Origin of the sequence: Mycobacterium asiaticum, assembly GCF_001673365.1 — a bacterium.
GTDB classification, from domain to species: Bacteria; Actinomycetota; Actinomycetes; order Mycobacteriales; family Mycobacteriaceae; genus Mycobacterium; species Mycobacterium asiaticum_A.
Window position 1 is genome coordinate 1 of record NZ_LZLS01000155.1, and the last position, 48,156, is coordinate 48,156.

56 protein-coding genes and 1 pseudogene are annotated in these 48,156 nt (G+C 65.5%); 46 read left to right on the plus strand and 11 right to left on the minus strand.

The annotated features are described in order from the left end of the window. Positions 1-489 precede the first annotated feature (489 nt). The 11 genes from rpsJ to rpsQ are packed head-to-tail and all read left to right on the plus strand — an operon-like array spanning position 490 to position 6,059. On the plus strand, positions 490-795 hold the full coding sequence (gene rpsJ, locus A5634_RS16010; protein ID WP_003873519.1) for a 30S ribosomal protein S10: 306 nt from the start codon (positions 490-492) through the stop codon (positions 793-795). Positions 796-808: 13 nt separating this feature from the next. Beyond that, complete coding sequence (rplC, locus tag A5634_RS16015; RefSeq protein ID WP_065145020.1) at positions 809-1,462, plus strand: 50S ribosomal protein L3; 654 nt, start codon at positions 809-811, stop codon at positions 1,460-1,462. After that, positions 1,462-2,133, plus strand: a complete 672-nt coding sequence (rplD, locus tag A5634_RS16020) for a 50S ribosomal protein L4 (RefSeq protein ID WP_065145021.1) — start codon at positions 1,462-1,464, stop codon at positions 2,131-2,133. Before rplC ends, rplD begins: the two co-directional genes overlap by 1 nt. Continuing rightward, on the plus strand, positions 2,133-2,435 hold the full coding sequence (rplW, locus tag A5634_RS16025) for a 50S ribosomal protein L23 (protein WP_065145022.1): 303 nt from the start codon (positions 2,133-2,135) through the stop codon (positions 2,433-2,435). The genes rplD and rplW overlap by 1 nt, the downstream gene beginning before the upstream one ends. Before the next feature lie 31 nt (positions 2,436-2,466). After that, on the plus strand, positions 2,467-3,309 hold the full coding sequence (gene rplB, locus A5634_RS16030; RefSeq protein WP_065145023.1) for a 50S ribosomal protein L2: 843 nt from the start codon (positions 2,467-2,469) through the stop codon (positions 3,307-3,309). A 12-nt stretch (positions 3,310-3,321) separates the two neighbouring features. Continuing rightward, entirely contained in the window at positions 3,322-3,603 is a 282-nt protein-coding gene (gene rpsS, locus A5634_RS16035) for a 30S ribosomal protein S19 (protein WP_011739061.1), read from the plus strand. After that, on the plus strand, positions 3,600-4,181 hold the full coding sequence (gene rplV, locus A5634_RS16040) for a 50S ribosomal protein L22 (protein WP_065145024.1): 582 nt from the start codon (positions 3,600-3,602) through the stop codon (positions 4,179-4,181). Before rpsS ends, rplV begins: the two co-directional genes overlap by 4 nt. Continuing rightward, positions 4,181-5,014 carry a 30S ribosomal protein S3 gene (gene rpsC, locus A5634_RS16045; RefSeq protein WP_065145025.1) on the plus strand — a complete coding sequence of 278 codons (834 nt, stop codon included), beginning with the start codon at positions 4,181-4,183 and terminating at the stop codon, positions 5,012-5,014. Before rplV ends, rpsC begins: the two co-directional genes overlap by 1 nt. Positions 5,015-5,017: 3 nt before the next feature. Further along, complete coding sequence (gene rplP / locus A5634_RS16050; RefSeq protein ID WP_036352685.1) at positions 5,018-5,434, plus strand: 50S ribosomal protein L16; 417 nt, start codon at positions 5,018-5,020, stop codon at positions 5,432-5,434. Further along, positions 5,434-5,676 carry a 50S ribosomal protein L29 gene (gene rpmC / locus A5634_RS16055; RefSeq protein ID WP_065145026.1) on the plus strand — a complete coding sequence of 81 codons (243 nt, stop codon included), beginning with the start codon at positions 5,434-5,436 and terminating at the stop codon, positions 5,674-5,676. The genes rplP and rpmC overlap by 1 nt, the downstream gene beginning before the upstream one ends. Then, positions 5,673-6,059, plus strand: a complete 387-nt coding sequence (gene rpsQ, locus A5634_RS16060; protein ID WP_155769575.1) for a 30S ribosomal protein S17 — start codon at positions 5,673-5,675, stop codon at positions 6,057-6,059. Before rpmC ends, rpsQ begins: the two co-directional genes overlap by 4 nt. Before the next feature lie 54 nt (positions 6,060-6,113). Here the strand turns inward: rpsQ and A5634_RS16065 are convergent, their stop codons facing one another. Further along, the gene (locus tag A5634_RS16065; RefSeq protein WP_065145063.1) at positions 6,114-6,692 is read right to left on the minus strand and encodes a TetR/AcrR family transcriptional regulator; all 579 of its coding nucleotides are present in this window, start codon (positions 6,690-6,692) and stop codon (positions 6,114-6,116) included. 102 nt (positions 6,693-6,794) lie between these two features. On the opposite strand from A5634_RS16065, the gene A5634_RS16070 reads away from it, so the two are divergent. From A5634_RS16070 to A5634_RS16090, 5 genes are all read left to right on the plus strand, one after another. Continuing rightward, entirely contained in the window at positions 6,795-8,126 is a 1,332-nt protein-coding gene (locus A5634_RS16070) for an oxygenase MpaB family protein (RefSeq protein WP_065145064.1), read from the plus strand. A 101-nt stretch (positions 8,127-8,227) separates the two neighbouring features. After that, the gene (locus tag A5634_RS16075) at positions 8,228-10,585 is read left to right on the plus strand and encodes an arylsulfatase (RefSeq protein WP_065145028.1); all 2,358 of its coding nucleotides are present in this window, start codon (positions 8,228-8,230) and stop codon (positions 10,583-10,585) included. Then, a complete protein-coding gene (locus A5634_RS29510) occupies positions 10,566-11,249 on the plus strand; it encodes a hypothetical protein (protein ID WP_253861663.1) in 684 nt (227 codons plus the stop codon). Before A5634_RS16075 ends, A5634_RS29510 begins: the two co-directional genes overlap by 20 nt. Before the next feature lie 4 nt (positions 11,250-11,253). Beyond that, positions 11,254-12,144, plus strand: a complete 891-nt coding sequence (locus tag A5634_RS16085) for a formylglycine-generating enzyme family protein (RefSeq protein WP_065145029.1) — start codon at positions 11,254-11,256, stop codon at positions 12,142-12,144. A 119-nt stretch (positions 12,145-12,263) separates the two neighbouring features. Further along, complete coding sequence (locus A5634_RS16090) at positions 12,264-13,205, plus strand: DUF4436 domain-containing protein (protein WP_065145030.1); 942 nt, start codon at positions 12,264-12,266, stop codon at positions 13,203-13,205. Between the two features lie 11 nt (positions 13,206-13,216). Here A5634_RS16090 and pstS read toward each other — a convergent pair whose 3' ends face one another. Beyond that, positions 13,217-14,320: a phosphate ABC transporter substrate-binding protein PstS gene (gene pstS / locus A5634_RS16095; protein WP_065145031.1), complete on the minus strand. Its 1,104-nt coding sequence runs from the start codon at positions 14,318-14,320 to the stop codon at positions 13,217-13,219. Positions 14,321-14,432: 112 nt separating this feature from the next. Here pstS and A5634_RS16100 point away from each other — a divergent pair, with 112 nt between their 5' ends. The 12 genes from A5634_RS16100 (at position 14,433) to rplO (ending at position 20,818) form a co-directional block, all read left to right on the plus strand. Next, positions 14,433-15,371, plus strand: a complete 939-nt coding sequence (locus tag A5634_RS16100) for a DUF4436 domain-containing protein (protein WP_065145032.1) — start codon at positions 14,433-14,435, stop codon at positions 15,369-15,371. A gap of 48 nt (positions 15,372-15,419) precedes the next feature. After that, positions 15,420-16,370, plus strand: coding sequence for a DUF4436 domain-containing protein (locus A5634_RS16105; protein WP_065145033.1), 951 nt, complete (start codon positions 15,420-15,422; stop codon positions 16,368-16,370). 253 nt (positions 16,371-16,623) lie between these two features. Further along, positions 16,624-16,992, plus strand: a complete 369-nt coding sequence (rplN, locus tag A5634_RS16110) for a 50S ribosomal protein L14 (RefSeq protein WP_055580336.1) — start codon at positions 16,624-16,626, stop codon at positions 16,990-16,992. Beyond that, entirely contained in the window at positions 16,993-17,310 is a 318-nt protein-coding gene (rplX, locus tag A5634_RS16115; RefSeq protein WP_065145034.1) for a 50S ribosomal protein L24, read from the plus strand. Positions 17,311-17,312: 2 nt separating this feature from the next. Then, on the plus strand, positions 17,313-17,876 hold the full coding sequence (gene rplE / locus A5634_RS16120) for a 50S ribosomal protein L5 (protein ID WP_065145035.1): 564 nt from the start codon (positions 17,313-17,315) through the stop codon (positions 17,874-17,876). A 4-nt stretch (positions 17,877-17,880) separates the two neighbouring features. Further along, positions 17,881-18,066, plus strand: a complete 186-nt coding sequence (locus A5634_RS16125) for a type Z 30S ribosomal protein S14 (RefSeq protein ID WP_011739072.1) — start codon at positions 17,881-17,883, stop codon at positions 18,064-18,066. Between the two features lie 73 nt (positions 18,067-18,139). Then, positions 18,140-18,538 carry a 30S ribosomal protein S8 gene (gene rpsH / locus A5634_RS16130; RefSeq protein WP_065145036.1) on the plus strand — a complete coding sequence of 133 codons (399 nt, stop codon included), beginning with the start codon at positions 18,140-18,142 and terminating at the stop codon, positions 18,536-18,538. A gap of 11 nt (positions 18,539-18,549) precedes the next feature. Further along, positions 18,550-19,089 carry a 50S ribosomal protein L6 gene (gene rplF / locus A5634_RS16135; RefSeq protein ID WP_065145037.1) on the plus strand — a complete coding sequence of 180 codons (540 nt, stop codon included), beginning with the start codon at positions 18,550-18,552 and terminating at the stop codon, positions 19,087-19,089. 38 nt (positions 19,090-19,127) lie between these two features. After that, on the plus strand, positions 19,128-19,496 hold the full coding sequence (gene rplR, locus A5634_RS16140; RefSeq protein ID WP_155769573.1) for a 50S ribosomal protein L18: 369 nt from the start codon (positions 19,128-19,130) through the stop codon (positions 19,494-19,496). Between the two features lie 19 nt (positions 19,497-19,515). Continuing rightward, complete coding sequence (rpsE, locus tag A5634_RS16145; protein ID WP_065145039.1) at positions 19,516-20,199, plus strand: 30S ribosomal protein S5; 684 nt, start codon at positions 19,516-19,518, stop codon at positions 20,197-20,199. Further along, on the plus strand, positions 20,199-20,381 hold the full coding sequence (rpmD, locus tag A5634_RS16150; protein WP_065145040.1) for a 50S ribosomal protein L30: 183 nt from the start codon (positions 20,199-20,201) through the stop codon (positions 20,379-20,381). The genes rpsE and rpmD overlap by 1 nt, the downstream gene beginning before the upstream one ends. Further along, positions 20,378-20,818: a 50S ribosomal protein L15 gene (gene rplO, locus A5634_RS16155; protein WP_065145041.1), complete on the plus strand. Its 441-nt coding sequence runs from the start codon at positions 20,378-20,380 to the stop codon at positions 20,816-20,818. Before rpmD ends, rplO begins: the two co-directional genes overlap by 4 nt. A 68-nt stretch (positions 20,819-20,886) precedes the next feature. Here rplO and A5634_RS16160 read toward each other — a convergent pair whose 3' ends face one another. After that, positions 20,887-21,813 (minus strand): LLM class flavin-dependent oxidoreductase, encoded by a 927-nt coding sequence (locus A5634_RS16160; protein ID WP_065145042.1) that lies wholly within the window; start codon positions 21,811-21,813, stop codon positions 20,887-20,889. Between the two features lie 55 nt (positions 21,814-21,868). On the opposite strand from A5634_RS16160, the gene sppA reads away from it, so the two are divergent. Continuing rightward, a complete protein-coding gene (gene sppA / locus A5634_RS16165) occupies positions 21,869-23,656 on the plus strand; it encodes a signal peptide peptidase SppA (protein ID WP_065145043.1) in 1,788 nt (595 codons plus the stop codon). On the opposite strand, the gene A5634_RS16170 is transcribed toward sppA, so the two are convergent. Further along, positions 23,653-24,567 (minus strand): class I SAM-dependent methyltransferase, encoded by a 915-nt coding sequence (locus A5634_RS16170; protein WP_065145044.1) that lies wholly within the window; start codon positions 24,565-24,567, stop codon positions 23,653-23,655. The two genes, sppA and A5634_RS16170, sit on opposite strands and share 4 nt — an antisense overlap. A 136-nt stretch (positions 24,568-24,703) precedes the next feature. Between A5634_RS16170 and A5634_RS16175 the strand changes: the two genes are divergently transcribed. Genes A5634_RS16175 through A5634_RS16190 form a run of 4 tightly spaced genes read left to right on the plus strand, consistent with a single transcriptional unit; the run spans position 24,704 to position 27,339 of the window. Continuing rightward, positions 24,704-25,456, plus strand: a complete 753-nt coding sequence (locus A5634_RS16175) for an SDR family NAD(P)-dependent oxidoreductase (protein ID WP_065145045.1) — start codon at positions 24,704-24,706, stop codon at positions 25,454-25,456. Further along, positions 25,453-26,685: a zinc-dependent alcohol dehydrogenase gene (locus A5634_RS16180; RefSeq protein WP_065145046.1), complete on the plus strand. Its 1,233-nt coding sequence runs from the start codon at positions 25,453-25,455 to the stop codon at positions 26,683-26,685. The genes A5634_RS16175 and A5634_RS16180 overlap by 4 nt, the downstream gene beginning before the upstream one ends. A gap of 34 nt (positions 26,686-26,719) precedes the next feature. Next, positions 26,720-26,959 (plus strand): hypothetical protein, encoded by a 240-nt coding sequence (locus tag A5634_RS16185; RefSeq protein WP_065145047.1) that lies wholly within the window; start codon positions 26,720-26,722, stop codon positions 26,957-26,959. Next, positions 26,944-27,339 (plus strand): type II toxin-antitoxin system VapC family toxin, encoded by a 396-nt coding sequence (locus tag A5634_RS16190; protein WP_065145048.1) that lies wholly within the window; start codon positions 26,944-26,946, stop codon positions 27,337-27,339. Before A5634_RS16185 ends, A5634_RS16190 begins: the two co-directional genes overlap by 16 nt. An 88-nt stretch (positions 27,340-27,427) precedes the next feature. Here A5634_RS16190 and A5634_RS16195 read toward each other — a convergent pair whose 3' ends face one another. After that, complete coding sequence (locus A5634_RS16195; RefSeq protein ID WP_437339981.1) at positions 27,428-28,087, minus strand: class I SAM-dependent methyltransferase; 660 nt, start codon at positions 28,085-28,087, stop codon at positions 27,428-27,430. 74 nt (positions 28,088-28,161) lie between these two features. On the opposite strand from A5634_RS16195, the gene A5634_RS16200 reads away from it, so the two are divergent. The 3 genes from A5634_RS16200 to A5634_RS16210 all read left to right on the plus strand — a co-directional run bounded on the left by A5634_RS16200 (position 28,162) and on the right by A5634_RS16210 (position 30,843). After that, a complete protein-coding gene (locus A5634_RS16200; protein WP_065145050.1) occupies positions 28,162-29,016 on the plus strand; it encodes a helix-turn-helix transcriptional regulator in 855 nt (284 codons plus the stop codon). Positions 29,017-29,087: 71 nt separating this feature from the next. Then, the gene (locus A5634_RS16205) at positions 29,088-29,624 is read left to right on the plus strand and encodes a TetR/AcrR family transcriptional regulator (RefSeq protein WP_065145051.1); all 537 of its coding nucleotides are present in this window, start codon (positions 29,088-29,090) and stop codon (positions 29,622-29,624) included. Beyond that, positions 29,617-30,843: a cytochrome P450 gene (locus tag A5634_RS16210; protein WP_065145052.1), complete on the plus strand. Its 1,227-nt coding sequence runs from the start codon at positions 29,617-29,619 to the stop codon at positions 30,841-30,843. The genes A5634_RS16205 and A5634_RS16210 overlap by 8 nt, the downstream gene beginning before the upstream one ends. Here A5634_RS16210 and A5634_RS16215 read toward each other — a convergent pair. The 3 genes from A5634_RS16215 to A5634_RS16225 are packed head-to-tail and all read right to left on the minus strand — an operon-like array spanning position 30,813 to position 33,449. After that, entirely contained in the window at positions 30,813-31,763 is a 951-nt protein-coding gene (locus tag A5634_RS16215; protein ID WP_065145066.1) for an MBL fold metallo-hydrolase, read from the minus strand. The genes A5634_RS16210 and A5634_RS16215 overlap by 31 nt on opposite strands. A gap of 58 nt (positions 31,764-31,821) precedes the next feature. Further along, a complete protein-coding gene (locus tag A5634_RS16220) occupies positions 31,822-32,472 on the minus strand; it encodes an L-fuculose-phosphate aldolase (RefSeq protein WP_065145053.1) in 651 nt (216 codons plus the stop codon). Then, positions 32,469-33,449 carry an NAD(P)-dependent oxidoreductase gene (locus tag A5634_RS16225; protein WP_065145054.1) on the minus strand — a complete coding sequence of 327 codons (981 nt, stop codon included), beginning with the start codon at positions 33,447-33,449 and terminating at the stop codon, positions 32,469-32,471. Before A5634_RS16225 ends, A5634_RS16220 begins: the two co-directional genes overlap by 4 nt. A 30-nt stretch (positions 33,450-33,479) precedes the next feature. On the opposite strand from A5634_RS16225, the gene A5634_RS16230 reads away from it, so the two are divergent. The 4 genes from A5634_RS16230 (at position 33,480) to A5634_RS16245 (ending at position 38,855) form a co-directional block, all read left to right on the plus strand. Then, positions 33,480-34,817: a xylulokinase gene (locus A5634_RS16230; protein ID WP_065145067.1), complete on the plus strand. Its 1,338-nt coding sequence runs from the start codon at positions 33,480-33,482 to the stop codon at positions 34,815-34,817. 26 nt (positions 34,818-34,843) lie between these two features. Further along, positions 34,844-35,509, plus strand: coding sequence for a GNAT family N-acetyltransferase (locus A5634_RS16235; RefSeq protein WP_065145055.1), 666 nt, complete (start codon positions 34,844-34,846; stop codon positions 35,507-35,509). 225 nt (positions 35,510-35,734) lie between these two features. Further along, on the plus strand, positions 35,735-37,543 hold the full coding sequence (locus tag A5634_RS16240) for a peroxidase family protein (protein WP_065145068.1): 1,809 nt from the start codon (positions 35,735-35,737) through the stop codon (positions 37,541-37,543). Positions 37,544-37,547: 4 nt separating this feature from the next. Next, a complete protein-coding gene (locus A5634_RS16245; RefSeq protein WP_065145056.1) occupies positions 37,548-38,855 on the plus strand; it encodes a cytochrome P450 in 1,308 nt (435 codons plus the stop codon). Here A5634_RS16245 and A5634_RS16250 read toward each other — a convergent pair. Further along, on the minus strand, positions 38,839-39,762 hold the full coding sequence (locus A5634_RS16250) for a class I SAM-dependent methyltransferase (protein WP_065145057.1): 924 nt from the start codon (positions 39,760-39,762) through the stop codon (positions 38,839-38,841). The genes A5634_RS16245 and A5634_RS16250 overlap by 17 nt on opposite strands. A 2-nt stretch (positions 39,763-39,764) precedes the next feature. Next, positions 39,765-40,709, minus strand: a complete 945-nt coding sequence (locus tag A5634_RS16255) for a class I SAM-dependent methyltransferase (RefSeq protein ID WP_155769574.1) — start codon at positions 40,707-40,709, stop codon at positions 39,765-39,767. A 298-nt stretch (positions 40,710-41,007) separates the two neighbouring features. Between A5634_RS16255 and secY the strand changes: the two genes are divergently transcribed. The 6 genes from secY to A5634_RS16285 all read left to right on the plus strand — a co-directional run bounded on the left by secY (position 41,008) and on the right by A5634_RS16285 (position 45,667). After that, positions 41,008-42,336 (plus strand): preprotein translocase subunit SecY, encoded by a 1,329-nt coding sequence (gene secY / locus A5634_RS16260; RefSeq protein WP_065145058.1) that lies wholly within the window; start codon positions 41,008-41,010, stop codon positions 42,334-42,336. Beyond that, the gene (locus tag A5634_RS16265) at positions 42,333-42,878 is read left to right on the plus strand and encodes an adenylate kinase (protein WP_065145059.1); all 546 of its coding nucleotides are present in this window, start codon (positions 42,333-42,335) and stop codon (positions 42,876-42,878) included. The genes secY and A5634_RS16265 overlap by 4 nt, the downstream gene beginning before the upstream one ends. Positions 42,879-42,880: 2 nt before the next feature. After that, on the plus strand, positions 42,881-43,678 hold the full coding sequence (gene map, locus A5634_RS16270) for a type I methionyl aminopeptidase (RefSeq protein WP_065145060.1): 798 nt from the start codon (positions 42,881-42,883) through the stop codon (positions 43,676-43,678). An 80-nt stretch (positions 43,679-43,758) separates the two neighbouring features. Next, positions 43,759-44,292, plus strand: a complete 534-nt coding sequence (locus tag A5634_RS16275) for a sigma-70 family RNA polymerase sigma factor (protein ID WP_081290471.1) — start codon at positions 43,759-43,761, stop codon at positions 44,290-44,292. 51 nt (positions 44,293-44,343) lie between these two features. Beyond that, positions 44,344-45,093, plus strand: coding sequence for an anti-sigma factor family protein (locus A5634_RS16280; protein WP_065145061.1), 750 nt, complete (start codon positions 44,344-44,346; stop codon positions 45,091-45,093). 73 nt (positions 45,094-45,166) lie between these two features. Then, positions 45,167-45,667, plus strand: a complete 501-nt coding sequence (locus tag A5634_RS16285) for a MarR family transcriptional regulator (RefSeq protein WP_065145062.1) — start codon at positions 45,167-45,169, stop codon at positions 45,665-45,667. A 7-nt stretch (positions 45,668-45,674) separates the two neighbouring features. On the opposite strand, the pseudogene A5634_RS29970 reads toward A5634_RS16285, so the two are convergent. Next, positions 45,675-48,156 (minus strand): annotated as a pseudogene (locus A5634_RS29970) (PE family protein); the annotation flags it as partial.

Sequence of the window (48,156 nt, forward strand, 5' to 3'; positions counted from 1 at the left end):
CGCCGCGTCGCCATGATCTTCTGGATTCACCGCGTCCTCACCTGGCGGACCATATAGCGTCCTGTGCGCGAGCAGACCTCAAAGCACCCCGGAGCGTGCGCTCCTCAGTGCTTCCGCGTCTGCTCGCGCGGGGGAGTGGGCGCTGCCGGTGGGATTTGGCCGAAACGCTGATCTGGGGCATACTGTTCAGGTTGCCTTGCGCCAGGTTTACCCCTGGACGGGCATACGACCAGCGCCCACCAGGGGCGCGTCCGGTCCCCACCTTGGAGCGCGACTAATTCGGTCGCCTACAAGGCTGCGTGCGGGTGACACGCCCGAGCGCGGGGAGCGGTTGAACCACGACAGGTAAACAGCGGCGCAGTATCCGGCGCAACGCTAGATCGGCCCCTCGATGGGGCGGTCGATCCGCGCGTCGGGGGCACTGGGACGAACTAAGGGCTCAAAGTCCGGTGACGGGCTTAGAAGTGTGGGAGAAGAGGTAGGAGAAGCGTGGCGGGACAGAAGATCCGCATCAGGCTTAAGGCCTACGACCATGAGGCTATTGACGCGTCGGCGCGCAAGATCGTCGAGACCGTCGTGCGTACAGGAGCCAGCGTCGTGGGACCGGTGCCGCTGCCGACCGAAAAGAATGTGTACTGCGTCATCCGCTCACCGCATAAGTACAAGGACTCGCGGGAGCACTTCGAGATGCGTACTCACAAGCGGCTGATCGACATCCTCGACCCGACGCCGAAGACCGTTGACGCTCTGATGCGCATCGATCTTCCGGCCAGTGTCGACGTCAACATCCAGTAGGAGCTCGGCGACAATGGCTAGAAAAGGCATTCTGGGTACCAAGCTGGGCATGACGCAGGTATTCGACGAGAACAACAAAGTCGTGCCGGTGACTGTGGTCAAGGCTGGGCCGAACGTGGTGACCCGCGTCCGGACCCCGGAGCGTGACGGGTACAGCGCCGTGCAGTTGGCCTACGGCGAAATCAGCCCGCGCAAGGTGAACAAGCCGGTAACGGGTCAGTACGCGGCCGCGGGTATCAATCCGCGCCGCCACCTGGCCGAGTTGCGGCTGGACGACGCCGACGCGGCGGCCGAATACGAGGTCGGCCAGGAGCTGACGGCGGAGATCTTCGCCGACGGCGCCTACGTCGACGTGACCGGCACCTCCAAGGGCAAGGGCTTCGCCGGGACCATGAAGCGGCACGGATTCCGCGGCCAGGGCGCCAGCCACGGCGCGCAGGCCGTGCACCGGCGTCCCGGCTCCATCGGCGGATGTGCCACACCGGCGCGGGTGTTCAAAGGCACCCGGATGTCCGGCCGCATGGGCAACGACCGGGTGACCGTCCAGAACCTGGTCGTGCACAAGGTCGACGCCGAGAACGGCGTGCTGCTGATCAAGGGCGCGGTCCCGGGCCGCACCGGCGGACTCGTCGTGGTTCGCACCGCGATCAAACGAGGTGAGAAGTAATGGCTGCCAAGACTCTCAAGCTTGAGGTCAAGACGCCGGCCGGCAAAGCCGACGGCTCCATCGAGCTGCCGGCCGAGCTGTTCGACGCACCGGTGAACATCGCGCTGATGCACCAGGTGGTGACCGCCCAGCGCGCGGCGGCTCGTCAGGGTACGCACGCAACGAAGACTCGCGGCGACGTCAGCGGTGGTGGCCGTAAGCCGTACCGGCAGAAGGGAACCGGTCGCGCCCGGCAGGGCTCGACGCGGGCGCCGCAGTTCACCGGTGGTGGCGTGGTGCACGGACCCCAGCCGCGCGACTACAGCCAGCGCACGCCCAAGAAGATGATCGCCGCCGCACTGCGGGGCGCGTTGTCCGACCGGGCCCGCAACGGACGCATTCACGCTGTCACCGAGGTTGTCACCGGCCAGACTCCTTCGACCAAGAGCGCCAAGGCGTTTCTGGCCACCCTCACCGAGCGCAAGCAGGTGCTGGTGGTCATCGGTCGCAGCGACGAGGCCGGCGCCAAGAGCGTGCGGAACCTGCCGGGTGTGCACGTGCTGCCGCCGGACCAGCTCAACACCTACGACGTGTTGCGGGCCGACGATGTGGTGTTCAGCGTCGAGGCCCTCAACTCCTACATCGCAGCCAACACAGCCAAAACGGCATCGTCCGAGGAGGTTTCGGCCTGATGGCGACCATCGTTGACCCGCGCGACATCATCCTCGCGCCGGTTATCTCCGAGAAGTCCTACGGGCTGCTCGACGACAACGTGTACACCTTTGTGGTGCACCCCGATTCGAACAAGACGCAGATCAAGATCGCTATCGAGAAGATCTTCTCTGTCAAGGTCGCATCGGTGAACACCGCGAATCGGCAGGGCAAGCGCAAGCGCACCAGGACGGGCTACGGCCAGCGCAAGAGCACCAAGCGCGCCATCGTCACGCTGGCCCCGGGCAGCAAGCCGATTGACTTGTTCGGAGCACCGGCCTAGCGCCGAGTGCGAGAGGAAGACCTGATTAGACATGGCAATTCGCAAATACAAGCCGACGACTCCGGGCCGTCGTGGGGCCAGCGTCTCGGACTTCTCCGAGATCACCCGGACCACTCCGGAGAAGTCACTGGTTCGTCCGCTGCACGGTCGTGGTGGGCGTAACGCGCACGGCCGCATCACCACTCGTCACAAGGGTGGTGGACACAAGCGTGCCTACCGGGTGATCGACTTCCGGCGCAACGACAAGGACGGCGTCAACGCCAAGGTTGCCCACATCGAGTACGACCCGAACCGCACGGCCCGCATCGCGCTGCTGCACTTTCTGGACGGCGAGAAGCGCTACATCATTGCGCCGAACGGTCTTTCGCAGGGCGACATCGTGGAGTCGGGGGCCAACGCCGACATCAAGCCCGGCAACAACCTGCCATTGCGCAACATCCCGGCCGGCACCCTGGTGCACGCGGTGGAGTTGCGGCCCGGCGGTGGCGCCAAGCTGGCGCGTTCGGCGGGCTCGAGCATTCAGTTGCTCGGCAAGGAGGCCACCTACGCTTCGCTGCGTATGCCCAGCGGTGAAATTCGCCGCGTCGACGTCCGCTGCCGCGCCACGGTCGGGGAGGTGGGCAACGCCGAGCAGGCGAACATCAACTGGGGCAAGGCCGGTCGTATGCGGTGGAAGGGCAAGCGCCCGTCCGTCCGTGGTGTGGTGATGAACCCGGTCGACCACCCGCACGGTGGTGGTGAGGGTAAGACCTCCGGTGGTCGGCACCCGGTGAGCCCGTGGGGCAAGCCCGAAGGCCGTACCCGTAACCCGAACAAAGCAAGCAACAAGCTCATTGTCCGACGCCGGCGCACCGGCAAGAAGCACGGCCGGTAGGAGTAACCAACCATGCCACGCAGCCTCAAGAAGGGCCCGTTCGTCGACGACCATCTGCTCAAGAAGGTCGACGTGCAGAACGAGAAGAACACCAAGCAGGTCATCAAGACCTGGTCGCGTCGTTCGACCATCATTCCGGACTTCATCGGTCACACCTTCGCGGTGCACGACGGGCGTAAGCACGTCCCGGTGTTCGTCACCGAATCGATGGTGGGCCACAAGCTCGGTGAGTTCGCGCCGACGCGCACCTTCAAGGGACACATCAAGGACGATCGAAAGAGCAAGCGGCGATGAGTATCAGCACGACCGAATACCCGTCCGCGACCGCCAAGGCGCGGTTCGTGCGGGTGTCGCCGAGGAAGGCGCGCCGGGTCATCGACCTGGTCCGTGGCCGGTCGGTGACTGACGCACTCGACATCCTGCGCTGGGCGCCACAGGCTGCCAGCGAGCCGGTGGCAAAGGTGATCGCCAGTGCGGCGGCCAATGCCCAGAACAACAACGGCCTGGACCCGGCCACTCTGGTGGTCGCCACGGTCTACGCCGACGAGGGCCCCACCGCCAAGCGCATCCGTCCGCGCGCCCAAGGCCGCGCATTCCGAATTCGCAGGCGCACCAGTCACATCACCGTGATCGTGGAGAGCCGGCCCAGCAAGGACGAGCGGTCCTCGAAGTCGTCGCGCGCCCGTCGCGCCGAGGGCAGCAAGGCCGCGGCGAAAGCTGGACCTGGTTCGGGCGCCAAGAAAGCGGCTACCGCTCCGGCCAAGAAAGCGCCGGCCAAGAAGGCGGCCGCCAAGGCACCGGCAAAGAAGGCTTCTCCCAAAGCAGAAGCCAAGACTTCTGAGGCTTCTGAAGCGAAGGGAGGCTCAGACTAGTGGGCCAGAAGATCAATCCGCACGGCTTCCGGTTGGGCATCACCACCGACTGGAAGTCGCGTTGGTATGCCGACAAGCAGTACGCCGAGTACGTCAAGGAGGACGTCGCGATCCGGCGACTGCTCTCGAGCGGCCTGGAGCGTGCGGGCATCGCCGACGTGGAGATCGAGCGGACCCGGGACCGGGTGCGGGTGGACATCCACACCGCGCGCCCGGGCATCGTGATCGGTCGTCGCGGCACCGAGGCCGACCGTATCCGTGCCGACCTGGAGAAGCTGACCGGCAAGCAGGTTCAGCTGAACATCCTCGAGGTGAAAAACCCTGAGTCGCAAGCACAATTGGTCGCCCAAGGTGTGGCCGAGCAGCTGAGCAACCGCGTGGCGTTCCGTCGGGCGATGCGTAAGGCCATCCAGTCGGCCATGCGTCAGCCCAACGTCAAGGGCATCCGGGTGCAGTGCTCGGGTCGTCTGGGCGGCGCCGAGATGAGCCGTTCGGAGTTTTACCGCGAGGGCCGCGTGCCGCTGCACACCCTGCGGGCGGACATCGACTACGGCCTCTACGAAGCCAAGACCACCTTCGGCCGGATCGGTGTGAAGGTCTGGATCTACAAGGGCGACATCGTCGGCGGCAAGCGCGAGCTGGCTGCCGCCGCACCGGCCGGGGCCGAGCGTCCGCGTCGGGAGCGCCCGTCGGGTACGCGCCCGCGTCGTAGTGGCGCTTCGGGTACCACGGCGACCGGCACCGACGCGGGACGGGCTGCGGGCGGCAGCGAAGACACAGCCGCCGCACCAGAAGCGGCAGCGCCGGCGGAAACACAGAGCACGGAGAGCTGAATCATGTTGATTCCCCGCAAGGTTAAACACCGTAAGCAGCACCACCCCCGCCAACGCGGCATCGCCAGCGGCGGTACCTCGGTGAACTTCGGTGACTATGGCATCCAGGCTTTGGAGCACGCCTACGTCACCAACCGGCAGATCGAGTCCGCTCGTATCGCCATCAACCGGCACATCAAGCGTGGCGGCAAAGTGTGGATCAACATCTTCCCGGACCGCCCGTTGACCAAGAAGCCCGCCGAGACCCGGATGGGTTCGGGTAAGGGCTCGCCGGAGTGGTGGGTGGTCAACGTCAAGCCGGGCCGGGTGCTGTTCGAGCTGAGCTACCCGAACGAGCAGATTGCCCGGGCGGCGCTCACCCGAGCGATCCACAAGCTGCCGATCAAGGCACGCATCGTTACCCGAGAGGAGCAGTTCTGATGGCAGTGGGAGTTTCCCCTGGCGAACTGCGCGAGCTCACCGACGACGAGTTGAACGAGCGCGTACGCGAGTCCAAGGAAGAGCTGTTCAACCTGCGCTTCCAGATGGCCACCGGCCAGCTCAGCAACAACCGCCGGCTCCGTGTCGTGCGCCAGGAAATCGCACGCGTCTACACCGTGCTGCGCGAACGAGAACTGGGTCTGGCAGCTGGGCCCGATGGGTCAGACGAGAAGGAATCCTGATGGCAGAGGCTAAGAAGGCAGCATCCAAGGCGGCTCCCAAGGCGGCCAAGGATGCCGGGTCCAAGGATGCTGGGTCCAAGGAAGCCGGGGCAAAGGACAAGGGCCCCAAGCACACTCCGGCCGCCCCGAAGCCGCGCGGTCGTCGTAAGACGCGCATCGGCTACGTGGTGAGCGACAAGATGCAAAAGACCATCGTGGTCGAGCTCGAAGACCGGTATCGGCACCCGTTGTACGGCAAGATCATTCGGACCACCTCGAAGGTCAAGGCGCACGACGAGAACAGCGCCGCCGGTATCGGCGACCGCGTTTCGTTGATGGAGACGCGTCCGCTGTCGGCGACCAAGCGTTGGCGGCTGGTGGAGATCCTGGAAAAGGCCAAGTAAGCCCACTCGCGAACAGACGTAAAAGCACCGTGGAACACGCGTTCCACGGTGCTTTTACGTCTGCTGCTCGCGCAGGTCTGCGCGCAGGCCGTGCATGAAGGTGCGCAGGCGTTCGGGTGTGGCGGTGTCTGGATGACTGAGACGCAGCTGAAGTAGTTCTCGACCGGCGGCGTAGAGGATCAGTGCGGTCAACTCGGGATCCTGCAGATCGGGATTGATGCGCAGCAGTTCGTGTTGCAAGAAGGCCCGCACCACGGTCTGCGATTCCGCTAGCCGTTCGTGCAACACGGGCGGCGCGCCCTGCGGCGGAAACAGGAACAGCCGCCATGTCGCGGTGTGGGCTTCGACGGCGGCGAGCACGCCGTCGAAGGCGCGCACCAGGGGCTGATTGTCCTTACTGGGATCGCCTAATCCGCTGACCGCCTCGATGAACTGTTGGCCTGCCCGCTCCGCCTCCCGGTCGACCAGCGCCACGAAAAGCTTTGCAGGATCGCCGAATTGCTGATAGATCAGCGACCGGTTGATACCCGCCTCGCGCGCGATCCGGTTCGGCGTGGCCGCGTGGAAGCCCTCGGCATCGACGATGGCGTGGGTGACGTCCAAGATCTGCTCGCGCCGACCCTCGGCGGTCATCCGCCGCTTCGGAACCTCCCTGGTCGCTTGGGTCACGCTTGACAGCATAACTAACACTTTGTGACTATTACTAACAAGTTGTTAGTTATTCGAGAGGTGGGCATGGTCACGTACTACCCGGAACTCGCGCAGCGGGTCGCAAGTCAACGGCAGTTGCAGCCAGACCTCTACGGCGGCATCGACTTTGACGAGCGGCCATACCGGCTGACCAAGCAGCCCGGTGACAAGTCGTCGTTGCCGGGGTGGGCCGCCGACCGGGCGCAGATCCTCGAGGATGACCGTGTCCTGGAGTTGATGGAGACCGCCACCATGCTCGGCGACGTGGTGGCAGACCCCTATGCGGCGCTGATGACCAGCCACAGCGTGCAAAAGCTGATCGACATGCTCAAGACGGCCTGCCGCCACGGGATCGAGGCGGTGCCCGACGCACCTGAGGAACTGGTTTCGTTCATCGCCGCGATGGAAGTGAAGCCGGACTGGATCGACTTCGATCTCATCGAGGAAGGGGCGCGGTCGGCCCGCACGGCCGCGGCGTTGATCGCCCACTTCATCACGCGCGGCGCCTTCATCGCGACCTTCACCAACACCTACGCCGCGTTGCCGATGGGACTGACCGGCGCGCTCTCAGGCCGACGTGCCGCGCGCCGCGTAAACGAGACGGCGAGCTTCTTCGCCGTCACCACCCTGCCCGGAGCGTTGCAACGTTACGGGCCGGGGTTCGAAGCGGCGGCGATGGTCCGGTTGATGCACTCGATGGTGCGCTACAACGCGCTCAAGAAGTCCGACAAGTGGGACCGGCAATGGGACACCGCGGTTTACGGCATACCGGTCCCGCAGGTCGACCAGATGCCGGCGGGCATGATCGGCCAATACTTGACGTCGCAACAGGTGCTGCGGCAGGGGCGAACGGAGTTCAACGACACCGAACGCGCTCTCGTCGAATTCGGGCGGTACCGCTGCTTCCTGCTCGGTCTGCCCGAGGAACTGCTGCCTACCACGCCTGCCGAGACCGTTCACGTCATGCATGCCCGCGCGGCGCTGCTGCGCGACGGCTTCGACTCGGTGTGTCGCGAACTCGTCGACTCGACGATGAAGGCCTACCTGCGTCCCGGGACCTCGTGGTTCGACCGCGCCGCCGAGGCGGTGGAAAAGAGCTACAGCAAGGAAACCTTCGTGCGGGCGTTCTGCAACGGCAAGCGCAGCACCGCCGAGGCGATGGGCGTCTCGATCGGGCTGGCAGACCGCATTCGCATCGCGCTGACCGGACCGTTCATCGCGGGACGCTTTGTCGTCGTCAACCGCGCCAGCAATATCCCCGCGCTTCGCAGCCACGTCGACCGCTATGTCATCAGGCTGCTCAAGCTGCGGCTGAAAACCTATGGAAAGCCCGAATTCACGAGCGATTCAGCGCATTACACGCCGATTCCACACTGAGCACGAATTGCGGCTAGCCCGGAATCTCAGCTGATTTCTACCTCTCCGGTGTAATGTCCACGGACGTTCGGTGGTCAATTTACGAGATGGGGCTGGCTGCAATGACGGGGTCGACGGAGTTTCGCGGCAAAATCGAGCTGGATATTCGTGATTCAGAGCCGGACTGGGGTCCCTACGCGGCGCCCACCGCGCCAGAGAACTCACCGAACATCCTGTACATGGTGTGGGACGACATCGGCATCGCCACCTGGGACTGCTTCGGCGGATTGGTCGAGATGCCGGCGATGACGCGCATCGCCGAGCGGGGCGTGCGGCTTTCGCAGTTCCACACCACCGCGCTGTGCTCGCCCACCCGGGCGTCGTTGCTGACCGGTCGCAACGCGACCACCGTCGGGATGGCGACTATCGAGGAGTTCACCGACGGCTTCCCCAACTGCAATGGGCGCATCCCTGCCGACACCGCCCTGCTCTCCGAGGTGCTCAACGAGCGCGGCTACAACACCTACTGCATCGGCAAGTGGCACCTGACGCCGCTGGAGGAGTCCAGCATGGCCGCGACCAAGCGGCACTGGCCGACATCGCGCGGCTTCGAACGCTTCTACGGATTTCTGGGTGGGGAAACCGACCAGTGGTACCCCGACCTGGTGTACGACAACCACCCGGTGAACCCTCCGGGCACCCCCGAAGACGGCTACCACCTGTCAAAGGACCTCGCGGACAAGACAATTCAGTTCATCCGCGACGCCAAGGTGATCGCCCCCGACAAGCCGTGGTTCAGCTACGTCTGCCCCGGCGCCGGTCACGCGCCACATCACGTATTCAAGGAATGGGCCGACAAGTACGACGGCGTCTTCGACATGGGCTACGAGCAGTACCGCGAGATCACGCTCGAGAAGATGAAGGCGATGGGCATCGTGCCCGAAAACACCGAGCTGTCGCCGATGAACCCCTATATCGACGTCAAGGGCCCCAACGGTGAGCCGTGGCCGCTGCAGGACACGGTGCGGCCCTGGGACTCACTCAGTGACGAAGAGAAGAAGCTGTTCAGCCGGATGGCCGAGGTGTTCGCCGGCTTCCTGAGCTACACCGACGCCCAGATCGGCCGGATCCTTGACTACCTGGAAGAGTCGGGGCAGCTGGACAACACCATCATCGTGGTGATCTCTGACAACGGCGCCAGTGGCGAAGGCGGACCGAACGGTTCGGTCAACGAAGGCAAATTCTTCAACGGCTACATCGACACCGTCGAAGAAAGCATGAAGCTCTTCGATCACCTCGGCGGACCGGAGACCTACAACCACTATCCGATCGGGTGGGCGATGGGTTTCAACACGCCCTACAAGTTGTTCAAGCGTTACTCCTCGCACGAGGGCGGCATCGCCGATACGGCAATCATCTCCTGGCCCAACGGAATTGCCGCGCACGGCGAAGTTCGGGACAACTACATCAACGTCTGCGACATCACCCCGACCGTTTACGAACTGCTCGGCATGACGCCGCCGGAAACCGTGAAGGGCATCAAGCAGAAGCCGCTGGATGGAGTGAGTTTCAAGGCCGCCCTTGATGATTCGTCCGCCGACACCGGTAAGAAGACACAGTTCTACACCATGCTCGGTACCCGCGGGATCTGGAATGAGGGTTGGTTCGCCAACACGCTGCACGCGGCTTCGCCCGCGGGTTGGTCGCACTTCGACAAGGATCAGTGGGAGCTGTTCCATATCGAAGCCGACCGCAGCCAGTGCCACGACCTGGCCGCCGAGCAGCCGGAGAAGCTCGAAGAACTCAAAGCCCTGTGGTTCTCCGAGGCCGACAAGTACAACGGACTGCCGCTTGCCGACCTGAACCTGTTGGAGACGCTGAGCCGGTCCCGGCCCTACCTCAGCGGTGACCGCAACAGCTACGTCTACTATCCCGATTGCGCCGACGTCGGCATCGGCTCGGTCGCGGAGATCCGCGGCCGCTCGTTCGCCGTGCTGGCCGACGTCACCGTGGACACCACCGGTGCCGAAGGCGTGTTGTTCAAACAGGGCAGCGCGCACGGCGGCCACGTGCTGTTCCTTCAGGACGGGCGACTGCACTACGTCTACAACTTCCTCGGCGAGCGCCAACAGGAGGTCTCGTCGAACGGCCCGATCCCGCTGGGCCGGCATCTGTTCGGTGCTCGATACGAACGCACCGGCACGGTCGCGAACAGCCACACCCCGGTCGGTGACGTGACGCTGTACATCGACGAGCACCTGGTCGCAACCCTGCCCGACGTGGTCACCCACCCCGGAACATTCGGGTTGGCCGGGGCCGGTCTCACCGTCGGCCGCAACGGCGGGTCGAGTGTGTCCAGCCGCTACAAGGCGCCGTTCGTCTTGACCGGCGCGACCGTCGCGCAGGTCACCGTCGACCTGTCCGGGCGGCCTTACGTGGATGTGGAAAAGGATCTCGCGCTTGCGTTTTCGCGCGACTGAGTTGTCCGTCAGGCTCGCGACGCTCGCCGGTGCCGGCTGGCTCGCCCTGGTGGGCAGCCTGGTCGGCTGTGAGGCGAACACCTCAGGATCAGCGACCTCCAAACGACATCCCGACCCCGTCGGTCCGGTGCCCGGAATCGTGCCCACCCACCCCGACCACATTCCGCCCGAGGCGCACGTCTGTGCCGGTTCACCCGTCGGCGACGGCGAAGCGACCCAGCAGGTCTTAGCCGCCGTGGCCGACCCGGCCGCACCTCGGATCACGGTCAGCGTTCCGCGGGACTGGAAGTCGATACCGGGCACCGGCGATACGGCACTGATGTCCAGCGGCCCGGACACCCTGGCCGCGACGGTGACTATCGCCGCGACCGACCTGACACCCGAGAGCGCATTCTTGCGCCACAACGCCGCCGTCGGCGGCAACATGACCAGGCGCAAGTTCTCCGTCACCGGCTCGCCGTTCTGCGGGTACAGCAGTCAGCAACTCAGCGGCACCCTGCAGGGCCCTTCGGGTGGGATCGACTTCGCCGACCGGGTCACCCACATCTGGACCAACACCAAGCAGTACCTGGTGACCATTCACCTGGAGGCACGTTCGGGTGCGCCCGGCTTCAACGCGGCCAAATCCACCTGGACGCGGGACTTCGCCGTCGTCATACCCTGAAGTCGTGTTGACGGAGTTGGTTGAGCTGCCCGGCGGGTCCTTCCGCATGGGCTCTACGAGCTTCTACCCCGAAGAGGCGCCGATCCATACGGTGAGCGTGGCGGCCTTCGCGGTGGAGCGGCACCCAGTGACCAACGCGCAGTACGCCGAATTCGTCGCCGCGACAGGCTATGTGACGGTCGCCGAGCAAGCTCTCGATCCCGCGGCGTATCCGGGTGCCGATCCTGCCGACCTGTGCCCGGGGGCAATGGTCTTTCGCCCGACGTCGGGTCCGGTGGATCTGCGGGACTGGCGGCAATGGTGGTACTGGGCGCCCGGTGCCAGCTGGCGCCAGCCGTTCGGAGCCGGTAGCGATATCGCCGACCGGCCGGATCATCCGGTCGTTCAGGTGGCGTTCCCCGATGCTGCGGCGTATGCCCGGTGGGCGGGGCGGCGGCTGCCGTCCGAAGCGGAATGGGAGTACGCCGCCAGGGCTGGCGCCACGGGAACCTACTCCTGGGGTGAGCAGGAGAAGCCAGCTGGCCAGCTGATGGCCAACACCTGGCAGGGCAACTTCCCCTACCGCAACGAGGGCGCGCTCGGTTGGACGGGGACATCGCCGGTCGGGGCCTTCCCGCCCAACGGGTTCGGGCTGGTCGACATGATCGGCAATGTTTGGGAGTGGACCACAACGACGTTCAGCGCCCACCACCGCATTGATGCGCCGCCGAAGGCGTGCTGTGCGCCGACGGGTCCGGCCGATCCCGCGATCAGCCAGGCGCTCAAGGGGGGTTCGCATCTGTGTGCGCCGGAGTATTGCCATCGCTACCGTCCGGCGGCGCGTTCGCCGCAATCCCAGGACACCGCGACCACACATATCGGCTTTCGCTGCGTAGCGGACGTGGCCGCCAGCTAGAAAATTTGCGGCCATTTTGCTGCGGCGCGTTGCGGCGGGAATTGCTTTGAGTTTCAATAGCCTTTCGCCAGCAGCGAGCCTCTGCATCCCGCCGAGCGTTTACCGAAAGGCCGCGACCGATGAGCCATCAGGCCCCACCGCCCGCGCCGCCCGCGCCGGCCGCAAATTCGTCCTCGGCACAGTCACCACCGCCGCAGGGGCCCTCACGAGGACGGCGCCTCGCGCTCGATCTCGGCGTGATCCTGGTCGTCATCGTCGTCTATGTGCTCTCGCTCGTCGGCGTGCACCTTCTGGCGACCTCCGCCGAGGGACTGCCCGAGCCGGACTTCGGCACCACCGAAGACACGGTGGTGCAGGTCAAGGTCGAGGAACTGGACACGGTCAACAACCGGCTGAAGGTCAGTGTGCTTGTCATTCCCGAGGATTCGAAGTTCGACAAGAAGTTCCACACGTTGACTCAAGACCTGACCGTGCGGTTGTACCCCGAAAACGACTTGGGCGACCTGTCGTACCCGGTTGGGAAGTCGCCGGCGCAGGTGAGCACCTATATCGACGCGGCGGGAGATCCCGCCAACTGGCCGTTCGACTCCTACACCACCGGAACCATCCAGGCTCAGGTGTTCGCCGGAACCGGTGAGAATCGCACCGTAGAGGACGCGCGCGTCGAGGTCACCGGAGAGGTAGGCGGCTGGGACGTCAGCGTCCGGCGCGTCGGTGAGTCCTCCCAGTCTTCGCCCCGCCCCGACGATGTGGTCATCACTCTGCAACGCTCGAAGAGCACCCTGATCTTCGACCTGGGCATCGTGCTGGTGCTGATCTCGCTGCCCGCCTTGGCGCTGTGGGTGTCCATCCCAATGGTGTTGGGCAAGAAGAAGTTTCTGCCGCCATTCGTGTCCTGGTTTGCCGCCATGCTGTTCGCGGTGGTGCCGTTGCGAAATATTTTCCCCGGCAAGCCGCCGGAAGGCTCTTGGGTCGACCAAGCCGTCACGCTGTGGGTGCTGCTTGCGCTGATCGTCGCGATGACCCTGTTCATCGTCGCTTATCGAAAACAGTCGGACTGACCTCGGCAGGGTCAGGAGATGGCGCTCACTGCGGTCGCAACCCGCGATTGGAACTCCGGTGGCAGCGGGATGTAGCCGTGCTTGTCCAGGTCGTACTGACCGGCGCCGACTGTCGATTGCAGGAACGCCTTGACCGCTGTCCCGACTTCCGGGCTGGGGTACTTGGAACAGACGATCTCGTAGACCGCCAATACAATTGGATAGACGTCGGGCTGGCTGGGGTTGTAGAACCCGGAGACGTCGAGCACTAGATCGTTGCCGTTGCCGACGATCTTGGCGCTGCTGATGGTCTTGCCGACCGAGTCGGTGCCGATGCGCACCGGCCGCAGCGATTTGCGACTTGCCGGGGTCTTGATTTCGGCCGCGAACAGCCCGTGTTGCATCGCGAACGACAGTTCGTTGTAGGTGATCGCGCCCTCGGTGTTTTTCACGGCCGACGAAGTGCCCTCGTTGCCAATCGCGCCGGTGCCGACGCCGCCGTTGAAGTTCTTGCCGGTGCCCTTGTTCCAGGCGCCACCCGATGCGGCCTGTAGGTAGGCCTGGAAGTTGTCGGTGCTGCCGGACGGGTCGCTGCGGTAAATGACGTGGATTTCCTCTGACGGCATCGAGGCATTGAGCGCGGTGATGGCCGGGTCGTCCCAACGTTTGACGGTGCCGTTGAAGATCTTGGCGATGGTGGGTGCGTCGAGCACCAGGAAGTCGACCGCATCGAGGTTGTAGGTGATGGCCAGCGGTCCGAACACAACGGGCAGGTTCCAGGCTTCGGCGCCGCCGCACCGCTGCTTTGCGGCCACCGACTGTTCAGCGTTGAGCGGTGTGTCAGAACCGGCGAAATCGGTTTTGCCGGCCAGGAATTCGTTGATCCCGACACCAGATCCGGTGGGGTTGTAGTTCAGCGACTGCCCGGGACACGCCTTGCCGAACGCGTCGATGAAGTGGACCATCGCGTTGGCTTGCGCGGTCGAGCCGCTGGCGGTGATCACGTGTTGGCCGCCACACACCACCATGGTCTGGCCGGCGTAGGCCAGGCTGGTCGTGTGCGGGTCATTGCACCCCGACACTGCCGTCACGCTTGCGGCCAGAATGCATGCAGCAACAACCCTTTTATGGTGCATGGCGGTATTGAATCGTTCTTGACAGTCGCCGAACCGACGTGCAAACAAACATCAGATGAACGAGTAAACGCCCGACCTGCCGCTGCACAAATTGATGGCTAGATTTACGCCGATGACCGTACAGGCGCCGCCCAAACCGACTCCGCCGCAGGAGAAGCCGCCCGCGGCGGGCAAGTCCGAACGGTGGCGTGTGCTGGTGGGGTTGGCCATCTTGGCAGCCGTGCTGGGCATCTATGCCCTGTCGCTAGTGGGTGTGCACGCACTGGAAAAGTCCGAGGCTCCGCTGACGGGGTTGGACCTGAGTGCAGCCGGACAGGACGAGACCGTGGTGCAGGTGCGCCTCGAAGAACTGAAAACCGTCGCCAATCGGCTCACCGTGAATGTGCTTGTGTATCCAGGTGATTCGCTGTACGACAAGCGCTTCGACGTGTTGACCACCGACATAGCGGTACGTCTGTACCCACGCAGCGACCTAGGAGACCTGAAGTTCCCCGCGGGACAGACCCCGGCGCAAGTCACGACCACGATTGAGGCCCTTGGCGATCCCGGTGACTGGCCGTTCGACACCTACCGCACCGAGGAGATCTCGGCTGACGTGTTGGTCGGGTCTGGCGATCACCGCAAGCGGCTGCCCGCGCGGGTCGAAGTAACCGGGTCGCTCGACGGCTGGGATGTCTCCGTCGCGCGGGTGCGCAACGAGGGCGAGGCCGCGCGCTTGCACACCAGCGACAACGCCGACGTCGTGATCTCATTGAATCGGGCCAAGGGTCCGCAAGTCTTTGACTTGGGAATCTGTGTGGTCCTGATCAGCCTGCCGACTCTGGCGCTGTTGGTGGCCGTCCCGATGGCGATGGGTAAACGGAAATTCTTGCCTCCATTCGCGACTTGGTACGCCGCAAACCTGTTCGCCATTGTTCCCCTGCGCAACATCCTGCCCGGGTCGCCGCCGCCCGGATCGTGGATCGACCAGGCGATTGTGCAGTGGGTGCTGATCGCATTGGTGGTGGCGATGAGCCTGTACATCTTTGCTTGGGTCCGCCAAGGCGACTGATTTCCAACCGGCTGCCGCTGCACGACGGGATTGATAACATCTGATTCCGTGTCGCTTCAGACGGCCGCTGACAACGACGACGCACCGTCGGAGCTGTCGGAGCACCAGCCCGGCCCGCCGGAGCCGCCGGAGCGCAAGCCCGGGCCGCCGGAGCACAAGCACATGTCGGTGCGCAAGCACTTGGTGCTCGACACGTCCATCCTGATCGGCTTCGCCGCGTGCTACCTCTTCGTCCTGTCGAACTACCAGCTGCTGGCCCCACGTCCGCTTCCACCGGTGGACCTGGGCACCATGCAGAACGCGGTGGTGAAGCTGCACATCGAGGATCTGCGCAATAAAGACAACCTTCTTCAAGTGAAGATGGTGCTCAAGCCGGACGAGTCGATTGTGAACAAGCGCACCGGTCGCCTGACCGCCGACACCGCGGTGCGCTTCGCCATGCAGGACGACCTGGGTGAGGTCCCGTACGCCATGGGAAAAGCCCCGGAGCCGGTCGAAATCACCATCGAGGCCCGCGGCGAGCCCCGCAACTGGCCCTTCGACAGCTACACCACTGACCCGATCCGCGCCGAATGGTTGGTCGGCGCGGCCGAAGACGCCCATTACGAACCCGCCAAGGTCGAAGTGGACGGGGCCGCGGACGGCTTCGACATCGATGTCCAGCGGGTCGACGGCAGCGCCAACGACGTCGTCATCACGTTGAAGCGGACCAGGGCCCAGCTGCTTTTCGACATCGGGATCTGCCTGGTCCTGATCACGCTGCCGGCACTGGCGCTGTTCGTCGCCATTCAGATGGTCACCCGTCGGCGCCCGTTCCTGCCCCCGTTCAGCACCTGGTATGCGGGCATGTTGTTTGCCGTGGTGCCGCTGCGCAACTTCCTGCCCGGTTCACCGCCGACGGGTTCGTTGATCGACCAGGGCTTGGTGATCTGGGTGTTATTGGGCCTGGCCGCCGCCATGGTGATCTACATCGTGGCGTTCTATCGAGATCGCACGTAGCGGTGCAGCGGCGTCCTTTCGGGCCTTGCGGGACCGTGAGTCGGCGCAATTTGGTGCTGAGCTGGACGTCCCCTAGACTCTAGGGGTTGCCTTGGGCAGACCTCGGCTGGTGACGTGTAAGCGCCACTGGCCCTGCGTGCCCTTCGGTGACAACTGCTTTCCAAGACCGCGCACGTCAGGTTACGTCGGTGCTGCCCGTCGGCTCACCGGCTTGTCTCTCGCCGTGCACACGTCAACCAGGTCAGGAGATCGAGTGATTCAGCAGGAATCGCGGCTGAAGGTCGCCGACAACACGGGCGCCAAGGAGATCTTGTGCATCCGGGTGCTCGGCGGCTCGTCGCGACGCTACGCCGGCATCGGTGACATCATCGTCGCCACCGTCAAGGACGCCATCCCCGGCGGCAACGTCAAGCGCGGGGACGTGGTCAAGGCCGTCGTGGTGCGCACCGTCAAGGAGCGTCGTCGTCCCGACGGCAGCTACATCAAGTTCGACGAGAACGCCGCGGTGATCATCAAGCCCGACAACGATCCGCGTGGCACCCGCATCTTCGGCCCCGTGGGCCGCGAGCTGCGGGAGAAGAAGTTCATGAAGATCATCTCGCTCGCCCCGGAGGTGTTGTAGATGAAGGTCCACAAAGGTGACACCGTGCTGGTGATCGCGGGTAAAGACAAAGGGGCCAAGGGCAAGGTTTTGCAGGCCTACCCGGACCGGAACCGAGTTCTGGTCGAGGGTGTCAACCGGATCAAGAAGCACACCGCCATCTCGACCAATCAGCGCGGCGCCCGCTCGGGTGGCATCGTCACGCAGGAAGCGCCGATCCACGTCTCGAACGTCATGGTGGTCGACTCTGACGGTAAGCCCACCCGTATCGGTTACCGCGTGGACGACGAGACGGGCAAGCGGGTCCGTATCTCCAAGCGCAACGGCAAGGACATCTGATAATGACGACGACCGAGAAGGTGCAGCCGCGCTTGAAAGAGCGCTACCGCAACGACATTCGCGACGCGCTGCACAAGCAGTTCAGCTATGGCAACGTCATGCAGATCCCGACGGTCACCAAGGTCGTGGTCAACATGGGTGTCGGCGAGGCCGCTCGCGACGCGAAGTTGATCAACGGCGCGGTCAACGACCTGGGGCTGATCACCGGGCAGAAGCCCGAGATCCGCAAGGCCCGCAAGTCCATCGCGCAGTTCAAGTTGCGTGAGGGCATGCCGATCGGTGCGCGGGTGACCCTGCGCGGCGACCGGATGTGGGAGTTCCTCGACCGCTTGGTGTCGATCGCGCTGCCCCGTATCCGTGACTTCCGTGGATTGTCGCCCAAGCAGTTCGATGGTGTCGGCAACTACACCTTCGGTCTCGCCGAGCAGTCGGTGTTCCACGAGATCGACGTGGACAAGATCGACCGGGTCCGCGGCATGGACATCAGCGTCGTCACCTCGGCGACGAACGACGACGAAGGACGAGCGCTGTTGCGGGCCCTCGGCTTTCCCTTCAAGGAGAACTGAGCAGATGGCTAAGAAGGCACTGGTCAACAAGGCGGCACGTAAGCCGAAGTTCGCAGTGCGTGGCTACACGCGCTGCAGCAAGTGCGGTCGTCCGCGCGCGGTGTTCCGCAAGTTCGGACTGTGCAGGATCTGCCTGCGCGAAATGGCGCACGCGGGTGAACTGCCTGGCGTTCAGAAGAGCAGTTGGTGACGGGACACGAGGACTAGATCATGACCGCGAAGACGACGCAGCAGAGCGTAGCGATGAAGAGGAGCAGCGCTCGATGACTATGACGGATCCAATCGCAGACTTCTTGACCCGTCTGCGCAACGCGAACTCCGCGTACCACGACGAAGTGAGCCTGCCGCACTCCAAGATCAAGGCCAACATCGCCCAGATCCTCAAGAACGAGGGCTACATCACCGACTTCCACACCGAGGATGCTCGGGTCGGCAAGTCGCTGGTTGTGCAGCTCAAGTACGGGCCCAGCCGCGAGCGCAGCATCGCGGGCTTGAAGCGGGTGTCCAAGCCGGGTTTGCGGGTGTACGCAAAATCAACCAACCTGCCGCGGGTGCTCGGCGGCCTTGGCGTCGCGATCATCTCGACGTCCTCGGGTCTGCTCACCGACCGTCAGGCAGCCAGACAGGGCGTGGGCGGCGAAGTCCTCGCATACGTTTGGTAAGGGGTTAGCAGATGTCGCGTATTGGTAAGCAACCGGTTCAGATCCCCGCTGGAGTCGACGTAACCATCGAAGGCCAGAACGTCTCGGTCAAGGGTCCCAAGGGCACCCTCGAGTTGACGGTGGCCGAGCCGATCACCGTGTCGCGCAACGACGATGGCGCCGTGGTGGTTTCGCGTCCGGACGACGAGCGGCACAACCGCTCGCTGCACGGGCTGTCGCGCACCCTGGTGGCCAACCTGGTCACCGGTGTGACGGAGGGCTACACGACCAAAATGGAGATCCACGGTGTCGGTTACCGTGTGCAACTCAAGGGCAGCAACCTGGAGTTCGCGCTCGGATACAGCCACCCGGTGGTAATCGAAGCCCCCGAAGGCATCACGTTCGCGGTGCAGGCGCCGACGAAGTTCACCGTCTCTGGGATTGACAAGCAGAAGGTCGGCCAAATCTCGGCGAACATCCGCCGTCTGCGTCGTCCCGACCCGTACAAGGGCAAGGGTGTGCGCTACGAGGGTGAGCAGATCCGCCGCAAGGTCGGAAAGACAGGTAAGTAGTCATGGCGCAAACACAGGCTGAATCAGCGCGAAAGCCAGTGGGGCAGAGCGTATCCGCAACCCGTCGGGTCTCGCGGCTGCGTCGGCACGCACGGCTGCGCAAGAAGGTCTCGGGCACCGCTGAACGTCCCCGTCTGGTGGTGAACAGGTCGTCGCGGCACATTCACGTGCAACTGGTGAATGACCTCAATGGCACCACCGTGGCGGCGGCTTCGTCGATCGAAGCCGACGTTCGCGGTCTGGATGGGGACAAGAAAGCCCGTAGCGTGCGGGTCGGACAGTTGATCGCCGAGCGGGCCAAGGCTGCCGGCATCGACTCCGTGGTCTTCGACCGCGGCGGCTACACCTACGGTGGACGGATCGCGGCATTGGCGGATGCCGCCCGCGAGAACGGATTGCAATTCTGATGAACGGAAGGTTCGCATAATGGCCGAACAACCGGCCGGGGGTCCGACAGATAGCCGTGGCCCGGACAGCCGTGACGGCCGCGACGGACGGGGTCGCCGCGATGGCGGTGGCCGTGGCGGACGCGACCGTGACCGCGACGGCGACAAGAGCAACTACCTGGAGCGGGTCGTCGCGATCAACCGTGTCTCCAAGGTGGTCAAGGGTGGTCGGCGGTTCAGCTTCACCGCGCTGGTCATCGTGGGTGACGGCAACGGCATGGTGGGCGTGGGTTATGGCAAGGCCAAGGAAGTTCCGGCCGCCATCGCCAAGGGTGTCGAGGAAGCGCGCAAGGGCTTCTTCCGGGTGCCGCTGATCGGCGGAACCATCACGCACCCGGTGCAGGGCGAAGCCGCTGCCGGCGTCGTGCTGCTGCGCCCGGCCAGCCCGGGTACCGGTGTGATCGCCGGTGGTGCGGCTCGTGCGGTGCTGGAATGCGCTGGCGTGCACGACATTCTGGCCAAGTCGCTGGGTAGCGACAACGCGATCAACGTGGTGCATGCCACCGTCGCAGCCCTGAAGATGCTGCAGCGTCCCGAGGAGGTGGCCGCCAGGCGCGGTCTGCCCATCGAGGATGTCGCTCCGGCGGGGATGCTGAAGGCGCGCCGCGAGAGCGAGGCGCTGGCCGCACAGAATTCCGGGGCAGCAAGAGAGGCTGCACAATAATGAGCCAACTGAAGATCACCCAGGTGCGCAGCACCATCGGAGCGCGCTGGAAGCAGCGGGAGAGCCTGCGCACGCTGGGCCTACGCAAGATTCGCCACTCGGTGATCCGCGACGACAACCCGCAGACGCGCGGGTTGATCACTGTGGTGAGCCACTTGGTTGAAGTCGAGGAGGTCAAGTGACCATCAAGCTTCACGACCTGAAACCCGCGCGGGGGTCCAAGACCGCGAAGACCCGCGTCGGTCGCGGTGAGGGTTCCAAAGGCAAGACCGCGGGCCGCGGCACCAAGGGTACGAAGGCGCGCAAGAACGTGCCGGCGACCTTCGAGGGCGGGCAGATGCCAATTCACATGCGGCTGCCCAAGCTCAAGGGTTTCCGCAACCGGTTCCGCACCGAGTACCAGGTCGTCAACGTCGGCGACATCAACCGGTTGTTCCCCGAGGGCGGCACCGTGGGTGTCGAGGAATTGGTGGCCAAGGGCGCAGTTCGCAAGAACTCGTTGGTCAAGGTCCTCGGTGACGGCAAGCTGGCCGTCAAGGTCGACCTGACCGCGCACAAGTTCAGCGGCAGCGCACGCGAGAAGATCACCGCGGCCGGCGGTTCGGCGACCGAACTGTAGCCTGCGCGAGAAGACGCAAAAGCACCCGCACGCCCGCCGTGTCGGGTGCTCTTGCGTTTCCGCGCAAGTTAACGCAACTGTGGAATCACTTCTGCGGCAAGGCGTTCCAGCTGTTCGCGGTCCTCTGCGACGTCGCGGCCGACGGGATTGAACAGCAGCATCTCGGCTCCGGCGTACATCACCTCACGAAGCCCGCGGGCTACGTCGTCGGGTGTGCCTGACACCGCCACCGACTCGATGCCCGCCATCTTGCCGTAGATGCGCCGCAGCCCGGCCTGCACGCGTTCGCGGGCCCGGTCGGCATCGTCGTCGATCATCAGATAGACGCGTTTGCCGATGGTGAAGCCCGCCGGGTCCTTTTGTTGTTCGGCCAATTCGCGGCGCACGATCTGCACCGCCTCGGCGAAGTCGGCCGTCGATGACGAGCCGGCGCCCAAAAAGGCGTCACCATGTCGCACCGCCCGGGCCAGCGCCTTTGGTGCCAAGCCGCCGAACCAGATCGGCGGATGCGGTCGTTGCACCGGCTTAGGCGCGATGGGCAGGTCGTCGACGTCACGGAAGCGGCCATGAAAAGACACCCGCGGTTGATCAGACCAGGCCGCCTTCATCAGTTGCAGCCCTTCGGTGAAGTAACTCAGATAGGAGTCCTTGTCGACGCCGAAGGCGGCGAACTTGCGGCGGCCGCCGCCGGGGGCGACACCGAGGTCGAGCCGACCGTGGCTGAGCCGGTCGACGGCGGTCACCGCCGAGGCGAGTTGCAGCGGATCATGTAGCGACGTCACCAGGACGGCGACCCCCAGGCGCAGCCGTTGCGTGCAAGCCGCCGCATAGGCCAGCAGCTCCAGCGGGGCCAACAGGGGCGCGTCGCCGATGATCTGCTCGAGTACCCACCCGCCGTCGAACCCGAGTTGCTCCACGCGAGTCAGATACGAGCGCAGCCCCGCGGCGTCGAAGCCGTCCGCATCGAGCTGCGGGATCGCGATGGAATACCTCACACGTCCACCGTACGGTTGCCTGGGCGAGAAAGCGGCGATCGGTAGGCTTCAGTACATGTTTGCGTTCCTGCCTTCGCTGCCTGGGGTCGACGATCTGCGCGCCCTGGTGAACCGGGTGGACACCGCCCGCCATCACGGCGTACCCAACGGCTGCGTGCTCGAGTTGGACCTACGCAGCACGCCGCCAGAGACATCGGGCTTCGACCCGTTGGCAATCATCACCGGCGGCGGCCGGCAGTTGTCGTTGCGCGACGCTGTCACGGCGATCCACCGCGGCGCCGAGGACCCGCGTGTCGTAGGACTGATCGCACAGGTGCAGTTGCCACCTTCGCCGATCGGGGCGGTACAGGAGTTGCGGGACGCCATCGCGGCGTTCAGTGCCGTCAAGCCGTCACTGGCCTGGGCGGAGACCTATCCGGGCACGCTGTCCTACTACCTGGCCTCAGCGTTCCGTGAGGTGTGGATGCAGCCTTCCGGCAGCGTCGGGCTGATCGGCTTCGCGAGCAATGCGATGTTCCTGCGCGATGCGCTGGACAAAGCGGGTATCGAAGCGCAATTCGTCGCCCGCGGCGAATACAAGTCGGCGGCAAACCTTTTCACTGAAGATGGCTTCACCGATGCCCACCGCGAGGCGGTCACTGCCATGCTGGGCAGCCTGCAGGACCAGGTGTGGCAGGCCGTCGCCGAGTCGCGCCACATCGAGACGGCCACGCTCGACGAACTGGCCGACCGCGCGCCGTTGCTGCGCGGCGACGCGGTCTCATCCGGTCTGGTCGATCGGATCGGCTACCGTGACGAGGCCTACGCCCGCATGGCGGAATGGGTTGACCCGCACGCCAATTCGGAGGACTTTGACGCGGACTTGAAGCCGCCGCGGATGTATCTCGCGCGCTACGCCGGCGCAGCCCGGTCACGCCTGGCGCCGCCGGTGCCGTCCATACCGGGCCGCCGGGCAAAGCCCATCATCGCCGTGGTCACGGTGGCGGGCGCTATCGTCAACGGTCGTGGCGGGCCGCAAGGGCTGCCGATCGGCCCCTCGAACGCCGGTGGCGACACCATCGCGGCGGCGCTGCGCGAGGTCGCGGCCGAGGAGGCGGTGTCGGCGATCGTGTTACGGGTGGATAGTCCCGGCGGTTCGGTGACGGCGTCGGAGACCATCTGGCGCGAGGTGAAGCGGGCTCGCGAACGCGGCAAACCCGTGGTGGCGTCGATGGGTTCGGTGGCCGCGTCCGGTGGCTACTACGTCTCGATGGGCGCCGACGCGATCGTCGCCAATCCCGGGACGATCACCGGCTCGATCGGCGTCATCACCGGCAAGCTGGTGGTTCGGGATCTCAAAGACCGCCTCGGCGTCGGCTCGGACACGGTGCGCACCAACGCCAATGCCGACGCCTGGTCGATCGACGCGCCATTCACCCCGGAGCAGCAGGCTCACCGGGAAGCCGAGGCCGACCTGTTCTACACCGATTTCGTGCAGCGGGTCGCCGACGGGCGCAATCTGACCACCGACGAAGTGGACGTCGTTGCGCGAGGCCGGGTTTGGACGGGGGCGGACGCGCTGGAGCGGGGACTGGTCGACGAGCTCGGCGGTTTTCGGACCGCGGTGCGCCGCGCCAAGGTGCTCGCCGGGCTGGATGCGGACACCGACGTTCGAGTCCTGAGCTATCCGGGCTCGTCACTGTTGGACATGCTGCGGCCGCGGGCGTCGTCGCAACCGGGCGCGGCTTCGCTGCCCGAGGCGGTGGGAGCGTTGCTTACCCGCTCGGTGGTGGGGATCATCGACCAGGTCCAGCAGACCGCCTCGGGCGCCAACGCGCTGTGGCTGGGGCAGGCTCGGTTTTAGCCGGTCAGCCCACCGCTGATGAAGATGATCTCGCCGAGCGGGTCGTCGTCTGCGAGATCGCGCACCTGCAAGCCGTTTTGTCGGAACAGTTCGGTGCGGGTGATCCCGTCGACGTTCCAGCCCTTGGCGCCCAGATAGTCGACGACGTGGTTGCGCTCACCGGAGTAGACCAGTGACGCCATGTCGATATCGACCCCGTGATCGCGAAAGCTGCCCGACATTTCACGTACCTTGTCGGCGTCGAAATCGATGATGCCGGGCACGAATTCGGTGGCCACGGTACTACCGGGCACGCTGAGTGCGGTGATGTTGTCGAACAACCGGTCCTGGGCTTCGGGCGGTAGGTAAATCAGCAGGCCTTCGGCCAGCCACGCCGTTGGCTGGGTGGTATCGAAGCCTGCCTCCCGCAGCGCTGCCGGCCAGTCGCCGCGCAGGTCGATCGCGACGGTGCGCCGCGTTGCGGTGGGCTCGGCGCCGATGCCTGCCAGCGCGGTCGTCTTGAATTCGATGACCTGAGGTTGGTCGATCTCGTAAACCACCGTGCCGTCCGGCCACGGTAAGCGGTAGGCGCGGGCGTCGAGCCCGGAGGCCAGGATCACCGCCTGCCGGACACCCGCGTCGGCGGCATTGGCGAAGTACTCGTCGAAGTACTTGGTGCGCACGCCCATTCCGTCGATCATTGCCTGCATGCGGTCCGGCGAGAAATTCTCGAAGGATTCGAGGTCGAGTTCGCCGTCCATCATCTTGGTGAATAACTCCACCCCAACCGCGCGGACCAGTGGCTCGGCGAACGGATCGGTGATTAACCCGTCCGGTGCTTTGGTCACCATGGCGCGCCCGGCCGCGACCATCGTCGCGGTGGCGCCGACGCTGGACGCCAGATCCCAGTTGTCGTCGTGAGCGCGTGGCATGGCTCTCCTATCAGTCCTATTAGGTCTTGGTCGGTGACGCATGTACAACGTCGCACTTACGTGGCATATTTCCAATTCGGAACTTTGATGACCAAAGCGGTTTCCGTACGGCCCGGTTAGCGGCAACCTTGAGGCCATGACAAAGCGAGTGCTGATCACGGGGGCTTCGTCGGGAGTCGGCGCGGCTCTGGCCCGAGCGTTGGCCGGCCAGGGCGCGGTGGTGGGCTTGATCGCCCGTCGCGAGCACAGGTTGGCCGACGTCCTCGCGGACTGCCGCACTACCTCACCGGAGTCGATGATGTGGGCGGCCGATCTCGCCGACGGCGTGGCAGCCAGCCGACTTGCATTGCAAGCCTGGCATGCGCTGGGCGGCATCGACGTCCTGGTCAACAACGCGGCCGTGCCCAAGCGGCGTGCGGTCGCCGCCCTCAAACCCGACGAGGTCGAGGGTGTCATGCGGGTCAACTTCATGGCCCCGATGCGGCTGACGCTGGCCTTGCTGCCACGCATGCTGGCGCGCCGTTCGGGCATCATCGTCAACGTGGCCAGCATGGCCGGACGGCTCGGTATCGCTGGCGAATCGGCCTACTGTGCAAGCAAATTCGCGTTGACTGGCTGGAGTGAGGCGATGGCGATCGACCTAGTCGGCAGCGGAGTATCGGTCAAACTGATCCAGCTCGGACCAGTCGACACCGAGATCTGGGATCAGCCCGACAACGACGAGCCCGTCTACCAAGGCCCGAAGGTGCCGCCCGAGGAGGTCGCCGCGGGCATCATCACGGCCATGGAAAGCGACCGCTTCGAGCACTACCTGCCAGATCTCAAGGCGGTGGTCGAGGCCAAGGACGCCGACCTCGACGCGTTCATTGTCGGTATGGCCGGCCAATGAAAGCACTTGTCTATGGTGTGCCGCCGGAGCCGTTCGAGGTTGCCGGGCACCGCGGAAAGCTGGTGCAGAACCTGGGCCGTACTCCCACCGCGTTGCGCGACGTATCGGATCCAGTGCTGCTGCATCAGGATTGGGTGATCACCCGGCCGCGACTCACCGGTATCTGCGGGTCGGACTCCAAGCAAATCTTGATGGATTTCGGCGAGGACGACGCTGACAACGCGATGGCCGCGTTCTGCTCCTTTCCGCAGGTGATGGGTCACGAGGTGGTGGCCGACGTCGTCGAACTCGGGCCGAAGGCTCGGGGACTAGAGGTAGGGCAACGCGTGGTGCTCAACCCGTGGTTGTCCTGCGGGCCGCGTGGCATCGTTCCGCAGTGTCCGGCCTGTGTAAGCGGCGACTACAGCCTGTGCTGGAGTTTCACCGACGGTGACATCAAGCCGGGCATCCATACCGGGGTGTCGGCCGACGTCACGGGTGGGTACGCCGAGTTGATGCCAGCGCATGACAGCATGCTGTTCCCGGTGCCGGATTCGGTGCCCGACGAGGTTGCGGTTTTCGCCGACCCGTTTTCGGTATCTCTGCACGCGATCACCCGCCATCCACCTCCTTCCTCCGGACAGGTGCTGGTCTACGGCGCCGGATCGCTGGGCTTGTGCGCGGTAGCCATCCTGCGGGCGTTGTACCCCGAGGTCTCGGTGGCCGTGGTGGCGCGGTTCGACGCCCAAGCGGAACTGGCCCGCGCGTTCGGTGCCGTCAAAGTGCTTGCGCACGAACCACGCTCGGACATCATCGAGGAACTGGCGGGTTGGGGCGGTGGTCGGTTGCGCCAGCCTCTGCTGGGACTGCCAATGGCTTATCCCGGTGCCGTCGACGTCGTCTACGACACCGTCGGCAAGCCCGAGACGTTCGAAGTGGGCGTGCGGGTGTTGACCGCGCGTGGGACGTTGGTGAAAGCCGGCGTGCATGCGCCGGGACGGTGGGAGTGGAGTCCGCTGTACTTCAAGGAAATCAACTGGGTCGGCTCCAACGCTTTTGGTATCGAGGAGGTCGACGGGGTGCGCCAGCATGCCATCGCGCACTACCTCGACCTGGTCTCGTCTAGCCGAATCAACCTGCGCCCCATGCTTACTCACATGTTTCGGCTTGATCGGTGGCGGGAGGCGTTTCTGGCGATCGCCGACCAGGCCGGCAGTGGGGCGGTGAAGGTGGCGATCGATCAGCGCTGATCAGCCACGGTAGCGCACATGCTAACATGCATGCATGCGCACAACGGTGGAGATTACCGATGAACAGCACCGTGCCTTGACCGCGATCGCGCACCGTCGCGGTGTTCGCGGCTTCTCATTGCTGGTGCAAGAGGCGCTGGACGGCTACCTGGCCAACCTGAACGTCGACGAAGTGCAACTGCTGCTTGGGCTCGAAGGCGTGCTCACCGATTGTGATGCGGACGAGATGCGTTCTCGCATCAATGATGTGAGATCTGCGTGGCGGGTCTCGTAGTCGTCGACACCGACCTGATCATCGACTTTCTCCGCGGCAAAGGGAGCGGCACCACCTTGGTGCGGGCGTTGCTGATAAATCACCAGTTACGCATCACCGCGATCACCGCATTCGAACTGCGTGTTGGCGCCGACTTCCTGGCGCGTCGGGACGACATTCTTCGACTGGTTCGGTCGCGGACATTCCCGCTCGACCCGAGCAGTGCGCTGCGCGCGGGCGAAGTTGCCGCGACTCTTCGAGCGGCGGGGCAGGACATCGGACTCGCCGACTGCCTGCAGGCCGGTGTCTGCCTCAACTTCGACCTGCCGCTGGCTACCCGCAACCGCAAGCATTTCGAGCGGGTCGAGGGTTTGCGCCTGCACGACTTAGCTGCGGGCTAGCGCGCACGACGCTCGCGCGGCGCGAGGGCGCGCAGAATGCCATCAGCCGCGGCGTGTCGGTGTACCGCTGTGCACGTTCGCCGACCGGCTACCGCGGGCGGATGGCCCGGTAGTAGGTCAGCTGCCCGACGATCCGCTGCCGGTGGGTGGCCAGTTCCGTGCATTCGAAGCCGGCGGCGCGGAGCAGCTGCGGGATTGCGTCGCCGATGTTGTCGCTGAAGTGGGGATTGCGCTTCATCAGTCGCGCCATCAGGCCATGCAGAGGTCCAGAGTGGGTGTGCGCGTCGCCGCTGATGTCGACGAGATGCAGTTGGCCCCCGGGGCGCAGCACCCGAAATATTTCGGCCGCCACGGCCGGTTTCGCGTCCGCCCCGACATGATGCAGCATCATCGACGACAAGACCCGGTCGAACTCGCCATCTGCGAAGGGCAAACGTTGGGCGTAGGCTTGTTCAAATCGGATTCCGGCCATCCCCAACGCCTTTCGGCGCGCCCGGGCCACTATCAGTGGGTCCGGGTCGGTGCCAATCGCTTCAATAGCGGGCCCCGATCGTTTGGCCCTGATGACGACGTTGCCGGTGCCGCAACCGATTTCCAGAACCCGCTGGCCGTCGGCGAGTTCGGCCTGCGCAATGAGCTTTTCATAAACGTTGCGCATTCCCATCAAGCGGGCGATCAGGTCGTAGGCGGGAAGAAACCGGTCGTGGGCAGTCGCTGGCAGGTAATCATGTGGATGATGTTTGGTCACAAAATCCATACTGCGCCCGTGTGAAGTCCAGTAATTGGGCGATCGTAGCCAAAAAAAGGACTATCTTTGGCACTATGGCCCCCGCTACTCGGCTCAGCAGACACGACCGCGGTGTGCCCGTGTACCGGTACCGGACCGACCCGGAGACCCCGCCGGTGTCGGTGGTCCGGCACGACGAACTGCCCGAACGCCGTCCGCACATCCACGATTTTCCGGCGCTCTGGTACGTGCCCGCCGCCGGCCTGGTGTACGTGGCTGCCCCCGGAAAAGTGCTCGATCTGGAACAGGTAGTGCCGGCGCCCAATGGCGTGACGGTGTTCTTCGATCCCGGCGCTCTTGGTGAGGATGCGCGGTCGCCGTGGCCGGCGTGGCAGTCGCACCCATTGTTGTTCCCGTTCCTGCACGGACAATCTGGCGGAGTGCTGCGCTTGGACGTGCCCGTAGCGCGACGATCGGTCTGGGACGACGCAATCGGCGCGATCGAAACGGAGTTGAGCCAGCGCCGAGAGGGCTATCGACAGGCAGTGCTGGCGCATCTGACCCTGCTGCTGATCGAGCTGGCGCGGCTGGCCCGCGACGTGGTGGCCGACTTGCAGCGCAGCGGCGAACCGCTGCTGGCCGAGGTGTTCGGGATCATTGATCGTCGCCACGGTGAGCCCCTGTCGCTCCGCGATGTGGCCGACGAGGTCGGTATGACGCCGGGACATTTGACCACGGTGGTGCGTCGCCGCACCGGAAAAACAGTCCAGGACTGGATCATTGAACGTCGGATGACCGAAGCCCGGGATCTGCTTTCCGAGTCGGACCTGTCCGTGGGCGAGGTCGCGCGCCGGGTCGGCATATCCGATCCCGGTTATTTCAGCCGGTTGTTCGGTCGCGTGCACGGTCGTACGCCGCGGCAGTGGCGTGCGACGCGTAGCCAGTCGTAAGCATTGACAGGACGACTCGAACATTGTTCTAATTAGAACAGTGTTCGAAATGGGGTTCGAAGCGGGGTGACGTGGCCACACCGGTATTGCGATACGGCTCGCTCGATCGTGAGCACCTGACCAAGCACCTTTGGGAATTGGCCAAACGGGTCGGTGTGGACAAGGTGACGATGCGCGAGTTAGCTGCGGTCGCCGGTACCAGACCCTCTTCGGTGTACTACCACGTGCGAAACAAATCCGAACTGCTCGATCTGCTGATCGAGGCGGTGCTCGCTCAAATCGAGGTCCCGCAATCCGGCGACTGGGAATCCCGGTTGGTCTTGCTCTATACCAACGCCTGGAAAGTACTCCTCGAGGTGCCCGGCATCGCGGGACTGCTGCTGGCACATCCACACACCGCCGCGGCCACCGAGATGGACCGTGCTTCCCGTGCAATTCTGCGCGAAACAAGCTTACCGGCAGCATATTTCGAGGCCGCCCATGCCGCGCTCTACATCCACCTGTTGGGCTCGGTGCAGCTCGCGCACCTCAGTGGCATCGGCGACGAGCCGTTCAGCTACGGATTGCGGCTGATACTTCACGGACTGCGCAAGGAATCGGATGGCTGAAACGACGATCGACCTCGCCCATCCGGCAATCTGGGCTGCCGAGTTCCCCGACGAGCTGTTCGCCCAATTGCGCGCCGGCACGCCCGTGTTCCACCAGGAACTCACCGACGACGTCAAAACCGCTGTGGGACGCGAGTTCTGGGTATGCACCAGGCACGCCGACGTCGCCCGTGTGCATCGTGACCACGAATCGTTCACCGCGACCCGCGGTCCGCTGATTCAGGACGTCCCCCTGTTCGACGCATACCCGGCCATCGTCAGCCTGGACCCGCCGGATCACACCGTCCGTCGCAGGGTCATCACGCGTGCCTTTACTCCGCGCGCGGTGGCCACGCTGGAAGACGGAATTCGCGCCAGGGCGCGATCCATGGCCGGCGCCCTGCTGGCCGACGGCGGGGGTGACTTCGTTGACTTGGCTGCGGGACTGCCGATCTCGGTGATCGGCGACATCGTAGGGATTCCGGAACGGGACCGGCCGCGGGTCTTCGGCCTGATCGACAAGGTCCTCAAGACCGCCGGCGCGCAACTGTCCGTCCCCGACGGTGACGACGTCATACCATTCGTCGAGTTGTTCCAATACGCCAGCGAACTCACCGCAGACAAACGTGCCCATCCCGTCGACGACATCTGGAGTGCCCTGTGCACCGCCGAGATCACCGCGGAGTCGGGAAAAAGCTTCCTACTGCCGGCCAACGAGTTGGAGATATTCTTCTTCATCCTCGGCCTGGCGGGAGCCGATACCACCCGGAATGCGTTGTGCGACGGCATCAGGGCGTTCGTCGCCAACCCTGACCAGATTGCCAGCTACCGGTCCGACCCTGCGGCGCGGCGCACTGCGGTCGAGGAGGTGATCCGCTATTCCACCCCAATCATGTTCTGGGTCCGCGGGGCCACCAGAGATGTGCTGCTCGGCGACACCCTGATCCCGGAAGGGGCTCGCGTGGTGACGATGCTGCGCTCGGCCAACCGCGACGAAGACGTCTTCACCGACCCCTATCGCTTCGACATCCGCCGCGACCCCAACCCACATCAGTCCTTTGGCGGCGGGGGCGCCCACCATTGTCTCGGCGCGATGCTGGCCCGCGCCGAGGTGCGGGCCGCACTGGATGAAATCCTGTTGAACGCCAAAAACATTGAAGTCGGCGAACCGCGCATGCAACTACCCAACCTGGCCAACAATATGACCGTCTACGAATCGCTGCCGGTGACCCTTGGCTGAAGCCGGTCGATGTCCAGCCATTCCTCGACGTCGAATCCGTCCTCGACGGCGCGCAGCGTCGCGCCGCCACGGCCCGGGTAATGCGCCGGCACCACGACGGCACGGGCGGCGGCGGCCTCGGTGAATATCCGGTGGCGGGTTGCCGCGGCGGCACCGGCGTCGATGTCGAACGCGCAGGCGTCGGCCGGGCGGCGCACCTGCAGCGGACTGTGTGTCAGATCGCCGACGAACACCGCGGGCTGACCCGCATCCAGCCACAACACCGACGAGCCCGGTGTGTGGCCGGGTGCCGGCCGCAGCCGTAGCGACGGGCTGATCTCGTAGTCATCCCACCATTGGACGATCTGCGCGGCGACGGGCAAGACGCTGTCTTCGAACACCAACCGGTTACCGCGTTGCGCGACTTCTTCTGCCTCGGTCCGCGGTGATCGTTGCGCCGCCGGTCCGTCGGGATGGAAGTGACGGTAGTCGGGCCCGGGCACCAAGTAGCGGGCGTTGGGAAATGTCGCAACCCAGGAGTCGTTGTCCCCCATGGTGTTCCACCCGACGTGATCGGAGTGAACGTGGGTGTTGACGACCACGTCCACGTCCTCGCGGTCGATGCCCGCGGATTGCAGTGCGGCCAGGTAATCGGTGTTCAAGTGGTCCAGTGGCGGCAGCTGCGGGCGGGCGCGGTCATTGCCGACGCCGGTGTCCACGACGACGGTCAACCCGTCAACCTCTATTACCCAGCTCTGAATCGCGACGTGCCACTGTTCGGTTGCCGGGTCGAAGAAGTCCGGCACCAGCAGGTCGGCATTGTCGCGCCAGCCCGACGGCGGCGTGTGGGCGAAGGCGCGGGTGGGCAGGTCGAATTGCAGCTCCACCACCCGCGAGACGGCTGCTCGACCAAGCCACGTCTTTTCACCGCGACTGTGCATCACGCGACGCTTGACCCGCGTGTCGCGTCGCACAAATCACACTCGGCGAGAACAAGCATCAGCGCGAACGCAGGTAGCTGTACACCCCGGCGAAGTTACGGTTCACCTCTTCGGGTACCGGCACCGGCCCGCCCAAAGCCCGTGCACCCCAGGCGATCTGGGCGGTCCGCTCGACCAGAGCCGTGATATGCAGCACCTTGTCCGGGCGTGGTCCGACGGCGACCAGGCCGTGATTGGCGACCAACGCCGCGCCGCGGCCTTCCAGCGCCTTGACCGCGTTGGTGCCGACGTCGGGCGAGCCGGAGGCGGCGTACTCGGCACAGCGCACGTCCCCGCCGCAGTACACCGCGAACTCGTCGATGCAGGCCGGGATCGGCTGGTGCGCCACCGCAAACATGGTGGCCCACACCGGATGGCTGTGGATCACGCTGCCGATGTCGTCGAATGCCTGATAGCACGCCAGGTGCAGCGCCATCTCGGTCGACGGCATTCGGCCGTCTTTGGCTTGCAGTACAGCGCCTTCCGGGTCGACCAGCACCAGGTCGCCGAGTTCCATCTTCGCGTAGTCCACCGATGACGGCGTTATCACCAGGTTCCCGTCGGAACGCCGCGCCGAGATGTTGCCCGCGGTGCCCTCTACCAGTCCGCGGCGCAGCATGTCCTTGGCCGCCGCCAGGACTGCAACTTCCGGGTCGTCGACGAACTTCATGAGCCCAGCACCTCCGGGTTGACGATATGGGCGGGTTTACCGCCGGACAGCAGGGCCGCCAAATCGTCGGCCACCAACTGTGCTTGCCGCACCTCAGTGTTCCACGTCGCGCCGCCGATGTGTGGGGTCAGAACCACGTTCCCCATCGCGGTCAGCGGGTGATCGGTGGGCAGCCATTCGCCGGCGAAGTGATCCAGACCGGCGGCTGACACCTTGCCGCTGCGCAGCGCCTCGACCAACGCGTCGGTGTCGTGCAATTGCGCCCGGGCGGTGTTGAGGAAAACGACACCATCACGCATGGCCGCGAATTGCCCGGCACCGATCATCCCGACGGTGTCCTTGGTGACGGGAGCGTGCAGGGACACCACGTCGGCTTCGGCCAGCAATTCGTCGAGGCTGTGCGTCGCGTCGTCGGCGTAGGGGTCGTGCGCGATCACCCTCAGACCCAGCCCGGACAACCGCCACGCGGTGGCCCGGCCGACAGCGCCCAGTCCCACCAAGCCGGCCGTCAGCCCGGCGATCTCCCAGCCGCGGAACCGCTGATACGGGATGCTGCCTTCGCGAAACATGTTGCCGCTACGCACATCCGAATCGGCTGTCAGTAGCTGCCGGGTTGCCGCGAGCAGCAGGGCAACCGTCATCTCCGCGACCGCGTCGGCATTGCGGGCCGGTGTGTATAACACCGGGACACCGGCCGCGGTGGCCCCGGCAACGTCGACGTTGTTCGGGTCCCCGCGGGTGGCGGCGACGGCTCGCAAGCCGAGATCAAATACCGGGCCTTTGATCGAATCACTCTCCACCACAACGATTTGCGCTCTTTCGGTGGTAATCCGCTCGGCGAGCTGGTCGGCGCTGTAGATGCGCAGTGGGGTCTGCTCGATCCAGGGGTCATACACCACGTCGGCCAGTTGCCGGAGTTTGGCGAATCCTGGCCCGCGCAGCGGAGCCGTCACCAGGGCGCGCGGTCGAGATGTCACGTCTGCCAATGCTGGCGTACCGTGGCGCCCGTGTCACGCAAAGACGTCACAATCGGCATTGACGTCGGCACGACGGCGGCCAAAGCGGTGGCGGTCGACGAGGACGGCCACGTCCAAGCTCGGGTGCGAATTCCCCATCAGCTGCGGGTGCCGGCCCCGGACCGGTTGGAACACAACGCCGAAGAGGCGTGGCGCGAGGGTCCGGTGGTAGCTCTGGAGCGGCTGAAGAGGCCGGACGCTAAGGCGGTGGCCGTCTCCTCGATGGTGCCGTCGATGACGGCGGTGGATTCTGACGGCCGGCCCGTCACCCCGGGTCTGCTGTACGGCGACAGCAGGGGGCGCGTGCCCGACGCCGACCAGCAACCCGTCCCTGCCGTGGGGGAGGCCGCGGAGTTCCTGCGCTGGACGGCCGCCCAGGCGCCCGACGCCGCCGGGTATTGGCCGGCGCCCGCCGTCGCCAACCACGCGCTGGCCGGGGAGCCGGTGGTCGACTTCGCGACCGCGATTACCACGCTGCCGTTGTTCGACGGCAACGGCTGGAATCCGGAGGCGCTCGGGGAGCGTGGCGCCACCGTGGCGCAGATGCCGCGGGTAGAGACGTTCGGTGCTGCGGTAGGGCAGGTGCGCGCGACTAAGTCCGTGTTGGCGACGGGCGCTATTGACGCGCTGTGTGAGCAGATCGTGGCAGGCGCGGACCAGGACGGCGACGTGTTGGTGTTGTGTGGCACCACCCTGATTGTCTGGACCACCATCGCCGACCCTCGACAGGTGCCCGGGTTGTGGACCATTCCGCACACGGCGCCCGGCAAGAGCCAGATCGGCGGGGCCAGCAATGCCGGCGGCTTATTCCTCGGCTGGGTGGATCGCCTGGTGGCACAGGCTGATCCGATGACGGCCGATCCACGCCGAGTGCCGGTGTGGTTGCCCTACGTTCGCGGCGAACGCACACCGTTCCACGATGCCGGTCGCCGCGCGTCCCTGCAGGGTGTGGATCTCACTCACGACGCCGCGTCGGTGCGGAGGGCGGCCTACGAGGCCTCGGGCTTCGTCGTGCGGCATCTGCTCGAACTCAGCGGAGCGCCGGTGCGTCGCATCATCGCGTCCGGCGGTGGGACTCGGGTGCAGCCGTGGATGCAAGCGATTGCCGACGCGACCGGCCGCCCGGTCGAGGTTTCAGCGGTGGCCGAAGGTGCGGCGTTGGGGGCGGCCTTCCTGGCCCGGATGGCGGTCGGACTGGAAACGGTGATCACCGATGCGGCGCGATGGGCCGCCGTCGAGCGCGTCGTCGAACCCCATCCCGACTGGTTGGGTCCGACCAAGGATCGGTACCGCCGGTTCCTGGAACTCAGCGGCTCCCGATTGGTCTAGCGCTTATCTGGTTCTAGTCTTGTGCAATGACCGACCACGACCAGACCGCAGCCCGCCGTGAGATCGCAGATGCCTTACTTGCCGCCTTGGAACGCCGGCACGAGGTTGCCGACGCGATCGTGGAGGCCAAGAACAAGCCAGCCGCCGTCGAGGCGATCGTCGCGTTGCTCGGCACCTCGCATCTGGCCGCCGAAGCCGTGATGAGTATGTCGTTCGAGCAACTCACCCAGGATGCGCGGGCAAAGATCCTGGCCGAACTCGACGATCTCAACAAGCAACTGAGCTTCACCCTCTTCGATCGCCCGGCAAGCACCGGGGAGACGCTGGAGCTGCGCTCTTTCTCTGCCGTCGAGGACCGCGACATCTTCGTCACCCGCACCGAGGAGATCAAGTCTGCCGGAGACGGATCCGGCGCACCGGCGGGCAACATCGACGACGAGATTCGAGCGGCGCTGCGGCGGCTGCACGACGAGGAAGCCGCGTGGTTCGTCGCGGTGGACTCCGGCGAGAAGGTCGGCCTGGTGTTCGGTGAACTTCTGCACGGCGAGGTGAACGTCCGCATCTGGATCCACCCCGAGCACCGCAAGAAGGGTTACGGAACCGCAGCGCTGCGCAAGTCGCGCTCGGAGATGGCCTGGGCATTCCCGGCGGTACCCATGGTGGTGCGGGCACCGGCCGCCAACCCCGGCTGATCGCCGCCTCGGCGACGTGCCGAGCAATTCATTTACACGCGCGTAACGCGAGCATAGGATCTAGCCGTCCGTGTTACCGTTTACAACAGCCCTGTTGCGGGGGGTTATGTGCCGTCGGCCGATTCGCGATCCCGGATCTTCTTGGACGCCGTCGGGAATCCTTGCGCCCCTTCGGTATTCGCGTATCGAGCACGTCCTGGCAACTTCTAGAGAGCGGTGGTTCAGGTGAGTCGTCAATGGTATGAGCATCCTTCGCTGATTCTGCAACTCAAGGCGCTGGCGGGTCTGCGCAATGACCTGCGCGACTACAACCTGTTCGAAGGTGACGGTATCCGGCCCAAGGAAGACTTGGGGGAACCCACCGAAGAGGTCAAGCGTGCGCGCACCCCGGACGGCACCTTTAACGATCTGTCCGACCCGTGGATGGGTTCGAGAGGCTCGGGTTTCGGCCGTAACGTCCCGTTGACCAAGACCGTCACCGACACCAGACGACTGCTGGAGCCCGACCCGCGAGTGATCAGTCGGAGGCTGATGGCTCGCGACGAATTCAAGCCGGCCGGCATCATCAACGCGTTGGCCGCCGCGTGGCTGCAGTTTGAGAATCACAACTGGTTCTTCCACGGCGACGGCCTGGCGGACAAGAACATCGAAATTCCGCTGCGCAAGGGTGACGACTTCCCGGAGAATCCGATGCGGATCCGGTGCACCATCCCGCCGCGCGGCGAAATCGTCGACGGCTGTCCGGCCCCAGTGTTCAACAACGTCGAAACCCACTGGTGGGACGGATCGCAGATCTACGGCAGCGGCAAGGATCGGCAGTCGGAGGTGCGTACTTTCGTCGACGGCAAGGTCAAAGTCGGCGACGACGGCAGGCTGCCCAAGAGTGAAATCCCCGGCATCGATCTGACTGGCATGCGGGAGAACTGGTGGGTCGGTGTCGGGATCTTGCACACCCTGTTCGCCCGCGAGCACAACGCGGTTTGCGACGCATTGAAGAAGGCCTACCCGAGCCTGGACGATCAACGACTTTTCGAACTCGGCGTGCTGGTGATCTCGGCATTGATCGCCAAGATCCACACCGTCGAGTGGACGACTTGCGTGTTGCGCCACCCGGCGCTGCAGATCGGTATGAACGCCAATTGGTATGGCGCCCTTGGCGAGACGTTCCGCGACCGGATCGGCCGGGTGGGTGACAGCGAGGCGCTGTCGGGCATCATCGGTTCGCCGACCGATCACCATGCCGCGCCGTTCTCGCTGACCGAGGAGTTCGTCTCGGTCTACCGGATGCATCCGCTGATCCCCGACGACTGGAACTTCTTCTCGCTGGAATCCGGTGAGCACCTAGAGAAGCGCGACTTCACCGAGCTACAAGGACGTTTCACCCGAGACTTCATGGACCGCATGGAGATGGGGGACATGTGGTATTCGTTCGGACTGGCCAGCGCCGGCGCGGTGTGCCTGCACAATTATCCGAACGCACTGCGCAAGTTGACTCGGGTGGACGGGCAGGTCACCGACCTGGCCACCCTGGACATCGTGCGCGACCGGGAGCGCGGGGTACCGCGGTACAACGACTTTCGTGAAGCATTGCGGATGCCGCGGCGCAAGAGTATCGACGAAATCACCCCGAACAAGCAGTGGGCCAAGGAGATCAGCGAGGTTTACAACGGCGATGTCGACGCGGTGGACCTGCAGATCGGGATGCAAGCCGAGCAGCCGCCGAAGGGTTTCGGCTTTTCCGATACGGCTTTTCGCATCTTCATTCTGATGGCATCGCGGCGGCTGAAGAGCGACAGGTTCTTCACCAAGGACTTCACGCCGGACACCTACACCCAGGTCGGATACGACTGGGTGAACCACACCAGCATGAAAGACGTACTGCTGCGCCACTATCCCGAGTTGGAGCCGGTGATCGGCGATGCCGAGCGCATCTTCGCGCCGTGGCCCAAACTGGGTGCGCCCGCAGAGGGCAAGAAGCGGCGGGTGGTTCAGCTCGCCGACACGGTGCGTGCCTACATCCCGTGGGGGTCCTGAGCCCGTGCCAGAGGACTTCAAACACGCCTCCACTTTGGAGGGCGTCAGGTTCACCGCCCAGATCGCGGTTCCCGGCGTTCTGCTGGGGCTGTTCAACAAGAGGGCGTTGCCCAGTCGGATCGCCTCCACCGTGGGCGCGGACTATCTCGGCTACCGGCTGGTCGACGGAATGGTAAGCAGCTATGGGCCGGGACCGTTTTACGTGCGCGTCGCCCGCGACGAGGCGCTGTTGATACATCACCCCGACGACCTGCAGTTCGTGCTGGGCGGCTCGCCCGACCCCTTCGCCTCCGACCCGGAAGCAAAACGCAAGGGCATGAAGGCTTTTCAGCCCGATGGTCTGACGATATCGAGGGGCCGGGCCTGGGAAGAACGGCGTAAGTTCGCCGAAGCTGTACTGGACACCGGCAAGCCGATGCACCGTCTCGCGCAACCTTTCGTCGACATCGCGGCGGATACCGCCGCTGAACTGGCCGGCGACACGATCACGTGGCCCACGGCCAACAAGGCCTTTCAGAAGTTGACGCGACGCGTGCTGTTCGGCGAGGCGGCTGCCGACGACGAGGGACTGACCGACCAACTCGGTGAACTGATGTCGGCGGGTAACAAAATGCCGGACGAGCCCGCCCCGCAGTACGCCGAGTTCGTCGCCCGAATTGGTTCCTACCTCACCGATCCCGCCGAGAACAGTCTTGCCGCGCTGGTCTCGCAGGCTCCCGACCCGGGTTCGGCGCCACCCGGCCAGTTTGTGCACTGGATGTTCGCAATGGGAGATACGCTGGCGGCCAACGTATTTCGCACTCTCGGGGTGTTGTCCAGCCACGGCGAGCAGCTGCACGAAGTGAAAACTGCGCTGGCCGATGCCGACCTTGGATCCGCTGCCGGGATCGCGAAACTGGATTACCTGGCCGGATGCCTCTTCGAGAGCATGCGGCTGTGGCCGACCACGGCGTTGTTCGGCCGGGTCACCACCCGGGAAGTCGAATTCCCGAACGGTGCCGTGTTGCCCAAAGGGCAGCAGGTGCTGATCTACAACGTCTTCAATCATCGCAACCGGCACCGCATCTCTTATGCGGACCGCTTCTCACCGGGGGAGTGGGTCAGCGGAGACGCGGGAGCGGACTGGTCGTTCAACTTCTTCAGCCACGGTCCGCAGGTCTGCCCGGGGGCGGAGCTGTCGATGCTGCTGGGTCAAGCGGTGCTGGCACAGCTGATCGAAGCTGGGGTCACAAACGGTTCGGGCCATCGGTTGAACCCAAGCAAGTCGCTACCGCACGGCTACGACCTGTACAGCTTCAGCGTGTCGCGGTAACGGTGACGATGCTGCGCAGCTGATCCATTTCGGGCTCGTCGGGAAAGGTGCGCCCGTACTCGGCGAAGTACTCCCACCGCGGCCGGGTGGTGATCCGCCAACCGTGCTCGCTGAGATAGTCCACCACGTTGTTGCGCTCGCCTTGATAGAACAAGCTTGACAAGTCGAGGTCGCAGCCCAAGTTGGCCCAACGTTGGTTGAACTGCTGCGCGCGTTCGGTCACTGCCTCGCCTGAATCCAGGTGGTACTCGGTGGCGATCCGGCTTCCGGGACCGCTGAGCGCGGTGATGTGGTCGAACAACCGGTCCTGCGCCTCGGGCGGCAGGTACATCAAGAGGCCCTCGGCACTCCACGCGGTTGCCCTCGACGGATCAAACCCGTTGCGGCGCAAAGCTTCCGGCCAGTCGTCGCGCAGGTCGACGCTGACCGCCTTGCGGTGCGCCGACGGAGTGGCACCCAGTGCCGACATGGCTTGGTTCTTGAACGCAATGACCTCGGGCTGGTCGACCTCGTAGACAACCGTTCCGCGCGGCCAAGACAGCCGGTAGCTGCGCGCGTCCAGACCCGCGGCCAGAATCACCGCTTGCGCGACGCCGTTACGGGTGGCATCGAGAAAGAACTCATCGAAGAAGCGGGTGCGGACCGCGATTGAGTCGGTCTCCAACTGCAGGTCGCGCCCGTCGGCTGCCTCGGACTCCGTGGGCGGCAGCTCGCCGTCGATCAGTCGGGTGAAGAAATCCAGCCCGACGGCTCGCACCAGGGGCGCCGCGAACGGGTCGTCGATGATCGCGTTGTCCTGCTTGCTGGCCACGGCACGGGCGGCGGCAACCATCGTCGCGGTCGCGCCGACACTGGTGGCCAGGTCCCAGGAGTCTCCGGCGGATCGCTGTGACTCGGTCGCGGGCATGGTCAGAGCCGTTCAGCGCTGAGATAGACCACTTCGCCGAACGGGGCGTCGTCGCCGTCGGCCGGCACCAGCCCATGCTTGGCGAACAGGTCCGCGTTGCTCACGCTCGAGGTCAGCCAACCGTGCGCGGCCAGATAGGTGCCCGCGTCGATGCGATCGTCGAAATAGACCAGGCTGGCCATGTCGAAATCCAGCCCGTGACGGCTCCACCGCTCGTTCTGCAGGCGCATGCGATTGCGCAGTTCGTCCTCGTTCAGTTCATTGATGTCGAGCAGCCCTTCGGCGGCGAATCGGCTGCCCGGCGGGCTCTGCTCGGTGATCTGATCGAGCAGCCGGTCCTGGGCCTCGGCCGGCAGATAACCAAGCAGTCCTTCAGCGATCCAGGCGGTGCGCTGGGCGGGATCGAACCCTGCCGCACGCAGCGCCGCAGGCCAGTCCTCCCGCAGATCGACCGCCACCGTGCGTCGCTCGGCGGTTGGCTGGGCGCTCAACCCGGACAGCGTCGCGGTCTTGAACTCGATCACCTGCGGCTGATCGACCTCGAACACCGTGGTGCCGGCCGGCCACGGCAAGCGGTAGGCGCGCGAGTCCAGGCCCGCTGCCAGAATTACGGCCTGTCGGATGCCGGACTCGGTGGCGGCACCGAAGAAGTCGTCGAAGAACCTGGTGCGGACGGCCATCGCGTTGGCGAAATGCACTGTTCCGGTTGCGGTTTCCTCGTCGAGGTCGGTCAAATCCAGCTCGCCGCTGGCCAGCCGGGAGAAGAAGTCGACGCCCACCGCGCGGACCAGCGGTTCGGCGAAGGAGTCGGTGGCCACCGCACCCGCGCCTTGTGGGTCCCGCGCCGCAACGGCACGGGCCGCCGCGACCATGGTGGCCGTTAAACCCACACTGGACGCCAGGTCCCACGTGTCGCCCTCGAACCGCGCGCTACCCATCTGGGTCATTCATGTGCTCCCGATAGTGTGATCTGTTATTTAGCAAATATAACGAGCTACCCAGACTGTACGCCTCTACCGACGGCCGCTCGCGACGAAGGAATCGCCACCCTGACAGGGTTGGCCCGCTCCAACTGTTAGTCTCGTACACGGTTTGACGCGCCTAGATCTACTGGCGGCCATACATCCTGGCCTGCTGGTGTTGGTCGCGCGACGCGAGACGACCCAGGAATGACCACGAAATTGGACCCAGCCGGCGACCCCGGTTGGCATGCCGCGACCAGAGTTCGGCTGCGCAGGAGGAAGAGTGCTTTCGGCTTTCATCTCATCGCTGCGAACAGTCGACCTGAGACGGAAGATCCTTTTCACGCTGGGCATTGTCGTGCTGTACCGCGTCGGCGCCGCGCTTCCGTCGCCCGGCGTGAACTTCCCCAACGTGCAGCAGTGCATTAAAGAGGCCAGCGGTGGACAAGCCGGACAGATCTACTCGCTGATCAACCTGTTCTCCGGCGGTGCGTTGCTGAAGCTGACGGTATTCGCAGTTGGCGTGATGCCCTACATCACCGCGAGCATCATCGTGCAGCTGCTCACGGTGGTCATCCCACGCTTCGAGGAACTGCGAAAAGAAGGTCAAGCGGGCCAGGCGAAGATGACGCAGTACACGCGTTACCTGGCGATCGCGCTGGCCGTCCTGCAGGCCACCAGCATCGTGGCGCTGGCCGCCAACGGCGGGTTACTGCAGGGGTGCACCAAGGAGATTCTGTTCGACCAGAGCATCTTCTCCGAGATCGTCATCGTGCTGGTGATGACGGCCGGGGCCGCGCTGGTGATGTGGATGGGTGAGCTGATCACCGAACGCGGCATCGGCAACGGTATGTCGTTGCTGATTTTCGTCGGTATTGCGGCCCGCATCCCGGCGGAAGGAAACCAGATTCTGCAGAGTCGCGGCGGGATGATCTTCACCGCTGTGCTCGCGGCGGCGTTGCTCATCATCGTCGGTGTGGTGTTCGTCGAGCAGGGGCAGCGGCGCATCCCGGTCCAGTACGCCAAGCGCATGGTGGGCCGCCGGATGTACGGCGGAACCTCTACGTACCTGCCGCTGAAGGTCAACCAGGCCGGCGTCATCCCGGTGATCTTCGCCTCTTCGCTGATCTACATCCCCAACCTGATCACCCAGTTGGTCAACAGCGGCAGCGGCGGCGGTGCGGGCCACGGCTGGTGGGCCAAATTCGTCGGAAGCTATCTGTCGGACCCAAGCAACGCGGTATATATCGCCATCTATTTCGGCCTGATCATCTTTTTCACGTACTTCTACGTGTCGATCACGTTCAATCCCGACGAGCGTGCCGACGAAATGAAGAAGTTCGGCGGCTTCATTCCCGGCATTCGCCCCGGCCGCCCGACCGCCGATTATCTGCGCTTTGTGCTGAGTCGCATTACCCTTCCGGGCTCGATCTACCTCGGTGTTATCTCGGTGCTGCCAAATGTCTTTTTGCAGATGGGCAACAGCGGCGGGATCCAGAATCTACCCTTCGGGGGGACCGCGGTGCTGATCATGATTGGCGTCGGGTTGGATACGGTCAAACAGATCGAAAGTCAGCTCATGCAGCGCAACTATGAAGGGTTCCTCAAGTGAGAGTGGTACTGCTGGGCCCGCCGGGCGCGGGCAAGGGCACCCAGGCCGAAAAGCTGGCCGAGAAACTCGGAATCCCGCACATCTCCACCGGAGAACTCTTTCGCAGCAACATTCAGGACGGCACCAAGCTCGGCGTAGAGGCCAAGCGCTACCTGGACGCCGGCGACTTGGTGCCATCGGAGTTGACCAACCAACTCGTCGACGATCGGCTCGATGACGCCGACGTCGCCAACGGCTTCATTCTCGACGGCTATCCGCGATCGGTCGAACAGGCCAAGGCACTGCATGACATGCTGCAGCGGCGCGGCACCGACCTGGACGCGGTGGTCGAGTTCCGCGTCTCCGACGACGAACTGCTGACCCGGCTCAAGGGCCGTGGCCGCGCCGACGACACCGAGGAAATCATCCTCAACCGGATGAAGGTGTATCGGGGCGAGACCGCCCCGCTGCTGGACTACTACCAGGACGAGCTGAAGACCGTCGACGCCGTCGGCAGCCTGGATGAGGTGTTCGCTCGCGCGTTGCAAGCCCTCGGGAAGTAGCCGTGGGCGCCCTGGCGCGGTTGCGGGGCCGCAGGGTCGTGCCGCAGCGCACAGCGGGTGAGCTCGATGCCATGGCCGCGGCCGGCGCTGTCGTCGCGGCCGCGCTGCAGGCAGTCCGAACGGCTGCGGTTGCCGGGGTATCCACGCTGGCCCTCGACGAAATCGCGGAGTCGGTGATCCGCGAGGCCGGCGCTGTGCCGTCTTTCCTCGGCTACCACGGCTACCCGGCTTCGATCTGCGCATCGGTCAACGACCGCGTCGTGCACGGCATCCCGTCCGCCGCCGAAGTGCTCATGCCCGGCGACTTGGTCTCGATCGACTGCGGCGCAGTGCTCGACGGCTGGCACGGGGACGCGGCCGTCACGTTCGGAATCGGCAGTCTCATTCCCGCCGACGAAGCGTTGTCGCAGGCCACCAGGGAATCGCTGGAGGCCGGAATCGCTGCCATGGTGATCGGCAACCGGCTAAGCGACGTCTCCCATGCCATCGAGACCGGTACCCACGCCGCCGCAGCCCGCTATGACCGTGCCTTCGGAATCGTCGAGGGATACGGCGGGCACGGCATCGGCCGGCAGATGCATATGGACCCGTTCTTGCCCAATGAAGGCTCCCCGGGCCGCGGTCCGCTGCTGGCGGCCGGTTCGGTGCTGGCCATCGAACCGATGCTGACGCTGGGGACGGGCAAGACCCGCGTTCTCGATGACCAGTGGACGGTTACCACCACCGACGGATCACGCGCCGCGCACTGGGAGCACACTGTGGCTGTGACCGAGGAAGGTCCCCGCGTTCTCACGCGTTGAGTCGGTGGGCGGGTCGGTGCCATTTGTCGCCGGTGAACCGCACACCCGATCAGCTCGTGTTAGTAGGCGGAGGTGATCAGGTGGCGCGTGTTGCCTCAAACGCGGCTGCCGAAGCCGCGCTGATGACGGCGCTCTACGACGAGCATGCCGCCGTGTTGTGGCGTTACGCGTTGCGGTTGACAGGTGATGCCAGCCAAGCCGAGGACGTCGTCCAGGAAACGTTGCTACGGGCCTGGCAACATCCGGAAGTCGTCGGTGACACGGATCGGTCGGCGCGGGCCTGGCTGTTCACCGTCGCGCGCAACATGATCATCGACGATCGGCGCAGCGCGCGGTACCGCAACGTGGTGGGCTCGACCGACCAGGACGGGGCGCCGGAGCAGTCCACGCCGGACGAGGTCAATGCGGCCCTGGACCGGCTACTGATCGCCGACGCGCTGACACAACTGTCCGGTGAGCACCGGGCGGTGATCGAACGGTCTTACTACCGCGGTTGGACCACCACGCAGATAGCAAAAGACCTGGGAATCGCAGAAGGGACCGTAAAGTCGCGGCTACACTACGCCGTCCGTGCTTTGCGGCTCACTCTGCAAGAACTTGGAGTTACCCGATGATCGCCAGCATCCACGCGACCGTCGGCTCCGAATACGTGAGGGTGACAGGAGATGGATGACATGAGTACGCCGTTACGGGGTTCTCAACACGGGAGCTCTCCGCCGGATGATGTGCACCCCTACGCCACCTGGGATGCCGCTTACGTCCTGGGGTCGCTGTCGGCGGCCGACCGTCGCGAATTCGAAACGCACCTGGCCGCGTGCGCGCCGTGCCGGCAAGCCGTCGCCGAACTCAGTGGTGTCCCGGCTCTTCTGTCCCAGTTGAGTGGTGACGACGTGGCCGCGATCGATGCGTCGGGTCGCGCACCGGAGTTGTCGCCGCAACTTTTGCCGTCGTTGTTGGAGACGGTGCGCTGGCGGCGCCGGCGCAACCGGATCGTCACCTGGGTAGCTTCGGTGGCAGCCGCGGTGGTGCTTGGTGTCGGTTTGCTGGTGGGCGTGCAGGGCTCGTTCGGATTGTTCGGGTCGCATTCACAGCCTGCGACCGTGGCGTCGGCGCAACCGATGTCACAGGTCGGCACTAAATTCTTGACCTCGACGGTTACGCTCAGCAGCCAGCACTGGGGCACCGTAATCGACTTGCAGTGCTACTGCCTGGCCCCACCGGATGCTCACCACGACACGTTGGCAATGGTGGTGGTTGGTCGCGACGGCAGCCAGACCAGGCTGGCGACCTGGGTGGCCATCCCCGGCCATACCGCGAACCCGGCCGGCAGCATCTCCACGCCGATGGACCAGATCGCTTCGGTGCAAGTGGTTTCCGCCGACAACGGCCAGATTCTGTTGGAGCGTTCGCTGTAAGTTGCTCGGGCCGCGGTTGCCCCGCCTGCCTGCCGCAGTGCTACCGGCAGTGACCAGTGCGGTAAGAAGGGGCGTGGCCGACTCTCAGAAGCGCGACCCCATCGCCGCGGCGCGGGTCAACTGGGAGCGCGCCGGGTGGGGGGACGTCTCGCAAGGCATGGTCGCGGTGACGTCGGTGATGCGCGCGCATCAAATCCTGCTGGCGCGCGTCGAGACGGCGCTGCGTCCCTACGATTTGAGCTTCTCGCGATACGAGTTGTTGCGGCTGTTGGCGTTCAGTCGGAGCGGGGCGCTGCCCATCACCAAAGCCTCGGACCGCTTACAAGTGCACGTCACCAGCGTCACCCATGCGATCCGGCGCCTGGAGGCCGACGGTCTGGTGCGTCGGGTGCCACATCCCACCGACGGACGCACGACGCTGGTGGAAATCACCGACCTCGGCCGATCCACCGTCGAGGACGCCACGGTCACGCTCAACGAGCAGGTGTTCGCCGACATCGGGATGGCCGCCGACCAGTCGCAGGCGCTGGTGTCGTCAATCGAGACGTTGCGGCGCAACGCGGGCGACTTTTGATTTCAGGTCAGGGCGATCCCTTGGAGCCGGGTCCACCCGGGGAACCGGCGCTTCCGCCGGCACCGCCGCTGCCTCCGAGGCCGCCCTTGGCGTCGATCAGGCTTGCGATCGCGTTTCCGCCGTCTCCACCCCTGCCGCCGTTGGCCGTGGTCCCCAGGCCGTCGCCACCGTTGCCGCCCATGCCGCCCTCGGCTTGAGCCAGCAAAGCGCTCGCACCATCCGCGAAGCCACCGAGTCCGCCCACGCCGCCGCCGGTATCGCCGTCGCCGCCCCTGCCGCCGATACCACCGATGGCGGTGGCGGTAGATCCGGGGTTGCTGATGACCGCCGTTCCGCCGCCACCACCGGACCCTCCTGCGCTGCCGACGCCGAGACCACCGGTGCCGCCTTGGCCGCCCCTGGCGTTCCCGATCCCGTAATTTTGTGCCGCTCCGCCGAGACCACCGGTGCCGCCGGTGCCACCGGTCCCGGAGCCCCCGTCCCCGCCGGTGCCGCCGACAGCCTCGCCTTTGGATGCGGCGCTCAGGATGGTCGCGCCGCCACCTCGGCCACCCTCCCCGCCGGTGGCGCCGCCGCCGCCCGCGCCACCCTCGGCGCCGATGACATGCACGGTCGAGGCGTCGTTATCGACGGTCCCCGCGCCACCCCACCCACCAGCGCCACCCGTGCCGGTGCTGCCCTGTCCGCCGGCACCACCCTTACCGGCAAAGACGGCGCCGGTTCCGGTGGTCGACGCGTTGCCGCCGTTTCCGCCGGCCCCACCCGTGCTGCCACTGCCGCCTGTGCCGCCCTGCCCGGCAGTGGCGGTCCCCTTCGAGGCCAGGTTGTACGTATACGCCTCACCGCCGGTGCCACCGGTACCGCCGGTGCCGGGACCTGCGGCACCCTTTCCGCCGCCCCCGCCGGTGGCGTCGCCGACGCCGAAGTTGCGGGCGATCCCCCCGTACCCGCCATGGCCACCGATCGCTCCGCCGTCGCCGCCCGCGCCGGCAACCGCTTTTCCGGTTCCATAGTTATCCGCTCCGCCACCGGTCCCGCCCGTTCCGCCGATGCCCGCGGCGCTGCCTGATCCACCCGCTCCGCCTGCGCCGCCGACGGCCTGACCGGTACTGGTTGTCGCAAAACCGCCATCGCCGCCATTGCCGCCGGTGCCGCTGTTTCCTGTGCCGCCCTTCCCGCCGGCGCCCGAGGTCGCAGTTCCGGTGCCAGCAACGTCCGCGTTGCCACCCTTCCCGCCCGCGCCGCCAGCGGTTCCCGCACCGCCGAGCCCGCCGTCACCGCCAGTGGCGTCGGCATCTGACAGAGCGCTGAACGTATACCCTTCGCCGCCGGTCCCGCCAGCCCCGCCGACGGCGGTGGTGCCGCCGGCGGCCCCGTCCCCGCCCTTGCCGCCAATTGCGTTTCCGGTGCCCCTGCTTTCTGCGCGGCCGCCACTACCACCGTTGCCGGGCGCCCCGGCGCCGCCGTCGCCGCCGGTCCCGCCCGCGACGCCGGCGCCGTAGTGGGTGGCGCCGCCGCCATCTCCGCCGACCCCCCCGTCCCCGCCGGTGCCAGTACCGCCCAGCCCGCCGGTGCCGCCGACGGCGGCGACGGTCGACGTGTCGCGGTCGATGAACGCACTGCCGCCGGCGCCCCCAGCGCCGCCGACGCCGCCGTCCCCACCCGCACCGCCCGTGCCGGCTGTGAAGGTGCCGGCGCCTCGGTAGGCGACGTAGCCGCCGCGCCCACCAGCGCCGCCCGCCGCTCCGCCATCGCCGCCCGCACCGCCCTTCCCGCCGGCCGCGGCTGCCACCGAGGTCACGTTCGCCACGTCAACGTCGCCGCCGTCGCCGCCAGCCCCGCTCGTGCCGGATGCGCCCGCATCGAGGCCGTCGGCGCCTTGACCACCAGTTGTTGCTCCCGTTCCATGATTGATGGCCCGACCGCCGTTGCCGCCCACCCCGGCAGCACCGCTACCGGTGGTGTGGCCGGCTATCCCGCCCTCGCCGCCGGTCGCGGTTGCGGCAGAGGCATTGTGCCCAACGAAGCCCACACCGCCCGCCCCACCGTTGCCGCCGTCCGTGGTGCCGGTGCCGCCGACGCCGCCCTTGCCGCCGGTCGCACTGCCGGTGCCGTCGCCCCATTGCTGGGCGTCACCGCCCGCGCCGCCGTTGCCGCCATGCCCATCGGTACCGATGCCGCCGTCGCCGCCCTTCCCGCCGACTGCGTGACCGTTTCGATAGTCCTCCGACAAACCGCCGGTGCCGCCGTCACCGCCAAAGACGCCGTTCCCACCCTTGCCGCCGTTGCCGCCGACGCCCGCATTGCCGAAGGCGCCGCCAGTGCCTCCGGTGCCGGCAACGCCTCCCGCGCCGGCGGTCCCGCCGTTGCCATTGGTGCCGCCGTTACCGGCGCCGCCATTTCCACCTGTGCCGCCCTTGCCGCCCTGGCTGCCCGGGGTGCCTATGCCGGAGAGGATCTCCGGGACGCCGTCCCTACCGTTGCCACCG

Bases quoted from the DNA above. Each gene is read 5' to 3' on its own strand.
- rpsE (WP_065145039.1), top strand. From the start codon at position 19,516: ATGGCCGAACAACCGGCCGGGGGTCCGACAGATAGCCGTGGCCCGGAC.
- rplE (WP_065145035.1), top strand. From the start codon at position 17,313: ATGACGACGACCGAGAAGGTGCAGCCGCGCTTGAAAGAGCGCTACCGC.
- rplP (WP_036352685.1), top strand. From the start codon at position 5,018: ATGTTGATTCCCCGCAAGGTTAAACACCGTAAGCAGCACCACCCCCGC.
- A5634_RS16210 (WP_065145052.1), top strand. From the start codon at position 29,617: ATGGCTGAAACGACGATCGACCTCGCCCATCCGGCAATCTGGGCTGCC.
- A5634_RS16185 (WP_065145047.1), top strand. From the start codon at position 26,720: ATGCGCACAACGGTGGAGATTACCGATGAACAGCACCGTGCCTTGACC.
- A5634_RS16220 (WP_065145053.1), bottom strand. From the start codon at position 32,472: ATGAAGTTCGTCGACGACCCGGAAGTTGCAGTCCTGGCGGCGGCCAAG.
- A5634_RS16100 (WP_065145032.1), top strand. From the start codon at position 14,433: ATGACCGTACAGGCGCCGCCCAAACCGACTCCGCCGCAGGAGAAGCCG.
- rplW (WP_065145022.1), top strand. From the start codon at position 2,133: ATGGCGACCATCGTTGACCCGCGCGACATCATCCTCGCGCCGGTTATC.
- rpmD (WP_065145040.1), top strand. From the start codon at position 20,199: ATGAGCCAACTGAAGATCACCCAGGTGCGCAGCACCATCGGAGCGCGC.
- A5634_RS16070 (WP_065145064.1), top strand. From the start codon at position 6,795: ATGGTCACGTACTACCCGGAACTCGCGCAGCGGGTCGCAAGTCAACGG.
- A5634_RS16235 (WP_065145055.1), top strand. From the start codon at position 34,844: ATGACCGACCACGACCAGACCGCAGCCCGCCGTGAGATCGCAGATGCC.
- A5634_RS16255 (WP_155769574.1), bottom strand. From the start codon at position 40,709: ATGACCCAGATGGGTAGCGCGCGGTTCGAGGGCGACACGTGGGACCTG.
- A5634_RS16250 (WP_065145057.1), bottom strand. From the start codon at position 39,762: ATGCCCGCGACCGAGTCACAGCGATCCGCCGGAGACTCCTGGGACCTG.
- rplV (WP_065145024.1), top strand. From the start codon at position 3,600: ATGAGTATCAGCACGACCGAATACCCGTCCGCGACCGCCAAGGCGCGG.
- sppA (WP_065145043.1), top strand. From the start codon at position 21,869: ATGTTTGCGTTCCTGCCTTCGCTGCCTGGGGTCGACGATCTGCGCGCC.
- A5634_RS16180 (WP_065145046.1), top strand. From the start codon at position 25,453: ATGAAAGCACTTGTCTATGGTGTGCCGCCGGAGCCGTTCGAGGTTGCC.
- A5634_RS16215 (WP_065145066.1), bottom strand. From the start codon at position 31,763: ATGCACAGTCGCGGTGAAAAGACGTGGCTTGGTCGAGCAGCCGTCTCG.
- A5634_RS16170 (WP_065145044.1), bottom strand. From the start codon at position 24,567: ATGCCACGCGCTCACGACGACAACTGGGATCTGGCGTCCAGCGTCGGC.
- A5634_RS16075 (WP_065145028.1), top strand. From the start codon at position 8,228: ATGACGGGGTCGACGGAGTTTCGCGGCAAAATCGAGCTGGATATTCGT.
- A5634_RS16125 (WP_011739072.1), top strand. From the start codon at position 17,881: ATGGCTAAGAAGGCACTGGTCAACAAGGCGGCACGTAAGCCGAAGTTC.
- pstS (WP_065145031.1), bottom strand. From the start codon at position 14,320: ATGCACCATAAAAGGGTTGTTGCTGCATGCATTCTGGCCGCAAGCGTG.
- A5634_RS16065 (WP_065145063.1), bottom strand. From the start codon at position 6,692: ATGACCGCCGAGGGTCGGCGCGAGCAGATCTTGGACGTCACCCACGCC.
- A5634_RS16280 (WP_065145061.1), top strand. From the start codon at position 44,344: ATGGATGACATGAGTACGCCGTTACGGGGTTCTCAACACGGGAGCTCT.
- A5634_RS16200 (WP_065145050.1), top strand. From the start codon at position 28,162: ATGGCCCCCGCTACTCGGCTCAGCAGACACGACCGCGGTGTGCCCGTG.
- rplC (WP_065145020.1), top strand. From the start codon at position 809: ATGGCTAGAAAAGGCATTCTGGGTACCAAGCTGGGCATGACGCAGGTA.
- rplF (WP_065145037.1), top strand. From the start codon at position 18,550: ATGTCGCGTATTGGTAAGCAACCGGTTCAGATCCCCGCTGGAGTCGAC.
- A5634_RS16175 (WP_065145045.1), top strand. From the start codon at position 24,704: ATGACAAAGCGAGTGCTGATCACGGGGGCTTCGTCGGGAGTCGGCGCG.
- rpsH (WP_065145036.1), top strand. From the start codon at position 18,140: ATGACTATGACGGATCCAATCGCAGACTTCTTGACCCGTCTGCGCAAC.
- rpmC (WP_065145026.1), top strand. From the start codon at position 5,434: ATGGCAGTGGGAGTTTCCCCTGGCGAACTGCGCGAGCTCACCGACGAC.
- rplX (WP_065145034.1), top strand. From the start codon at position 16,993: ATGAAGGTCCACAAAGGTGACACCGTGCTGGTGATCGCGGGTAAAGAC.
- A5634_RS16090 (WP_065145030.1), top strand. From the start codon at position 12,264: ATGAGCCATCAGGCCCCACCGCCCGCGCCGCCCGCGCCGGCCGCAAAT.
- rplD (WP_065145021.1), top strand. From the start codon at position 1,462: ATGGCTGCCAAGACTCTCAAGCTTGAGGTCAAGACGCCGGCCGGCAAA.
- rpsS (WP_011739061.1), top strand. From the start codon at position 3,322: ATGCCACGCAGCCTCAAGAAGGGCCCGTTCGTCGACGACCATCTGCTC.
- rplB (WP_065145023.1), top strand. From the start codon at position 2,467: ATGGCAATTCGCAAATACAAGCCGACGACTCCGGGCCGTCGTGGGGCC.